This window comes from Streptococcus sp. oral taxon 431 (assembly GCF_023110115.1).
GTDB lineage: Bacteria > Bacillota > Bacilli > Lactobacillales > Streptococcaceae > Streptococcus.
In genome coordinates, this window is the sequence record NZ_JALDVP010000001.1 from 378,357 (window position 1) to 433,681 (window position 55,325).

Consider the following 55,325-nt stretch of genomic DNA (forward strand, 5'->3'; position numbering starts at 1 on the left):
ACTGTGCGGGGGCAAAACTACGAAATCAAACTCTTCGAGTTACTGATTTCTGTTTTGCTCCCTATTTCAATTCAAATTTTAATTCTGTAGTTGGACGAACCAAACCACGTTCATGAAGGGTCTCTGCAATTTGAACTGAGTTCCAAGCAGCACCCTTGAGAAGGTTATCAGAAACCACCCACATGTGGATCCCTTTTTCAGCATCCAAGTCTTTACGGATACGTCCGACAAAGGTATCGCGAGAACCAACCGCATTGATAGCTTGAGGATAGATTTGATGAGCCACATCGTCTTCAAGAACTGCACCTGGAAAGGCAGCAATCGCAGCTTTGACTTCATCGATTGGAGCCACTTCTTTTGTTTCAATGTAAACAGACTCAGAATGAGCTGACAAGACAGGAATACGCACACATGTTGCTGAAACGGCAATGCTATCGTCTTCCATGATTTTCTTAGTTTCCTTTGTCATCTTCATTTCTTCATAAGTATAGTCATTATCAGTGAAGACGTCAATTTGAGGAAGGGCATTAAAAGCAATTGGATAGTGTTTCTTATCGCCACCTGATGGCAAGATTTCCGCATGCAAATCACGTGGATTTACACCATCATTCAATACTTCACGAAGCTCACGTTGAGTTTCAAGAATGGCTCCCATACCAGCACCGGAAACTGCTTGATAGGTTGAAACGATAATACGATCTAAGCCCCATTTTTGACGAATTGGTTCAAGAGCAACCATCATTTGAATAGTTGAACAGTTAGGACATGCAATAATCCCGTTATGAGCATCAAGAGCATGGGCGTTTACTTCAGGAACGACCAATGGCACATCTGGATTTTGACGGAAATAAGAAGTGTTATCTACTACTACTGCCCCTGCTTTAACAGCATAAGGTGCGTATTTTGCAGAAGTTGAACCACCAGCTGAGAAAAGAGCAATATCAACTCCTTCAAAAGCTTCTTCTGTTGTATCTTCAATAGTCACATCTTGGCCCTTGAATTGCAAGACCTTTCCTGCAGAACGTGCAGACGCAAGGTAGCGAATCTTATCGATTGGAAGATTTGATTCTTCCAACATTTTAATCATTTGAGCACCAACGGCACCTGTAGCACCGACAACAGCAACTGTATATCCCATAACAAACCTCTTTTGGAATTTTCTAAAAATTTCTATAATAGAAACATTATACTACTTTTTAGAAAAATTGAAAAGTCTTTACCTTATCTATTTTCTGAAATTGACAAGAAAAAAGGTCGCTAACATTAGCGAACCTTTTTCTAAAAATTTACAAATTAATATCTTTGTTTATACGGTTTATTAAATGCAGATAAAACATCTGACGGAGTGTCTGAATAAGATTTGATTTCTTTTAAATCTCCCTTTACGATAATCCGTTCGGTTGCATCATAGTCCACACAAGTGACCAAGGTAATTTCATTGATACCTTCACGATCATCAATTTCATCAACTCGATCTGGGGTTACGTGTTTCACATCCCGAATTTCGTAGGTATAAACTTTATCCTTATCAGTCAGATAAATTTTCATTCCTTCTTTGGCATTAACCAAAGGAGAAAATAGCATTTGGCTAGCATTCTCAGCTGTAAAGATATGGTGACTAGCTAGAGAATAATTTCCTTCACCCATTTTTTGATTTGGTTTCATGGTTCCTGCTCCGTAGAACAAGTTTACATTGTCCAAACCTTTAAAGATTGGTAAGTTGATTTCTACTTCAGGAACTGCAATTCCACCTATAACAGGTAACTGTTGTGCATCCCATTGGGATGATAAAACCGCCTCCGAAGAAATAGCCTTCACGGAATTAAAATCAAAATTTCCTTCTGCACCATTGTTCTCTTCTAGCTTCTCTTTTGAGACTTGACTAACTTGATACTTGTTAGTATTCCAAACCATAAAGATATTACGAATCTTTGAGTTAAAAATCAAGGCTAGAGACAAAAGGATTAGAAAGCCAGCTAAAATATTAATCAGCAGATTCTTACGTTTATTTTTTTTACTCTTAGTTCTTTTTTGAGACATTATTCTTCACTTTCTGTTTCGTTGTCTGCCCCAACTTCTTCTTTCTCAGCTGCCGCAACTGTTGTAAAGGTTACAATCTTAGCGTTCTCATCTAAACGCATAACCTTAACTCCCATGGTTGAACGTCCAGTTTGAGAAATATTGGCAACATTTGTACGAATCATGACACCAGTATCTGTGATAACCATCAAATCTTCGTCACCTTTTACTGTTAGAAGACCAGCAAGATGACCATTCTTATCTGTAATATTGGCGGTCTTCATACCTTTACCAGCACGACCTTTAGTTGGATATTCAGTGGCAACTGTACGCTTACCGTATCCTTTTTCGGTGATAATGAGGACCTCATCTTGGTCAGTGATTACTCTAGCTCCAACTACAGAATCGCCTTCACGAAGATTTACTCCTTTAACACCAGTTGCACTACGACTCATGCTACGAACGGATGACTGGTTGAAACGAACTGCATAACCCAATTTAGTACCGATAATGATATCAGTATCTTCTTGAGTAAGAAGAACATTAATCAATTCGTCCTCATCTTTCAAATTCAAGGCTTTTAGACCATTTTGACGAATGTTGGCAAATTCTTTAACGCTAGTTCTCTTAACAATACCTGCTCGAGTCGTAAAGAAGATGTATGCATCATCACTACGTTCTGATTCGACATTAATGATAGTTTGGATGCTTTCTCCCTCATCCAGTTTCAAGAGGTTAACTACAGGCAATCCCTTGGCTGTACGACCGTATTCTGGGATTTCATAACCTTTCAAACGATAGACACGGCCTTTGTTGGTAAAGAAGAGCAAGTGATCATGGGTACTAGTAGAAACCAACTCACGGACAAAGTCATCATCCTTGACTCCTGTTCCCTGTACGCCACGTCCACCACGTTTTTGGGCAGTAAACTCGTCTTGGTCCAAACGTTTGATATAACCTTTATTTGATAGAGTAATCAAAACATCTGTCTCTTCAATCAAATCTTCATCTTCGAGGGTCAAGACTTCACCGACCATCAACTCTGTACGACGTTTATCAGCAAATTTGCGCTTCACTTCATCAAGTTCTTCTTTAATAATTTGCGCAACACGTTCTGGTTTTGCAAGAATATCTGCTAAGTCGGCAATCAAAGCAATCAACTCATCATATTCAGATTGAATCTTATCACGCTCCAAGCCAGTCAAACGACGGAGACGCATGTCTAGGATTGCTTGGCTTTGACGTTCAGATAGCTTGAACTTGCTCATCAATTCCGCTTGAGCTTCTTGGTCAGTTTCGCTGGCACGGATGATACGAATGACTTCATCAATATGATCCAGAGCAATTAGCAAACCTTCCAAGATATGCGCGCGTGCCTCAGCTTTTTCTTTATCAAATTGAGTGCGACGAGTCACAACTTCTTTTTGGTGCTCAATGTATGCATCTAAGATTTGGCGAAGCGATAAAATCTTTGGAACACCATTTTGGATCGCAAGCATGTTAAAACCAAAGCTAGTCTGCATCTGAGTCATCTTGAATAAGTTGTTCAAAATAACATTAGCTGATGCGTCGCGTCTAACTTCAATAACAAAGCGAACACCTTCACGGTTAGATTCATCACGAACAGCTGTAATTCCATCGATACGTTTTTCCTGAACTAAGCGCACAATATGCTCATGAACTTTTGTCTTATTAACCATATACGGGAATTCAGTAACAACGATACGTTCGCGACCTGTTTTAGTTTCTTCAATTTCCGTACGAGAACGAAGAACAATAGATCCCTTACCAGTCTCATACGCCTTGTGAATACCTGATTTACCCATAACTAGGGCACCAGTTGGGAAGTCTGGACCAGGCAAAACTTCCATCAAATCTTTGGTTGTAACTTCAGGATTATCCATGACGAGTTTAACAGCATCAATAGTTTCACCCAAATTATGAGGTGGGATATTGGTCGCCATACCAACGGCAATACCTGTGGCACCATTGACCAAAAGATTTGGGAAACGAGCTGGTAAAACAACAGGTTCTCGCTCGTTGGCATCATAGTTATCAACAAAATCAACGGTATTTTTATTGATATCGCGAAGCATTTCAAGAGCAATCTTGCTCATACGTGCTTCGGTATAACGTTGCGCGGCAGCACCATCACCGTCCATAGAACCAAAGTTACCGTGTCCATCTACAAGCATGTAACGGTAGCTCCACCACTGAGCCATACGAACCATAGCTTCATAGATAGATGAGTCCCCGTGTGGGTGGTATTTACCCATTACGTCCCCTGTAATACGGGCAGATTTCTTATGAGGTTTATCAGGCGTAACTCCTAATTCGTTCATTCCGTACAAAATACGACGATGAACAGGTTTCAACCCATCACGAACATCAGGAAGAGCACGCGATACGATTACACTCATGGCGTAGTCGATAAAGCTAGTCTTCATCTCCTTGGTCAGATTGACATTCACTAAATTTTTATCTTGCATTAACAAATGCCTCATTTCACTATTAGTAACTAGATATATTATACCATAGTTTGGACTATTTTACAGTTTAACAACACGTGTAAAACGTTTACATATTTATCCCGAAGGTATATCCGTGACAAAGCTTAGCAAAAGTGATAGAATGAAATCAAATGGGGTTCCCCCTGAATAAAATAAAGGAGATGTTTAGACAAATGACAGCAACTAAACAACACAAAAAAGTTATCCTCGTCGGTGACGGTGCCGTAGGTTCATCTTACGCTTTTGCCCTCGTAACACAAGGAATTGCACAAGAACTTGGTATCATTGAAATTCCTCAATTGTTTGAAAAAGCAGTTGGTGATGCTGAAGACCTTAGCCACGCGCTAGCTTTTACTTCACCTAAAAAAATCTATGCAGCTAAGTACGAAGACTGTGCGGATGCAGACCTTGTAGTTATCACTGCTGGTGCTCCACAAAAACCAGGTGAAACTCGTCTTGATCTTGTTGGTAAAAACCTTGCTATCAACAAATCAATCGTTGAACAAGTTGTTGCATCTGGATTTGACGGTATCTTCCTTGTTGCTGCTAACCCAGTTGACATTTTAACTTACTCAACTTGGAAATTCTCAGGATTCCCTAAAGAACGTGTTATCGGTTCAGGTACTTCACTTGACTCAGCTCGTTTCCGTCAAGCACTTGCTGAAACTATCGGTGTTGATGCTCGTTCAGTTCACGCCTACATCATGGGTGAGCACGGTGACTCAGAATTTGCCGTTTGGTCACACGCTAACGTTGCCGGTGTTAAATTGGAACAATGGTTACAAGCTAACCGTGACTTGAATGAAGCAGATCTTGTTGAACTCTTCATCTCAGTTCGTGACGCTGCTTACTCAATCATCAACAAAAAAGGTGCTACTTACTACGGTATCGCGGTTGCCCTAGCTCGTATTACAAAAGCTATCCTTGATGATGAAAATGCGGTTCTTCCACTTTCAGTCTTCCAAGAAGGACAATACGGAGTTGAAAACGTCTTTATCGGTCAACCAGCTATCGTTGGTGCGCATGGTATCGTTCGCCCAGTTAACATCCCATTGAACGACGCTGAAACTCAAAAAATGCAACTTTCTGCTCGTGAATTGCAAGAAATTATTGACGAAGCATGGAAAAACCCAGAATTCCAAGCTGCTTCTAAAAACTAATTCAATTAAATTTTTAAAAAAAGAAATGTCTAGACAAAACAGTCTAGACATTTTTTTATAACGTTAATCCATTTGTGCAAACGCCGCTTCTGCATCTGCATTACTAATTGCACCTATTTGGATTTTGGCAATTTTACCATTTGAATCAATTAGAAATTCTGTTGGAATGCTTCGAATCTGATAGGCTTGGAAGGTTGTCGCCTTGGTGTCATATAGGACAGGTATATCCTTATAGCCCTGCTCCTCAAACCATTTTGGAAATTGGTCTATGGTTTTTTCACCTTGAAGGCCTGGTGCAATAACAGATAATATTTCAAAATCACGATCTTCTTTTGCAGCAAGTTCCATTAGTTCTGGCATACTTTTTTTACATGGTCCGCACCAAGAAGCCCAGAATTTTAGATAAACTTTTTTACCTTTAAAATCAGATAGTTTGACTTCTTTTCCATCCATCGATTGGAGCGTAAAATCAGGTGCTTCTGCTCCTACAGCTATTTGCTTAACCGTTGCTTGTTGCTGTGCTTGAGTCGTTTGATTTTCTTGACTTGATTTTCCCTCTTCCTTGCCACAAGCAATCAAAAGAAAGATAGATAAGAAACTAAGTCCAAAATAGATTGTTTTTTTCATAGATTACTCCTTTTTATCCTAATATTCCGGATAAGACATTTAACTGTCCCAACATTAATAAAATTCCCATGAAAATAATTAGCAAACCACCAATTCTTTTCAGTAAGAGTAGGTGAGATTTAATTCTACTAAAATAAGGCATGATGAGACCTGATGCCAAAGCCAACACTAAAAATGGAAGCGCCATTCCAAGTGTATAAATTAGGGTTAATAAGGCCCCTTGAAGAGCTCCATTTCCTCCTGAAGCAGCTAATGCTAAAACTGAACTTAAAACTGGACCAATACATGGAGTCCAACCAAAGCTGAAGCTGATACCTAATAGAAAGGCTGATAGATATTTACTAGACTGTTTTTGATCAAATGTTACTGTTTTTTGGAACTCTAATTTTCGTAAATGAAGGATTTCCATCTGATGTAAGCCTAGTATGATAATAATACCACCCATAACATAACGAAACCAATCAGCATAGAGTAAATTGCCGAGAAATCCTGCTCCAAACCCTAGAATAAAGAAAATCAGAGAGATACCTGCGATAAAACAGAATGTCCGAATTAATCCTGACCAGGCAACATCTTTACCTAAAAACCGAAATGTCTTTGACTGCTCTTGATCATCTAACAAAACACCTGCATAGACTGGTAACAAGGGAAATATGCAGGGTGAGAAAAACGATAAAACCCCAGCTAAAAATACAGAGATAAAAAATATAATACTTTCCAATTAAGAACCTTCTTTCATATAGTCATCTTTTATTTTACTATAAAAGAAAACGTTTGTAAGATATCTGCTACGCAAATTTGATTTCAACTTTAACGAATAAAAAAAGGAGCTTAGCTCCCTTTTTATTAATAAGTTCCTTCTTCACCTTGACTTGTCAAGATTACAGGTCCATCCTTGGTAATAACAAACTGGTGTTCATACTGACATGATAGACCACCGTCTATAGTTTTGTGCGCCCAGCCTGTTTTCATGTCTGTATCGATTTCCCAATCACCTGTATTGATCATAGGTTCGATTGTCAAAACCATACCTTCACGAAGACGAAGACCACGACCAGCTACACCATAGTTAGGAACCATTGGTTCTTCATGCATGGTTGGTCCAACACCGTGTCCTACAAGATCACGGACAACACCGTAACCACGACTTTCAGCATATTCTTGAATCGCTGCACCAATATCACCAATTCGGTTACCAACAACAGCTTTTTCAATACCGATGTACATAGCTTCCTTGGTCACGTCCATCAAGTTTTTAACTTCTTCTGATGGTTTACCAACTGCGTATGCCCAACAAGAATCAGCCAAGCCACCCGTAAAGTTTTGAGTATATTTTTTCATCTGCTCAACGTTGTTAAAATTGAGTTTAGAAACATTGAGGTCAGACTTCGCGATTGGCCCACCAAGAACCATATCAACCTTGAGCAAATCGCCTTCTTTCAAAATATAGTGGCGTGGAAAAGCGTGTGCTACTTCGTCATTGAGCGAACAGCAGGTTGCATATGGATAGTCCATCATTGCCCCATCAACACCAATCTGTAGTGGAAGGAAATTCTCTTCTTTACAACGACGGCGAACATACTCTTCTACTTCCCACATATCAACACCTGGCTTGATGATATCACGCAAGCCAATGTGAATGCTTGCAAGAAAATCACCGGCCTTATCCATAGCTTCGATTTCTCTAGCTGATTTTAATGTAATCATGTTTACTCCTAGATTCTAATTAATTTTTACAGTAACATTTGCTTTTGATACAATTTGATGATTGAGATAGATGTCATAATCAATAATAGCCGATCGTCTCGTATGATGAATTATTCTAGCTTGAATCCGTAGAATATCATCAATTTGAACAGCCTGTAAGAAGTAAATCAACATCTGTTCAATAATGAGGTTACGCCCGCTATTAACGACCAAGTCTTGCGTCATATGAGTCAAGATTTCTGAAAGAACACCATTAGCCAGAACACCATTTTTTTCTAACATAAAGGGTTCGACTGTTATAACAACTTCATCATGATGATAAGACAACTTCTGTCCAATCTGTTCTGAAAAGGTTGGTAAAGTTGAGACCTGAGAACGACTCATTTTTTCCATGACATCACGTCTAGTAATGACACCAAGTAAGGTTTGATTGCTCCGTACAACAGGTACCATTTCAAAATCTTCAGCAATCATTCTCTGGCTCACGTTAGCAATATTTGTGGCTAAACCGGTCATGTAGACAGTTCTTGTCATGACCTTATCAATGGTAGTCCCTGGTGATTTATCTCCAGCATCACGCATGGTCACGACACCCACAACAACCTTATGCTGATTGATAACAGGGAAGCGACTACTTCTATTCTTACGAACTAAATCTAAATAATCTTTTACAGTATCCGTTTCTTGTAAAAAACCATATTCATGACAAGTGCGATAGATTTTTTCAACCGTTAAAATATCTGTCTTTATTTGTACATTTGACAAAGCTCGGTTAATCATGGTTGCAATGGTAAATGTATCATGTTTACTGCGTAACACTGGGATATTTTTCTTATTAGCAGCATCCAAAACATCTTTATGAACTTCAAATCCACCTGTTACCAAGACAGCATTTTCATTTTCAAGTGCCAATAATTGGATTCGTGTTCTGTCACCGACAATAAGTAGACCGCCATCATGAAGATAAGAAAGAATATTCTTTTCTGTCATGGCTCCAATGGAGAATTTACTAAATTCTCTCTCCAAACCAGCTTGGCCAGCTAAAACTTCTGAACCAGTGACTTCTGCAATTTCTGCAAAGGTTAATCTCTCAATGGCAACTTTTTTGGACTTGACACGGACAGTTCCACTTCGAGGACGTGTTTCAACCAATCCTCTATTTTCAGCTTCTTTGATAGCACGATAAGCTGTACCATCACTCACTCCCAGCCTATTTGAAATACTTCGAACACTGACCCGTTTTCCGACTGGTAATTCTTCTAAATAAGCTAAAATTTCTTGGTGTTTACTCATTTAGCTCTCCTTTTGTATAGCGAAATTCTAGATAATCCCGCATCTTACGAGTATAGCGGTCACTACCCTTGAAACGACGATATAAAACGAAGCCTGATTTTTGTGCAACCTTTTGACTGGCACTATTTTCTAAATGCGTCACAATAGAAAGTTGTTTTAATTCAAACTGATTCATAGACAAATCGCGTAATTTGGTAACTGCTTCCGTCATATATCCCTGAGACCAATAGTCTTTCCTTAAAAAATAGCCAATTTCTGCTTCTTTACGGATTTCATCCAGCTTTTCAAACTTGATGGCTCCAATCATCTTCTGTTCTTTCTTATCACAAATCGCCCAAATTCCCAAAGGTGATTTCATAAAGTAGTTAGCAAGAGCATATTGACTTTCCTCAATGCTGGCTTGCGTAGGAAAAATAAATTGGAGATTTTCAGGGTCTGATGCTAGAGCATGAAAGTCATCTACATCCGTAAAAAAGAATGGACGGAAATACAAACGTTCCGTCTCATAGAAAGAATACATTGCTAATTTTGTCCAGATATTCATTGTGTTCCTCAAAATGGCTAATCTTCGATTAGCTCAATATCTGCTCCAAGGTTACGTAATTTTTCAATAATATTTGAGTAGCCTCTTAAAATGAACTCTACACTAGTAATTTCTGTTCTACCTTCAGCCATTAATCCGGCAATAATCAAGGCAGCTCCTGCACGTAAGTCAGTCGCTCTTACACTTGCACCGTGTAAAGGATTGCCACCCTTGTAGAAAATATGGTCATTCGTTGTAGAAATATCTGCATTCATTTTGGCTAATTCGAAGACATGGTTCACACGTTTTTCATAAATGGTATCAATCAGTGTTCCTCGTCCTTCTGCTTTCAACAAAAGAGGAGTAATCGGTTGTTGAAGGTCTGTAGCAAATCCTGGATATGGAGCTGTTTTGATATTTACAGCCTTAAGATTTGTTTGTTCTTCAACGTAGATACTGTCTTCAGAAACCGTCATATGAACACCCATTTCTTCAAGTTTTGCAATAAAACCTTCTAAGTGTTCATAAAGTACATTGTTAATACGAATTCCTTGTCCCACAGCAGCAGCCATTGCAATATAGGTCCCTGCTTCAATACGGTCAGGAATTACTTGATGGCGTGTGCCGTGTAGAGATTCAACACCATCGATAGTAATCATATCTGTACCTGCACCACGAATATGAGCTCCCATATTATTTAACAAAGTAGCTACATCAATGATTTCAGGCTCTCTAGCCGCGTTTTCAATGACTGTACGTCCTTGAGCTTTAACCGCTGCAAGCATTGTGTTAATAGTTGCTCCGACACTAACAGTATCCATATAAATATGAGCGCCTTGTAATCTAGAGCCGTTTGTTGAGAGATTCATATTGTCTCCCTCATAGGTTGTCTTAGCACCCATAGCTTCGAAGGCTTTTAAATGCAAGTCAATCGGACGAGGTCCCAAGTCACATCCACCAGGTAAACCTACTGTTGCTTCACCGAAACGTCCAAGAAGACTACCGTAGAAATAATAGGATGCACGAAGACTGTTGATTTTACCATATGGCATTGGTTTGTTTTGAACACCACGAGGATCAATCTCTAAAACATCATCATAGCGTTTTACACTAGCACCCATAATTTCCATGATATCAACCAAACTAGCAACATCAGAGATGTCTGGAACACAGTCCAAAATAACTACATCATCTGACAAAATAATAGCTGGAATCAGAGCTACCACACTATTTTTCGCTCCGCTAATGGTTATCTCACCCTTTAATGGGCGTCCACCGTTAATGACAATTTTTTTCATTATTTTTTATATACTCTTTCACTATTTATTCATAAGGTCTCACCCTATATTATACCATATTTCTTTCTTATTATCTATCATAATAAATCAAATAAGTTCCTTAAGATTTTATTGATTCAGAATAGTTTTTGAAGTAAACTTAAAAAATAACTGATACTAATATTGTACAAGAAAAAAAGCTTTCCAAAAATCTTGGAAAGCCTTATTTAATGTTTATTTTGCGATTGGGTAAACAGAAACTTGTTTCTTATCGCGACCTTTACGTTCGAAACGTACTACGCCTTCAACTTTAGCGAACAAAGTATCGTCTCCACCACGTCCAACGTTTACACCTGGATAGATGTGTGTACCACGTTGACGGTAAAGGATTGATCCACCAGTTACAGTTTGTCCGTCAGCTGCTTTAGCTCCAAGACGTTTAGCTTGTGAATCGCGTCCATTTGATGTAGAACCTCCACCTTTTTTGTGGGCGAAAAGTTGCAAGTTGTTAAGAGTCATTTTTAACATAATGTTTTCCTCCGTGTTAGTTTTCTGTGATAACTCTGGTTTGGACGAACTCAGAAGAGTTCTCCGATAAGTTTGCCATACCTAAGAAAAATGATTCAAAGAATAATTGTGTCATTTCTCTCTGGTGAGAAGGAAGATCTTTTGGAATTTCAACCATCAGATAGCCACCTTCATCTTCGTTTAATTCTAAGATTGGTTCATAGCCTGCAAATTTCTCAATGGAATTGATAAAGTTAATGGCAAGCGTAGAAACCGATGCACACACGACATCTAGGCCGTATTCGCCACTCTCGGCATGTCCAGTAATCTCCGCACTCCTCAGCTCGCCATCTTCGGCTCTCTCAAAGACTGCTTGTATCATGTGTTCTCCTTAAAATTAAGCGTTGATTGCGTTGATGACAACTTTAGTGTATGGTTGACGGTGACCTTGTTTGCGGTGGCTACCTTTTTTAGGTTTGTACTTGTAAGTAACAACTTTCTTTTGTTTTCCTTGTTTTTCAACAGTTCCAACTACAGTAGCTCCAGCAACAAGTGGAGTTCCGACAACAGTGTTTTCACCACCAACAAGAACAACTTCGTTAAAAGTAACTTCTTGACCAGCTTCAACGTTCAATTTTTCAACGTAAACTGCTTGACCAACTTCAACTTTAACTTGTTTTCCGCCAGTTTTGATAATTGCGTATGTGCTCATTATGCACCTCCTATGATTTTTTGGGGTTTCCCCTAATTTTTGTGAAGACTCGCCTAGCATCGTGGGACGAACCACTTAAACTTGATGAATCAAGCAACGATGTTCGTGCGGTTGCACAGGACTGTGCATAGTCAACTCTACAAGTATAGCATGATTCCAAATTTTTGACAAGTATTTTCACTCAAAATTCAGCCTTTTATTAGACTTTTTTCGCAAAGAAGATAAAACCATACTTAGATAAAAAATACTCATCATGATAGGGACACCTAAAATTGTTTTTTCGTTAAAGATAATCGTTAAGTAAGCTGAAAATACTACTCCTAGAATGAAACTAACAAGTAGGCTCACAAAAATCAATCCTTCCATCAAAAAGGCTGTATGCTTGGTCCGGACATATTCGCCAAAAGCTAACATGGTGCGTTTGATATTTCCCGTCATAAAGGCATTATTATAAGCAATTCCAGAAACCTCTCCAAAAGCTGTTGTGACGAGACCCATACAAAAAGCTAGAGGAGGAATAATAAACATGTTATCAACACTCGATGGAATAAAGCCGATTATCAATGATAAAATAGCTAATGGAACAAGTGATAGAATGGGTTTTTTAATAATGCGAAGTTTTTCTTTGTAAATCGTAAGCAAAAAAACGCCTAACATGAAAGATAAAAGTGTCAATATCTTTATTTCAGCATCAGCCAAATTTCTCTGAACGATTCCGACTGATAGAAATACCACATTCCCAGTTTGCCCAGCGACTAAGGTATTCCCTCTTACAATAAATGTATAGGCATCGACATAGCCTGCACAAAAAGTCAAAAAAAGCGCCAATCTTTTTGAATGACGAGAAATTTTTCTCATAGGTAATAATCTCATACTAAACTCCTAAACTTACTGTAACTATTGTACCATTTTTTCTAGAAATTTCGAAGTATCAAAGCAAAAGAATTATCTTAACTTAACTAGTTGACTCTTTCTATGTTATAATGAAATCAATCATTACTTGTGGAAAAGGAGTAACTATGCTAAAACTTGGTATCATAGGAACTAGTTCAATCAGCCATCATTTTCTAGAGGCTGCCCATACTAGCGGGAAATTTCAACTGGGTGCAGTCTATTCTAGAAAAATAGAAACTGCAGAAAAGTTTGTTGAACAGTATCAAGGCGTTAAGCTATTTGATCAGCTAAATGATTTCTTTAATGATTCATTCGATGTGGTATACATTGCTAGTCCGAACTCATTGCATTATAGTCAGGCAAAGATGGCTTTATCTGCTGGAAAACATGTTATCCTTGAAAAACCAGCGGTGACTCAACCACAAGAATGGCAGGAATTAGTTCAAACGGCTAAAGATAATAAATGTTTTATCTTTGAAGCAGCAAGAAACTACCACGAAGATGCTTTTACTACAATCAAAGACTTTCTTGCGAACAAACAAATTCTTGGTGCAGACTTTAACTATGCCAAATATTCTTCTAAGATGCCTAACCTACTTGCTGGCAATACTCCTAATGTTTTCTCAGACCGTTTTGCAGGTGGTGCACTTATGGATCTTGGTATTTATCCTATCTATGCTGCTGTTCGCTTATTTGGAAAACCGACTCATGCAACCTATCAAGCTCAGAAACTAGATAATAGCATTGATTTAAATGGGGATGGTATTCTCTCATATCCTGACTATCAAGTACACATCAAAGCAGGAAAGAATATCACATCTAATCTTCCTTGTGAGATTTATACTGCTGATGGAACCTTGACACTTAATACAATCGAGCATGTCCAATCAGCTACTTTTACAGACCATCAAGGAAATGATGTTCAACTTCCTATCCAGCAGGCTCCTCACACCATGACTGAGGAAGTTTCTGCTTTCGCACATATGATCAAGCAAGCAGACCTGACTCTCTACCAATCTTGGATTGATGATGCGACACACGTCCACAACCTACTTTACACCATGCGCCAGAATGCTGGCATTAGATTTGAGGCAGAAAAATGAAAACCAAACTACCTACCGAATGGCTTGAACTCCTTGACCAACTCGGTTTCCAAGAATTCACCCCCATTCAAACTCAACTTTTTGAACCGATAACAGAAGGTGAAAACCTACTTGGAGTCAGTCCAACTGGTACAGGGAAGACTTTAGCCTATCTTCTACCTAGCCTTCTCAAACTGCAAAAGAAAAAAGCCCAACAATTATTGATTTTAGCACCTAATACTGAGCTTGCTGGACAAATTTTTGAAGTCACTAAAACCTGGGGTGAGGCTATCGGATTAACAGCTCAGCTATTTCTATCCGGTTCGAGCCAGAAACGCCAAATTGAACGACTTAAAAAAGGACCAGAAATTCTGATTGGAACACCTGGTCGTATCTTTGAACTCATTAAATTGAAAAAAATCAAGATGATGAATGTGGAAACAATCATTCTTGATGAATTCGACCAGCTCCTTGATGATTCTCAAATTCATTTTGTCGAGAAGATTACCCACTACGCTCCTCGTGACCATCAACTTATTTACATGAGTGCCACTACCAAATTTGACCAAGATAAGATTGCACCTAACACACGCGTCATTGATCTATCAGACCAAAAATTAGACAATATTCAACATTTCTACATGCAAGTAGACCAACGTCACAGAGTAGATATGCTTCGTAAACTAGCACAGGTTGAAGATTTCCGTGGTCTTGTCTTCTTTAATAGCTTGTCAGACCTTGGAAGCGCCGAGGAAAAATTACAATATCGTGATGTTTTAGCAGTTTCGCTAGCTAGCGATGTCAACGTTAAACTTAGAAAAGTTATTCTAGAAAAATTCAAAGATAATCAACTGACACTACTTCTTGCCACAGACCTTCTCGCTCGTGGTATCGACATTGATAGCCTGGAATGCGTGATTAACTTTGACGTCCCTAGAGACAAGGAAACTTACACTCACCGTGCAGGTCGTACAGGACGCATGGGTAAAGAAGGCTATGTCATCACTCTTGTGACACATCCAGAAGAGCTTAAAAAACTGAAGAAATTTGCAAGTGTACGTGAAATCGTCCTGAAAAATCAGGAACTGTATATTAAATAAGGTTGGCCTGAGCCAACCTTATTTGATATTTAGCAATTTACTTTTTTTATTCTATAAACTTTATATTGGATTTATTATGAACTTTTTTCTATATTTATTGAGTGAAGCGAGTATTTTACCTGACTTTTCGCAGTAATAAAAACACCAGAAAAGTCATTCAGGTGTTCGGAAACTTTGAGACATAAGGCTCAAAGTTTAGGTATGGAATTTCATGGATTGCTGAAATCATCCACTGGATAATTTCACCTACCGTCCGTTATTACTAAAGAAAAGTCAAAAAGATTTATCATAAATAAGGTTGGCAATTGCCAACCTTTTTCTTATCCCCAAGTAATTTCTAAACGGTAGTTGGCAAATGGAACTCCTTCTTTGTTTTGTAATTGATAGGATAGTTCAATCTTCTCTTCACCAACTTCGTAGTGGCTTGTTTGGATGATAAACTCCTGCAGACCCATAGGTGTCGGAATATAGGCTAAACTATCAGAATCCTTGAGAAAACGCATGATGGTCTTGGGACTTGAGAAACGTGACATGACCAGTTCCTCCCCATTAAATTTCAAAACTACTTTTTCTTGATCTTCATTGTAAAAAAGGAGATAGGAAAAATCGCCCTTTTCCCGTAATTCAACATCATAAAGTTGGTCGATTACTTCCAATTGGTCATCGAACTTGATGGTATTTCTCATTCTAATCTTCACAACTATTCCTCTTTCTTCTCACTTATCCCTACTATTTTACCAAAAAGGCAAGGAATTTGCTATAATGGTCTTATGAATGAAAAAGTATTTCGTGACCCAGTTCACAACTATATCCACGTTAATAATCAAGTCATTTATGACCTGATCAATACCAAAGAATTTCAGCGGCTTCGTCGCATCAAACAGCTTGGAACATCTAGCTATACTTTCCACGGTGGAGAGCATAGCCGTTTTTCTCACTGTTTGGGTGTCTATGAAATTGCTAGGCAAATTACGGAAATTTTTGAGGAGAAATATCCTGAGGAATGGGATTCTAACGAGTCACTATTAACCATGACTGCGGCTCTTCTACATGATCTCGGACACGGTGCCTACTCTCATACTTTTGAAAATCTCTTTGACACCGACCACGAGGCCATTACCCAGGAAATTATCCAAAGCCCTGATACAGAGATTCATCAGGTTCTTTTGCAGGTTGCACCGGACTTTCCAAAAAAAGTAGCCAGCGTTATCGATCACACTTATCCAAACAAACAAGTGGTTCAGCTCATTTCTAGTCAGATTGATGCAGACCGTATGGACTATCTCCTTCGCGACTCCTACTTCACCGGTGCTTTTTATGGCCAGTTCGATCTGACACGTATTCTTCGTGTCATTCGTCCTGTTGAAAATGGCATTGCCTTTCAGCGTAATGGGATGCATGCCATCGAGGACTATGTACTCAGTCGTTACCAGATGTATATGCAGGTTTATTTCCACCCAGCCACACGCGCCATGGAAGTCCTTCTGCAAAATCTTTTGAAACGTGCCAAGGAGCTCTATCCTGAAAATAAGGACTTCTTTGCCCTTACGTCCCCACATCTACTGCCATTTTTTGAGAAAAACGTTAGCTTGTCTGACTATCTTGCACTTGACGACGGGGTTATGAATACCTATTTCCAACTCTGGATGACTAGTACAGATAAAATTCTAGCTGATCTTTCGCAACGTTTTATCAACCGTAAGGTCTTTAAATCTATTACTTTTTCTGAGGACGACCAAGACCAGCTTGAAATCATGCGGAATTTCGTAGAAGAAATTGGTTTTGACCCCAACTATTACACAGCTATTCATAAGAATTTTGACCTTCCTTACGATATTTATCGACCAGAGTCTGAAAATCCAAGAACTCAAATCGAGATTGTCCAAAAGAATGGTGAGCTGGCAGAACTTTCTAGCCTATCTCCTATCGTTCAATCTCTTGCAGGAAGCCGTCATGGTGACAACCGCTTCTACTTCCCTAAAGAAATGCTTAAACAAAACAGTATTTTCACGAATATCATTCAACAATTTTCACATTTGATTGAGAATGATCATTTTAATCCAGATAAGAAATAACAGAGGAAATTTATGAGTATAAAACTAATCGCCGTCGATATTGATGGTACCCTAGTTAATAGCAAAAAAGAAATTACTCCAGAAGTTTTTGCAGCTATCCAAGATGCCAAAGCAGCTGGAGTCAAGGTTGTCATTGCAACAGGACGCCCCATTGCTGGTGTTGCCAAACTCCTTGACGACTTGCAGTTGAGAGATGAAGGTGACTATGTTGTGACCTTCAACGGTGCCCTTGTTCAGGAAACTGCTACAGGACATGAGATTATCAGCGAATCCTTGACCTACGAAGACTATCTGGATATGGAATTTCTCAGCCGTAAACTTGGAGTTCATATGCATGCTATTACCAAAGATGGTATCTATACAGCCAATCGTAATATCGGTAAATATACCGTACACGAATCAACCCTCGTCAGCATGCCAATTTTTTACCGTACACCTGAAGAGATGGCTGATAAAGAAATCGTCAAATGTATGTTTATCGACGAACCTGAGATTCTCGATGCTGCTATTGAAAAGATTCCAGCAGAATTTTACGAGCGCTACTCTATCAACAAATCTGCTCCATTTTACCTAGAACTCCTTAAAAAGGATGTAGACAAGGGTTCAGCCATTACGCACTTAGCTGAGAAACTTGGACTAAGTAAGGATGAAACCATGGCGATCGGGGATGAAGAAAATGACCGTGCCATGCTAGCAGTCGTTGGAAACCCCGTTGTTATGGAAAACGGGAACCCAGAACTCAAAAAAATTGCCAAATACATCACCAAAACAAATGATGAATCAGGCGTTGCCCATGCTATCCGTACTTGGGTCTTGTAAACTGAATAGAATATAATAAAAGTACCCCAGAAGTTAGATATTACAAACTAACTCCTGGGGTGTTTTAATTACAGATTACTCTTCCTCATCAAACATAAGCGCATCCAGTTCTTCTCTTTCAGCTGCAATCTCTTCATAGGTCGTAATAATATTATTTAATATTTCTAATGTGATGACACCAGTCGAATCATTCATTGTAACCATGGTTCCAATGCTACTTAAGTCATGAATAAGGGCTCTTACTTTTTTTAATTCGTCCAAATCTAGAATATCCACTTCCATAACTGTATCATGATTTTTTATTCTTGATTGGATTAGAGAAAGAGACAAGGATGAATAGTTTCTTAACAACTTATAGGTCATTGACTTGTCGCCTATAGTATCAATACAAATGGCTAACATCGTCCGTACTCCTTTACTCACTTTTTTGTATGTTCTACCTTCAATCTCATATCAGTATCTTATAGGTCTTTATAAGCAGCATTAGTCCAGTGACTCCTGCTGTAAATCTTTGATAAACTTCACAACTTGACGGTTTTCAATCCTAACATAATATCCACCGCTATTATTGACAAGTTTATCCCCTTCATATTTATCAATCTTTACGGCATAAAGACCGCTTGGAAGGGGTTGATTGTTAAAAAATTCTTTCATTTGCGATTCAAGATCTTCAAGATAGGCATCATATAACTGGTCCTTCTTGTCTTTTGGAGTGTAGTATCGAAATTGAAATTCTGGTATAAAAATATCTTTTTGGAAAAGATATTGAGCATCCATAGGATACATCCCTTGTAATGCTTGTCCATTTCTTTGATTTTCCTCTAAAATTTCATCATAAAGATACATATTGCCAGATTTACTATTAAATTGAAAATCAATCCCTTCGTACTTCAAAGCAGTCATTTTAGGGTCTGTTATTGAATTCTCCAATTTTTTTAAAAATTCGCTGGTGCCTGGACTAATCTCAATCCCTAAATAAGCTAATTCTGGAAAAGTTTGATAGATTTTTTTGTTTTGTTTATAATCTACTTCCGCATCTGTTTTTTTATAATTTTTAAGTTCTGAAGGACGAGTATAATATTTAAAAAGAGTCTTAGCCTGATAGGTTTTACCAGCTATATTTTCACTATACGTACCATGGATTACAAATCCTCCAACGCTTGTATAGTTTTTTTCATATTCTTCTAACTCAAACTGCCCTGTAAGGCCGTAGTTCTCATAAGAACGATGTACAGCTTGCTCAAGTTCATTCCGACTAGCATGGGCAAATAGACCCCACATATCCATCATTGCAATAATAGGACTAAGTATTATGAATATTGCGAATAGTATAACTATGGATAAGCAGCCAATTAATAAGCCTTTTTTCATATTTCTATCCCTAACTAGCATTTGTATTGCTTACCTTTCAACCCGACGATTGCTTTTTTCGATTTCGTTCATAAACTCCCCCTATTGTTTAAAGATTGTTAAATCTAGCTGAACTGTCTTAGCCTTCGAATTCAATTGGATTGTAACCCCATAAATCGAGCCACTAGAGTACCTTACTCTGATTCTACAGGTTGTATCCTCTGGCATATCGTACTTATTTTTAAGATATTTATAGAGGTCAGAATGATTTTCTGGTTCATATATAATATCACGAAGCTCTGTTTCTGCACTCTTAAAGGTTTCTTTTATATTCAAGGAAGCGAAATAATCTCTTTGTACTACCAAATTAAGGATTTCCTCATCAAATAAAGGATTTATCTCAGACTCATAATTTAACTTACCATTAGAATATGTAACCGGAACAGTTTCTTTATCTTCCCCAAGTGTTATTGTGTAATCACCTTTAATGTCAGCTTGATTAATATCTAAGTCTACTGCGTATTTTTTTACTTCATCTTCAGTTTTTATATAGACTCTACTAATGTATATCTTTAGTCCGGTAAAATCCTTCTTATCTTGCTCTAAAAATTTAAATATAGGTTCAAACGTTTTTTCAAATTCGTACTGTTCTTTTGTTCTGTTTTTGGGAATAGTTTCACCACCCAAACTACATCCATTTAGTGCAAAAAGTGTCAAAAACATAAGCATTATACTAACAACCCAAAATAAGTATTTATGATTTTTCATGTAAAAATTTCTCCAATATTGAAATTAGTGCTATTTTTAGCTTACAATCTTTTTGATCGGATTCAAAAAATTACTTTCCTTTCGCTAAATAAATTGCAGCACTGATTTGAAACAATTTTTCTTCAGATTCTAAACTTAGTAGTATATCGTATCTGTCATAATACGCATATCCAAGACTAACTGAAAGTTTTGTGTCAGATGGAAGATTATACTTTTCCACTATTTTTTTATAAAACTCTGATTGATTTTCTGGCTCGTAGATAATATCACTCAATTCAGTTTCTGCGCTCTTAAAAGTTTTTTTCACATCTAAGGAAGCGAAATAATCTCTTGAAACCACTAAATTAAGAATTTCTTCATCAAATAAAGGATCTATCTCTGACTCATAATTTAACTTACCATTAGAATAAGTAACAGGAACTGTCTCTTTAGTGTCACCACGTGTTATTGTGTAATCTCCTTTAATATCAGCTTGATTAATATCTAAGTCCACTTCGTACTTTTTGACTTTAGCTTGATTTTTTATATAAACATCACTAGTGTATGACTTTAGTCCAGTAATCTCCTTCTTGTCTTGTTCTAAAAATTTAAACATGGGTTCAAACGTTTTTTCGAATTCGTACTGCTTCTTTGTCCTGTTTTTTGGAATGGTTTCTCCACCCAAACTACATCCGTTTAGTGCAAAAAGTGTCAAAAACATTAGCATTACACTAACAACCCAAAATAAGTGTTTTTTCATTTCTTTCTCCTAAACATTCTACGCCTATTATACCACACCATGGATATCTTATGAATTGTTCAAAATTTGGTCAAAGAAAAAACACCGGTTATCCAGTGTTTTTGTGACTAGTTTCGCTCCCTGCAGAAATATAAAATATGCTTAAAAAGCCTATTCTAATAGGATTTAGGATAAACTTGGTCAAAAGTTTGCCTAAACTATTTTTAGATTAACCTTCATATTTTTGTAAGAAATGAAATTTGGCGAGACATTTTAAAAATCAAAAATTATCAACACCTTTGTAAAATGACTCTAATTATTTGTACAATGCATCGACTTCGGATCTATAATCAAACTAGACAGAAAACCCAAAAAGTTTACAAATAAATATAACTTTTGGAGGCTGGAGATTATCAGATGAATCTGACTTACTACTTCAACACTCCTACTTGTATATCTGTATAGAATTTTTCATTAATTGTTGTGGTAAAAAAGAAGGGAGGGGTCAACTCTTTATAATCTCGAAAATGAATATAGCCAGCTAAAAAGTCGATTCCTTCTCTTACTGACTCATCATCTGGTTCCAAAATTCTAGTTGAAACAGTATTTAAAACTTGAAACATACTGTGATACAAAAAGTCTTTCGGCAAAGCATCTTCAATATACTCTTCTTCTACTGGGATAAACAGTTCCATCAACACATCTTGATTTTCTTCTAACTTAGAATTAATTGTATAAAAGAAAGGTCCTCGAAGCGTATATCCTGCTTTTCTTACTTCGTCTAAAAAAGCGTTATAAGTGTCCGGCATCTCTTCTGGAGATACTTTGTAATACCTTGAGATAACATTTCTATACTGTATATCTTGGTATTCTCCCACGTTTTTAAATAGCATCTGAAATCTCCTTAATTGGGATATTAATTTCAACAAAGTGCTGTCCAAATATTGGCAATATCGCTAGAAAAACGGTATCTCCTTGCATTTCCAACCCCTTATCTTGAATATATTGCTTCATTTCTTCAATTTTTGGAAGGAGATGTTCATCAAATGGAGTTACATCAGAGACACACTGCTTAATTGTAAAATGTTCTAGATATTGAAATTCATCATTTCCTTCAATTGGGATGTTTGTCGGAATATAGACCTTAAACAAGGATTCTCCTGGCTTTCCAAATGTGCTCAAACATGTTTCAATCGTTGTCGGACCATTTTTATAGACCCCTGTTTCAAATAATAATTTTTCACAACCTTCAATCAAATCTAGAAAAGAATCCATGGGAACTTTTTTCTCTGTATAAGCAATATCGCTGATATCTATTCTAATTAATTTCATTTTATTTCTCCTCTATAAATAAAGTTATTCGTGCTTTTCTTTTTCCAACCGGTGAATACTTGAGTATATCCGAGAATAAAGAACGAGTTCAATGAAATACTCAGCCCTACTAAACCGATGATGATATATATTCCAGACAACATAAACAATCGTGTTATGACTACTATTGCTGCTGACGTTATTATTACAATAAGGGCTGGTAAGTGTAAGATATTCTTCTTATGCTCAGTATCTGGCATTTGTTTTACTTTTGGAACAATTGATATTTGATAAAAAAAGTTTATCACTTGAAAAGCAAAGCTCAATCCAATGCAAAGAAAAAATATCGATAAATACTGTTCCCCAAAGAATATAGAGCTCAAAAAAAGAAGCTCAAAATGAAAAAAAAGAAACGAAGTCGTCGGAACTGATTGTAATAATTTTAAAGCGGAAAATTTTTGAAATAACAAAAATGCAAGCAGTACTATTACCATATGGACAATAGTAACATGAATTAAAAATATACTAAGATTATGCATTTGATTCTTAGTAAATATAGAAACAATCAGTACCACTGAAGTAAATAGAAATTCGAATAAAAATGCAAGATAGAAATTTAAATTTCTTACTGGTATATAACCAGTCATCAGTATATTCAAAAACTCATAATATCTTTCTTTCATTTCTCTCCCCTAAACAACAAAATCTATGTCTATTATAACACAAAAGAGAGCGCCTTTCGCTCTCTTTATCGCTCTGTAAGTCCTGCCCTCAAGATCATATCCTTAATGCTCCATTCACACGGCTTAGATTTTTTTTGATTAAGCTGAACTAATCTGCGATTGAATTGCAGCTTCTTGACTAGCATTTGACATCATTCCTCCCCTTAAATTTACTATTTGTAAATTGCATTCAATAGAAATACTAATGTCAACAAGATGGGTGTTAAAATTAATGCTGCCATACCCACCCATACTTGATGCTTATACACTACTTCCATACCACTGTATCTCTCAACAAAGGACTCTTTGGGACAAGCAGGGTTATACCAAACAGTCATCTTTGATCCCTTTGGAAAAGCGTCTTCCAAAACACGTGTAACAGAAACGACCGAATTTCTATAAATTGTTATCTTTTGAGCTAATAACTCCGACCTAGAAGTGGCTTGTACACTCTTCCAAGGAACTGATACGAGAATAACTCTATGGTAATCCAAATTTCTTTGATAAGTTCTCCCATCAACTTTATATTCAACAATTGGAGGACCTGCCGGTTTTGAATAATTGTATCCTACTACAACTCCCTCAACGCATGCCGTAGATAAATTTTTAATCCTTAGTTCTCTTTTGTAAAAATAACGGAAAAAGAAAAGTACAGATGAACAGAGTAATAAAATTCCAAATAGCAACAAAAAATAAAGCTTTAAATCTGACATATAGTTCTCCTACTTCATTTGAATATCTGATATACTTAGGTTCATTATTTCTCTAACAAATAAGCTACTACTAAAATAATGTACATCATAATTAATAATACAGCACTCCCAATGCCTAACAATTTATAAAGTTTGTTAATCCCACAGTATCGTTCCACATAAGCCCTGTTTGGTTTTTCAGGATCATACCATACCGTCATCTTCGAATAGACTGGAAAATGCGTACGCATTAAGTTATTAAACGATATAAAGGAATTACGATAAAAGGTTAGCGAATTTGCTAGCATGCCTTCTCTAGTAAAGTTATCAGATGTACTTATTGGCCCCCATGGAAGCGAAACCGTTTTGATTATAAAATACTGTAAAGATTTCCTATAACTAGTTCCATCGACCACATACTCGACAATCGGAGGATTTCCAAGTTTAAAACTATTATAGCCTACAACTGTTCCTGTAACTGATGATTTGGCAAGACGTACCATTTTTTTATCTCGAAAATAAAGATATAAATATGTGCCAGACAATAAAATTATGGATAAAAAAATAACAACTGTAGCAAATAAAAATAACATGGTTTCTGTTGTCACATTCTCCTCCTAACTTAGTCGACACTCTTCACATCTGACATCGAAAGTTTCATCTTGGAAGGATCTGACATCGAGTCAACAATCTCCAATTGCTCTGAATTTAATGGTAACAAAATTAACGTAGTTGTATAAGAGGGTAATTCTCCGCTATCCTTGATAGCATAACTTATCTTTTGATTGTCAAAAATAGTTTTTCCATCATAAGACCAACTCAGTGAAAACTCTAAATCTTTTTTGATATCTACATCGGTCTTGTTAACTAACATTAGCGCTGCTCTACCATCTGAGACTGCACCCGTAAAATAGATAGCCATACTTCCCTTACTTCCAATTTCTGGATGTTCTTTGGTCAACTTTTTACCAAGTTCAATTAAATCCGACGTTTGGCCTTCATATTGTGGTGCTACTACAAATTTCAATTTTTTATCTTCAGTTATAACTGTATCACTTTTACTAGTCTCTTTTTTCCCAGTTTCATTTACATTTGTGCAACCTCCAAGTATTAACAACAAAAATATAAAAAATACTTTCTTCATTTCTCTCTCCAAAAAACAACAAAATCTATGTCTATTATAACACAAAAGAGAGCGGTTTCGCTCTTTATCTATTTCCATGTACTTTAATCACACATGATTACCATCTTATAAGGTAGAAGATAAAGAAAAAGCAAGCTCAATAGCTTGCTTGATAGTTAAGGAATTAAGAATTGATTTTCATAATCTTTTGGGAGATCATAAGATATTTCTCCATTGCTATTACCAAATCGACTTTGATTAAAAATTGGAAATAGCTTGGAGTCATACTCAGTTTTTATAGAAAAACGTTCTCTATCAAAACCAATAGTTGCAGCTACTGACGGATCCTCAAAAACCGTTTGTTTCCCTTGGGAATGCAAACGAACGTTTATAGTAGCTATTTCTTCAGGATATTTCTCAAATCGAACATCAAAACGAATGTCTCTACCTATCGAAGGAGTGTATATTTGATGTTTACTTACACTTACACTGATACTTTGAATCTTTCCTAATTTCTGTTCCAATTCTGGGTCGTTTCTATACAGGTTGGTTTGGATAGCTAGTTTGAAATTTTCCTCATGTTCTTGTAGCCATCTGTTAAGTAAACCAATCATAATTTCTTTTTGAACTTTCGAGGATACATCCTTGCCTTTGTTAACAGAAGCATTCAAAAGATTATTCATCGTTTCATTCAATTTATCATGCTCTCTCTTCCAATCCCATGAGGGATCACTTGATACCTCTACTACTGATAAGTACCATCTCCTCATAGTTTCAGGAGATTTATAAGGATTTGGTTTTATAAATGTAAAAGGACCTATACCAGCATCAGGAAAGACTAATTCTACTTTCATTGACTGCTTGCGATTATTATTAGCATAGGCTGTAAAGGAAATATGATAATTTCCACCTACATCTCCACCATTATCAAAGCTTCCCCTCGCAGAACCTGGTAAAAGCGTCACTGACTTTATATATTGCCCTTGACTATCTATGTCTGCAATAATTTCTCTCTTGATAGAATCCCGATGATCATGAATGAACTTGCCAGTGTTCCCAATCGGTACCCTCATAAACAAATACGACAAAGCAATAATCATAAAGGGAACAGAAATCGCGAGGAATATCCACTTGTTCGATTTTAACATAATATCTCCTGATGCTCTCTAAAAATCAGTTATAAGACAGCATTTATGTTGCTTTTTAACCTATAACTTTTCTATTTTTTCAAAAATGAGTTCTTGTTTTTCGTAACTTTTTCGAAGTGGTAACATACCTAAAATCACCGTAAAGAAACCCAAAAATAAAATACTATTAATGATAAGGATAGAGGCTTCTGTCCCATTATCAGTAAATATATAAAATCCTAAACATCCTATAACTGCAACAAAAAGAATAGGCAGAAGTTTATACAGTTTTAACTGACGTTGTGAGCTTGCTAATTTGAAAACTATTTGATACTTCGTTTCTTCACTTGAAAGCTTTTGGTGAAGACTACGACGAACTACAAAAGCAATGAACCTGAAAGTAAGATAAGCTAGGACAATAGAGAGGAAAAATAATCCTAATTTAAAAGAAATATTATGGCTAATGTCATATCTCTTAAAAGCATTCGTAACAATCCCATAACCAGCTCCTCCTATTGCTACACCTATTCCAATACCAAGAGATTTGCTCATAGTTGGAGCTAAGCTCTCAAAACTCGTATCTCTTTTATCTAACTTTAAGCATTTAGCTGTGATTTCACTAGGAAGAGAACCCCAGAAATAAGTTTTAGGACTAATACTTGTCATATCCAAAAGATATTTATCACCTTTAAATTCTACAATTTTATGAAACGTTTTATTTGTTTCTTTAAATTTTAATTCCACATTTACCACCCAAACTAAACCTATTCAGCTCAAAAAGTATCGAAAGCATTAGCGTTTCACTAACAATCCAAAATAAGCATTTATATTTTTTCATTTCTTTCTCCTAAACATTCTATTTCCATTATACCATACCATGGATATCTTATGAATGGTTCAAAATTTGGTCAAAGAAAAAACACTAGTTATCCAGTGTTATTGTTGCTAGTTTCGCTCCCTGCAGGAATATAAATATCAGTCCTAAAGTCCTATTCTAAGGGCTTTTCTATATCACTTGGTCAAATTTTGGTCAAAAATTTCGCTAACTTTTTATCCAACTCACTCTGGCAATTCTACCTTCAAGCTCATATCTGTTGGTTGTAACACTTTCTGAACCGCTGCAAGAAAGGCCAATCCATTATCAGATGGGGAGTACTGGAATGTGATATGGATGATTTTTTTATCAAACTTATCGCCATATCGCTCCACATACTGCTTGCTTTCGAGGAAGTAGATGTAGTTGTTGAGTTTTTCTTGAAGTTTCAAGAGATGTTCCTCTTCTAATGACTCTATCCATTTGTTTTCATCAATCAACAACAACTCTAGATGGTCATCTGAAACACCCATCGCATCAATACTCGTAACGTCTAGTTCAATTTTCTCAACTGTTTTAATGGTTTTTACTACCTTTGGTGGATTGTAGTATTTTTCCTTGAATTCCTTGAGAATCTTCTCCACCTTTTCTTCGTCACACTGTCTGTATAAAGGATCACGATCTAATGCATTACACAGCCCTTGATATAACCAATCTTTCTTCTGCTCATCTGATAGATTAGAAATACTCTCTATAATATTTCTTACCAATTCATCTGTTTCAATAACAAAGGGAATATCATAATAATTCGTTACAAACCATTTTTGATTAGAAATATATTGAGTGACCTTCTTTAATTTCATTAAATCATTAGATAAGCTAAAATCTTTCAAGATATCAAAGGTTCTGGTCGCTATATCCCTATCACCTTCCACATACAAAGGATATAAGCAATATTCTATCAATACCCCAATATCTGTACTATCAAGTTCATAAGAATCCCTTTGCCATATACGATATTTTGCATCTGTACCTAAAAAAGCTTCTTTCTCTTTTCCTTCTCTCATCACATTACGATAAAAATTAATAAAAGATTCATAATCTTTAGGCTTTGGTATTTCAAATTTTTCCATTTATTTACTCCATTGATTTATTCTAAAAATCCCTTCAACTTGCTCAATTTCATTAGTGCCAGGCTTATAGACACGTGGATTTTTGATTTCATAATAGCCTTGACGTTCAATCGCAGATAGGAAATCATCAAGAGAGCGTTCCCGCTCCCTTTATCACTCCGGTAATTCTACCTTCAAGCTCATATCAGTCGGTTGTAACACTTTCTGAACCGCTGCAAGAAAGGCTAAACCGTTATCAGATGGAGAATATTGGAAAGTAATTTGGATGATTTTTTTATCAAACTTATCACCATATCGATCCACATACTGCTTGCTTTCGAGGAAGTGAATATAATTGTTGATTTTTTCCTGCAGAATTTCCAGATGGACTGCTTCTATCTCTTCCTCCCAGCCAATTGGATCCACCAGAAGAAGCTCTAAATGACTCTTTACAACACCAATAGCATCAAGTTCGCTAGGTTTCAATTTTGAAACGATGGCTTGAGTGACAATTTGTCTAAATTCCACTGCTGTAAAAAGACTGCGACAATTTTTAGGATTTATCAAAATAAAAGAAGGATGACCTTCAATAAAGAGCTTATCGGACTCTTCCTGTGTATATTGCCTTTTTGATTTCCAAAAGCCATACTGCGCATAATTCATCAACTCTTTGCCAGTATGTTCTCCCGACATATAACTATCTACAGCTTCTTTAGGGATTTCTTGAACCACTTCTGGCATGGTAATATTAAAAGTTGGATAACGCAAGAAATACTTATCACCATCTTGGCAAATTTCCAACATATCTTTTTTGCTTAAATAGATTACTTTCATTAAATTCACCTTTGCTATTTGAAACCTATTTACTAATCACTTATAGGCCAGTGCCCTGTTTCAGCATAAATCATTACTTCATATGTTCCCCTAAAAGATTCAAATGCTTTATCCATCAGTTCTTTAGTAATAGGATAGCGAACTTCTGGACCCATGGCTCCGCCAATTTCTTTAAAGAAGCTAATTTCGTAATAGCCGTCTGTCTCATATACAAGAAATCCATTACCTCTATGTACAATCGTATCCGATTGATTATAATGTTCTAACTCATCTTTCTTTGGCCAACGATGATGTTCACAATAAAACATTACTTCTAAAGAATCTTTTTCTGATTTTGAAACACGTTCTGCTAATTCCTGGCTAATGGGAAAGTTAAGCGCTTCTTTCCCTCTACTCCATAAAATCTGATAATCATTGTTATTTTTTAATATTGTGCAATTTTTGTATTGCTGAATTTCTGTTGTCATACAACACCTTTTACATTGTTTAATCAATTCTAATCATTCTATTTCTGAAACGTCTAACTATATATGAGGTTATTTTATCCAAAATGTTGATTTTATCAAACGAAAAAGTCGGTTTATTGCATCATTTTCGTTTATAAATTTATCTCTTATCCAAATATCTTGGCGCTCATTAATCTCATACACCATATGCCGTCCTTGTACAGTAGGAGGTTGGTTGAGTAGTCATTCATCAAATTGACCAGTGTCTGAAGGAGAGTTCCATGCACCTCTACTAGGTAAGTACGCATGCTCGAGATGTCGTGATAGCAAACTTCTATATTATAGAACGAAAGTGATAGAAACAACATTTAAATAATACTTTGGAACGAAAGCATATACTGTCTTATTCTAAATAGCCTAATAAAAATGAGTAAAACTGTTTGAAAGTTATTTCACAGTTTCTTATACAACTTACTACCAATTCTCCCACTGAGTTTCGACTTTCACCTCGCCATAGTTGCTTGGAGAATACTTACTGTCATAAATCGAGCACCAATCTTTCAAGACTTTCTGGTTGACGATTTCGTCGTAGTAAGAATCCAAATCCTTGGCAGTGATACCGTACTTTTCTAAGTAAGATTTCACTTGTGCCTCGTCTTCAATATATGTTTTCGAACTATTTTCATAAATCATAATTTTTTTAACTAGTACTTTTTTCTTAAATCCGTAATGAATGACAAAGTTAATTTTTTCTCCTGAATTAGCATATCTTTCAAACCTAATATTTATACCTTTACTACTACCATCAAAATTAAACCGTAGTTCTAAGTTCTTCACATCGCTTCCAAGAGAAGAATCATCGTATGTTATTATTGATTCATACTTATCCGTTTCATTCATATTCGAATCATAAAGCTTTCGATTTTTTACTGTCACATTTTTTAAGTCTTTGAAGTTATAATGGCCCAAATAATTTTTGGCTGTTTCTTGGTAAATCTCATCAAAAATGTTTTTAGGTTGATGGATAAAAAAGTAGAAACAAAATAATACAATTAGTGCATATAACCCTATTAGACCTAATATTTTCTTCATGTTATCACCAATTCTCCCACTGGGTTTCAATCTTGATATCGCCATAATTACTTGGCGAGAACTTGCTGTCATAGATGGTACACCAGTCTTTTAAGACTTTTTGATTGACGATTTCGTCGTAGTAAGAATCCAAATCCTTGGCAGTGACACCGTACTGCTCTAGGTAGGATTTTACTTGGTCCTCGTCTTCGATATAAGTTTCCGTATCTGCTTTCTTTAAACCTATTTTGGCAAATTTTTTTAAATTGCGTTCTTTATGAGAATATACAGTCCACATTTTTATATTCACGTTGGACTCTATACGTTTTTCAAATGAAATCAAGCTTAATTGAGCTTTGGATTTAAAATTAAAATCTATAGCAATTTTCTCATAGCTATCTGGTAAAGCATTTCCCTCATAGGCGACACTTGGATAAAATCTAGAATCATCACTATACTCTTGATATTTATGTGCTTCAACATCTTTCAACTTGTTAAAGACATTATTTCCTAGATAGGTCTTCTCCGTTTCTTGGTAAATCTCATCAAAAATGTTTTTAGGTTGACGCACAAAAAAGTAGAAACAGGATGATATGATTATCACGAATAAGGCTACTAAACCGAGTGTTTTCTTCATTAACTTTTCCTCCTAGTCTACCACAGCCTCTAAACGATTTAAAAATGTCGATACATCTGGATATTTTCTTTCAATATATGCTTTAAGAGCATCCTCCCCTTTTTCCATAACCTCTAATGGAAGGATACTAGCATAAATAGTACTTCTGACTGTATCCCAATCCTTTCTTCTTGACTTAAATAAATAGTTTCCATTCTTATCTCCTTTTCCATCTACCAAATGTCTACTAATGTTACCTTATCTTTTGGAGCTGGGTCGATTACTCTTGGATTTTGAACTGAAACAAGAACAATATCATACGAATTATGAACGCTCTTTTTCGAACCATAAAGTGTATAGTGGACTGACCTTTTCAAATAATTCCTTTTCGTATTGATATCTATTCTCTTGTACTTTCTCAACTATTTGACTAGCTTTCTCAAATTCATTATCTTTAATCAATTTGACAATTAATTCTGCATCCTTTTCATCAATCTTTTGCGAGGAAATATTTTTAATGATAATCTTTAAAATTTGATAAGTTACTTCATTATCATCTAATTTAGAAATCTCGGATGTTATTCTCTCTCGTTCAGTAAAAACTAGATTATATCTCCCACTTCCATCTTCTATTATAGAAATTCCTTCTGGAAAATAAGGAGGTTGTTCAGAAAAATGAATTCCAAATTCACCTAATTTTATATTTCCAATTTTTGAAACTTCGGATTCAATTTTGTTTTTTAATTTTATTAGCATTTAATTATTCCTATTTAAATATTAAAACTTCTCAATTCCCTCTGAACTATACCCTAGCAAAGTAGCTTCATATTGATCTCCTAGTCCGCTAGTACCATTCAGTTGAATCAACCACTCCTTAATAGTTTTTAATTTTACAATTGATGCATAGAAGGTTTGAAATATTCTGTTTGGTTGGAAAAATAGATGTATTCATTGTCACTTGCATCTACGTAATAAATCTTGTTTAACTCTGAAGAAAAATTTATTTTTTCTTTAGTCCTAGAATCATTCGAATAGAAATTATCCAGTTGTTCTCTAGTCAAGTATTCTTTTAATACTTCAATATCCTCTATATGATTTATTAAGGTTATTAATGGGAATTCAAAATCTGTAACTCCTCTTTTAACAAAGATTGCAAAATAGAGTTGGGCCAACTCCTTGTTACGAATTTTACAGTAGTCTAAAATGTTCCCTCTTTCATTTAGTGAAATAACAAATTCGTCTTCTCTTTGTTCTAGAATATAAATAATATCCACATTATCATATATCCGCAACTTGTTATTTCTTGAAACAATTTCAATATTACCGGCAAATCTTTCCAAACTGCCAATATATTCATTATCAAACATTATCATTTCCTCGCATGGAGTCACATATTTTTTTAATAAGGATTAAACGTCAGCATCAAAACTTTACTTTTCAATAGAATTTAAAAAATCATCAATATCTTGACCTTCTAAACTTTTGACCTTAACTCCCTGATCTTTAAAGATTCCTAAGGGTGTTTCGACTATTTTTAAGGCTTCAATGTCTTTTCGACCAATCTCTTTTGCCCATTCTAATTTGTTTATCTGCTTGAATCCCAACTCATCTTTTATTTCATTTTGGTTGGCGCTTGGTATTATTTCAAACCAATCTTTCTCAATATTCCTTCGAATCATTCCACTACTAACATCAAAAGAATGGCCCTTATATTGAATCTCATAATGAATACTGTATAGATAGTCTAGCTCTTCCATCTTGACTTTTTTGACAAAATGATCTTTAAACACTCGACCACTTATTTTAGAAACATATGCTTCAAAGCGTTCATCTTGAGATTTGCTATGTAATGTAATTTTTCTTTCACCAGCAAATTGTTCAGCTGAATATCTAATACCTTTATATACCGCGTACATATTTTATCCCCTACGAGTTTCAGTATACAACCATCCTTTGGCTTTCAAAAACTTGTCTGGAATGCGAAGCTCGATTTCCGCCATAATTTCTTTTAAGTAGCTGTCCCAATCGCTAGTCGCCATATAACTTCGCATTCCACTTTCAAGGGACGCTCCAAATTCATCATTTAAAATAATAGAGAATCCGCACAGATCGTTTTCGTAATTAAATTGAACCCAATAGTAGTCATATGCCCTGAATACGAGGCGTAATATATGATGATTTGGGACATCGACGAACTCACAAATAGTTACTTCAGAGGCTCTATCTCCAAAATACCGCTCAATCCGTCTAATCAATTCCAATTTTATCTCTTCTACACTCTTCCGCACCATACCAATACCTCCTAATCCTTTTATCTCCAACCTTTAGCTTTTAAATATTTCTCTGGGATATATGACTCGATTTTTGCCATGATTTCTTTTAAATATGCATCCCAATCACTTATTTCGCTATAACGACTGTTTGGCTTAGAAAGCAATAACCCTTCCTCGCCTTTTAAAAACAGATAAATCTCAAAAAAATCATTCTCATACTGATATTTTACTCCGGCAAAATTATAGACGCGGAACTTCAGTTTGAAAGTATGATGATTTGGTTCATCAACTATATCATCAAACACTATACCATTAATCTTATTTTTAAATACTCTTTTAACTATATCAAAAAATTCATCTGATAAAATATCCATATTATTTAATTCCAATGCAATACCTCCCAACTCTTTTATCTCCATCCTTTGGCTTTCAAAAACTTGTCGGGAATGCGAAGTTCAATCTCATCCATAACTCCTTTTAAGTATTTATCCCAATCTGATATCTGGCTGTATACAGCTGGCTCTTTAGTCAAAGATATCTTCACTTCTTTCGTTAAGGCAATGAAAAACTCGCACAGGTCATTCTCATAATCAAATTCAATCGCGAAAAAATCGTAAGCCTCAAAGTCTATTTTAAAAGTTTGATGATTGGGTTCATCAACTATATCGTACATACAACATGTTCCAATTCGCTTGGCAAAAACTCTATCCAATATGTCGCAGAATTCATTCGCCAAAATATGCATTTTACTTTCAAACATTACAAGATACCTCTTCTTTTATGCCATCCTTTGGCTTTTAAAAACTTGTCGGGAATATGAAGCTCGATTTCCGCCATAATTTCTTTTAAGTAGCTGTCCCAATCTTTGATATCATTGTAAGCGCCTAGTCCTCGCTCCCCGTTTAAAGAGGCTCCATATTGTCCACCGATTGAAACCGAAAAACCACAAAAACCTCTATCATAGTTGAATAATATTAAATAATAATCATACGCAACAAACCGAATTCCAAATCGCTGATAAGGTAAATACTCAACAACATCCACAATTTTTGGCTCAGTGATACGCTCACCAAATACATTTTTGATTTTTTCACTAGTTTCCAATGCTAGTTGAAATATTTGATTCTCTTCCATAAAAACTCCTTCTATTCTTTATAACATAGCCAACCTTTTGCTTTTAAATACTTCTCTGGTATGCGAAGTTCTATTTCTTTCATGATTTCTGTTAGATACGCGTCCCAATCTGTTATCTGGCTGTATACAGTTGGCTCTTTAGTCAGGGATATTTTTACTTCTTTCGTTAAAACAATGAAGAACTCGCACAGGTCATTCTCATAATCAAATTCAATCGCGAAGTAATCGTAAGCCTCAAAGTCTAATTTAAAAGTTTGATGACTGGTTTCATCAACATAATCGTAACCAGTAATCGTATCCACTCTTTCTCCAAATACCTTCCTTATTTGCTTTCTAGTTTCTCTTGCGAGCTCTAGCATATCGTTTATTTGCATACTCCGTTCCTCTTTCATCTTACAGCCAGCCCTTGGCTTTTAAAAACTTGTCCGGAATCCGGAGTTCGAGCTCATCCTTGATTCCTTTTAAATAACTATCCCAATCTGTTATTTTGCTATATACAGCTGGCTCTTTGGTCAGGGATAATTTCACTTCTTTCGTTAAGACAATGAAGAACTCGCACAGGTCATTCTCATAATCAAATTCAATAGTAAAGTAATCATATGCCTTAAAATCAATTTTAAACTCGTGATGATTAGCTTCTTCAACAACATCATAAATTCCAGATGAATCCATCTTATTCCCAAAATAAGTTCGAATCATTCTGCTCGTTTCTACAGCAAACTTCTCAGTTTCATTTAATTCCATAATATTATTCTCCTCAAAATAATCATTTTCTTTAAAATCTATTTGGTCAATTCTTTAATAAAACTTCTGCTCTATCTGAATCTAGAAAGTCTTTCAATAGTTGCAAGGTGTGTTCAACTGACTTTTTATCACGTCCATACACTCTTTTTATGCTTTTGTCATCGATTATCTTGGATAAAAAGATAATGGAAAATCTCTGTTCATCCGTTTGAGTGAACCATATGTTAAACAAGCCACCCTCTCCTGCTTCCAATTGCCTATTTTTACTTGTTGATGAAATACCTATTGTCATATGATAACCCTTATACACGAACGGAAAATTAAAATTTTCATCTTCTCCTTCATGAATGGCAATCGTATCAAGATCTATCGAAAAAACTTGCTCTAACGCTTGCTTGACATTCTGATAACCTAAACTCTCTCTTATCGGTAAGTAACCTTCGCTCATTTATGAGACCTCCACATATTTTCGAAATTCTCAAACTTCTATTACTTTGATAGAGTCAAATCAACTATTTTCCCCGTTTTTATATCGATTTTAAACCTTCTGGCGTAAAAATCAGTCGCATAAAGCCAGCCATCGCTCAAAGTCATCTGTTCAAAGGGATAAATATTATTACTGTATCCACTATTATCTATCGTCCAAACTACATTTCCACTACCATCAACTCTTAAAATGTTATTTTTTTCAATATCATTATCAAAGGGAATTTCCAATAAAACAATTAATTCGTCACCGTGTTCAATTATATTTCGGATTTCAAATGTAAAAGATTTTATAATTTCACCATTTTCTATTAGCTGATGTTTTTTATATTCTAGCATTGTATCAACCTTTCATCTGAGAATACCTACGTTAATCAGTCTTTTAATGATTTCTTCTTATTCTTGTTAAATCAATATCCTTTCATCACACTGCTAATCCTGTAACATAGCTAAAAACTCTGTAAAGTTATTAGCTACAAACTCTATAGCAGGTTCTAGCTCGTATGATTCCTCGTGGTACCAGATACAAATGCTTGGATTTTCGGGATCCTCTATATAATTTAAACAAAGAAAGTCGCCACCGAACAATGCTGCTATGGGGACCAATTCAAACCCCAAAATATCTTCATGGACAAACAAACGTTCATCCAGTTGGGACATTACAACATCAATGTCATACACGCCTAGTGGATTGTCTTTTGAATTCTCTAACACACACAAGAATCGCTCAATTAAAAAGGACCTGTTTTTTAAAGAAAATAAATTTTTAGAAGGACGAAAACCTTTTTTTCTCATTATAAATTTCTTATAATCTTCAGGTAGTTGAACTTTCCACGCAACTTCTCTTTCCTGTAATAGCGCGTCAGTTGGCAAAGGGTAGATAATTGATTGATCTTGCTGGGACATATCTTTTTCTCCTACAGTTGCTTACTTTTTACTTCCTCAAACCATTTATCAAACTCTAGACGCGGAATCAATTCTTCATCCTTGTCATAACGCTCTTCATAGCTATAGCGACTATCAAGACTGTTTTTCTTGGCATCATAAATTAACCACATTTCAGTTGGATGTTCACGATTGTATTCTTGGCAAACATCAAGCATTTTCTGTATATCTTCAAGACCATATCGTAGTACTGAAAACATCATATTTTTAGAATCATCTACTTTAGTATCCAAAACAGTGTTAACCCTGTGTAATTTGATAAAAACTCCATTAATTTTATAAAAAACATCAAAAGAAAGTAATGCTTCTTCAGAAATGCAATAAATATATACTTTTTCTGCCTGATTTTGGACATATTCCATAGCTAATGAAATCATACTAGCTTGAACTTCCATAAATTTATCTTCAAATTGTGTCATTTGTAACTCCTACAATCCCTGTGTTTTCACTTCCTCAAACCATTTTTCAAACTCTAGTCGTGGAAGCAACTCTTCATCCTTGTCATAACGCCCTTCATAGCTATAGCGACTATCAAGACTGTTTTTCTGTGCATCATAAATCAACCACATTTCAGTTGGATGTTCGCGATTGTATTCTTGGCACACATCAAGCATTGATTTTACATCCTTGACACCTTCTTTCAACAAGAGAGATTGTAAACTGGTATCAATGTGTGATTTTGTAGGTAAAAAATCATTTACTAAGTGTTTGTGTACAATATTTCCTTTAATCTTATAAAATACATTAAAACTATACAAACTGTCCGCTATCGCATAGATATATACTTTTTCTGCTTGATTATGGACATATTCCATAGCTAGTGAAATCATGCTAACCTGAACTTCCATGAATTTATCTTCAAATTGTGCCATATTCTTCTCCTACAGTTTCTTGCCTTTTACTTCCTCAAACCATTTTTCAAACTCTAGACGTGGAAGCAATTCTTCATTCTTGTCGTAACGCCCTTCATATCTATAACGACTGTCAAGGCTGTTTTTCTTGGCATCATAAATTAACCACATTTCAGTTGGGTGTTCACGATTGTATTCTTGGCAGACATCAATCAATTTCTGTATGTCCTCAGCTCCGTATTCCAATAAAGCGAATGCCATATTATCGGAATCATCTATTTTATTTGTCGCAACTTCATTAACTTTGTCCATTTCAATTACAATACCATTAATCTTATAAAAAACTTTATATGACTGTAATGCTTCTTCAGAGATGCAATAAATGTATACTTTTTCTGCTTGATTTTGGACATATTCCATTGCTAACGAAATCATGCTAACCTGAACATCCATAAATTTATCTTCAAATACCATGATTCACCTCAATCTCTTTCTTCACTTCATTGTACCATTGTTCAAAAATATTGCCCGAGGTTAGCGTATCTGAATTAGAATAGAATAAATCATAGGAATACTTTCCCTTTACTTTATTCTGTTTATGATCATAAATCAATTTTATCTGAGTAGGCATTGGCTGGTTATACTTTTCACAAATTTTCTTTAACTCTTTAACGTCCTCGGTTCCTATTTTTAAGACATGAAAAATTAGATTATTTAAATCTTCAAAGTTATTCCCTGGTAACGAACGCATAGTAAAAATTTTATTCTCAGAAATATAAAATATGTTAAAACTGTATGAATTATTCTCATTAGAACCATAAATGTACACAGTATCAACCTTTTGCTTTACCCTATCCGCATATTCTAATGCCAACTGAATCATATCTGTTTGTTTAGCTGAAAATTCATCTTCAAAATTTTTCATAGCAACAATCCTATTCTCTCTAATTCTTTTAAGGCCTCTTCCTTCGAGGGCAATTGACAACGCGCAAGAAAGTCTTTGACATCCTGAACGTGATCATAAAAATTACTATTGATTTCTTTTAAATTCTCAATGAAAATCTCTATCAAAGAATTGTCAATATTTTCTAGAGGAGACGGAAGATCTTTCTTATTTTCATATGAATAAGCTTCTTTTGCAGTGGTAGCTATCGCATAACTGATATTATCCCAGGATACTACATGCGATTCATTGTCATCTAATTGCATATAGATAAAAAGTCCACCAAAGTCCGTACCATCATCTAATAGAGCATAGATCTCATCTCCACTTTTATCTCTATTTTCCCAAAAACTCCAGCATGCATCCAGGGCCGTCCGAATATGAGAGTTATAGGGCGAGCTCAACTGATGAGCAATAGCTTCAGAAAAAGTAAGCATAAAATAGCTTTCAAACATATTCTCTCCTTGTCTAGTACTATCTGGACGAATTGGTTTTAGAACGTCCTGTCGTCAATATGAGACTTGTGATTTTCGAAAAATATATAGGCTTTTTCCTGATTAATTTCAAATGTAGCATCTTCATCCGCATCAATATTGAGTTCCAAAACATGGTGCTTATTGAAAATTTCCAGAGAAATATCTTTTGTCCAACCGTAATTAAATTTTAGTTTACCGAAGGTCTGATGATTTATTTCCATTGTTTTTTTAAACCGTTCTTTCTATAAACCTAATCATTTTTATTTTCTGCTCCCCCAAAGTACTATAAGTACCTATCTGTCCAATCTGTCAATGTATATGTCTATTAACTAGTTTTATCGAGCTAGGTTCTTCATAGCAGTGCCAAGTCTTTACTAACCGTATTTCTCTCGATTTTAAATAGGCTTCTGGTTCGGTAAAAAAACTAATCAGATTATTTCTTTCAACTTTGCTCTTAGTTCTCTATCAAATCAATGAATTCCGAAAATGTTTTAGCTAAAAAATAAGCATTATTCTCATCGCTCGAGGCTTCTAATTGATATGTATCGTCGTAATAATATAGGCCTTCGTTCTCATCACCACTTTGCCAAAATAGTAGAAATCCGTGCTGAATAGTGTCACCAATAAGAATGGAATGTTCAAAAATATCATTACGATATTCCTCTGTCCATTGCTCTATATCAGCATTTTTAATTCCAGTATTTATACCAAACATAGTATCAATGTTAATAACTTCATCAATTTGATGAATCTTAATTGAATTTTCAAATTTATAAGATAAATTCCTTCCACCGTTTTGTGTAACTAAAAATTCTTTATAGTCAACTGGAAGTTTGATATCAAATCGTTTTTCTAAAAGTTTGATATCTTCATCTTCTGCATGCCCAAATGGGTCTATAATTAATACCATTTTATCTACCTCCGATATAATGCCTCTTTGCTTGAGGTTCTCAGCCATGTTTAGATGTCCCTGCTAAGAATAACCTTGTTAACAAAAAAAGGTGACTACATGTTCGATAAAAACAGGGTTTCTATCCAGTTTTCTTAATTTTCTTGGACTAGAAGGTCATATGGAAAGTACTCTAGGTCTTTCAAGCGCTCGTCGTAGATTCCTTTGATTTTGCAGATTTCATCAATAAATATTAAACCTACAAATAATTTGAAGAAAACAAATACTTATAGGAGTACATCCTGATAACCAATTTCAGACAATACGCCATTAACAAATTTTATTCCTATACCATTTTCTTTATCCCAATCACACTCACATAAAAAACCAAACTCTTCAACATTTTCGTCAAAAGTTAAAGGAAACATGATTTTCTTTGGTTGTAACAAAGAATAAATCTTATCTTTGTCTCCAATGATATCTAAAAAATATTTTTTCTCGTTCTGATTCGTGTAACTTGAAACAATATCCGATATTTCACGATTATAATAAGATATAATTGCAAAATTTGCCTCTTTTGCTATTTCATCTAAGTGATTATTGAAAAATCTGTAAGCTTTTTCCTGATTAATTTCAAATTCAGCATCTTCATCCGCATCAATATTGATTTCCAAAACATGGTGCTTATTGAAAATCTCTAGAGAAATATCTTTTGTCCAACCGTAATTAAATTTTATTTTACCAAAAGTCTGATGATTTATTTCCATTGTCTTTTACAACCGTTCTTTCTATCAATATAGCATCGCTAAAAACTCTGTAAAGTTATTAGATACAAACTCTATAGCAGGCTCCAACTCGTAGGATTCTTCGTGGTACCAGATACAAATACTCGGATTTTCAGCATCCTCTATATAATTTAGACAAACAAAATCACCCCCAAACAATGTTGCTATTGGGATTAGTTGCATTCCGACATAATCTTCATCAAAGACAATGCGACCTTCCAATTGTGTACTAACAACTCCGATATCATAAGCCTCTTCTGCCTTCTCACCTGAAATAGCTAGTATGGCTAAAAAGTGCTCGATTACTTTCTCATTATTCCCAAAATGAAAATACCGTTTTGACGGAGTCAATCCATTTTCTTTCTTTATAAATTCCTTATAATCATCAGGTAGTCGAACTTTCCACGCTACTTCTCTTTCATGCAATAGAGCATCAGTTGACATAGGGGAGATGATTCCTTTTTCTACATCATGTTTTAACAAATCAAAATTTAAATTCTCATTCATAATATTTGTCCCAACTTACATTTCATCTATATAGGATTAAAACTCACACTACTATTTCTCCATAATGGAAAACCGTTCATTCTTTTGATATTTTTGATTGAATATTTCCAGTTGCTTCATTGGTTTTAATTTAACAAGACCGTTTGGGAAAGTGATACTGTTGTTCAATTCCTTTTGAAAAAGCTTAACTCCCTTAGAGATTGCTTGTGCAACTGTCGACGTATGGATGGTAAAGCTAGCTATGTTTTTTTCTTGCATAAAAAGGATTGCATCAAAAAACAAAACCGAAATATATAAATCAACGACAGAACTCTGTGATAACTCTATAAGACTGCCTTCTAATATATCTTGAATCTTGTCAATATCATTCTGCTTGTAGAAATACTCAGTTAACACTTGGCAAACATCTGTTGGAAAAACATCTGGTACAGAGCTCGGAGGCTCTATGCGATATCTTTTTTCACCTCGCAAAATCCCTGCAACATTGCCAGCTTGGATGGCTTCTAACAAGAGTTTTCTGTAATTTTTCATTTGATAATCTCACTTATCTCCAATTTCGAAAAGGCTTAGTTTGTTCTCTCCAAAATTTATCATTTTGGAGTTATCAAGATTAGTTTCCGCTTTTTAATCGCTACTCGCTAGAATTTCAGCCCCTTCAGGTAACATTTTTTCCAGTTCGGCCTTTGTGAATAACCCTTGTGCTTTAGGATTTCCTCTTAAAGCTTCTGGATATTGCCTCAAGAATATTCTATCAGCTTCTTCTTGTGTCACATTCGGTGGCCAACGATCAGTCTGAAGCTTACTTAATACTTCTAACTCCGTTCTTTCCCCACTCTCTAGTAAGGCAAATAACTCATTTGGTAATTCATAAACCACACGCTGAGGGGCAATTCCTCCCTCCTCAGTAACGTAATAAAGATGATTACCATCTCTCCAGATATGCTGACCGTAACCTTTTACTTCTTCAAACTGGATAACATCTTCCCATTCTAGTTTTGTTGGTTTCATTATATCCCTACTTTACTTAAGTGGTGATACATAATTATCTGGAAGTTTGCCTTCAGATTCGATCCAAATCTTCTCTGCAATGGGCATTAACTCTTTTAATTCTTCTTGTGTAAAAAGTAATTGATTTTTCGGATTAGCTATCAGTATCTTTGGTCGTTCTTTGGCTCTTCCCCTTTTTATTTTATTGATTTCTTTTTCCGTTGGGGGCCAGCAATCGTTCTTTACTCTATAAGATACTTCTCGTAATGTTTTCTTCCTACTCTCCAGCAAGGAAAATAACTCGTCCGGTAATTCATAAACAACTCGTTCATCCATCATGCCACCTTCAATATTGACGATATAATACTGATTATTATGTTTCCAAACTTCTTTTCCGTATCCATCGACTTCTTCAAACTGGATAACATCTTCCCATTCTAGGTTTGTTGGTTTCATTTATACATTCCTTACTTAAGTGGTGATACATAATCATCTGGAAGTTTACCCATTGATTCTATCCATTGTTGTTCCGCTTTGGGAATAAGTATTTCAAGTTCTTTGTTACTAAAAAGCAACTGATTTTTACGGTTGGAAATCAGCACAATTGGCTTTTTTCTAGCTCTATCTTTTCTAATTTCGTTCTTTTCTTCTTCCGACGGTGGCCAAGAATCGTGTTTAATCTTCCAAGATACTTCGCGTAGTGATCTCTCTCCACTTTCCAGTAAGATAAATAACTCATTTGGTAATTCATAAACAACACGCTGAGGGGCAATTCCTCCCTCCTCAGTAACGTAATAAAGATGATTACCATCTCTCCAGATATGCTGACCGTACCCTTTTACTTCTTCAAACTGGATAACATCTTCCCATTCTAGGTTTGTTGGTTTCATTTTATACCTTCCTTATTTAAGTGGTGATACATAATCATCTGGAAGTTTGCCTTCAGATTCGATCCACTGTTTCTCAGCAGTTGGAATCAATTCTTCAAGTTCTTCCTTAGAGAACAGTTTCCTATTTTCGGGGACATCTATCAAAGAAGCTGGATATTTACTTATAAATTTTCTTCTAGACTCTTTTCTCTCTTCTTCCGTCGGTGGCCAAGAATCGTGTTTAATCTTCCAAGATACTTCTAGTGGTGTTCTCTCCCCACTCTCTAGTAAGGCAAATATTTCATTTGGTAATTCATAAACCGCTAACCAAGAAGCCACGGTTCCTTCTTCTAAAACCAAATAATACTTGTCCTCATTTTTCCAGATTGACTTCCCGTATCCATCGACTTCTTCGAACTGGATAACATCTTCCCATTCTAGTTTTGTTGGTTTCATTTTATATCTCTTTTACTTAAGTGGTGACACATAATCATATGGAAGTTTACCTCTCCAGTCAATCCACATTTGCTCAGCAATTGGAATTAATCTTTCAAGCTCTTCCTGAGTAAATAACTCTCTAGTTTCAGGTAAATCAATTAATGATGTAGGACTCTCTTCTATGAATCGTTTCTCACTAGCTTTCTTTTCTTCTTCCGTCGGTGGCCAACGATCGGTCTGAAGTTTACTTAATATTTCTAACTGCGTTCTCTCTCCACTTTCTAATAAGGCAAATAACTCGTTTGGTAATTCATAAACTACACGCTGAGGGGCAATTCCTCCCTCCTCAGTAACGTAATAAAAATGATTACCATCTCTCCAGATATGCTGACCATAACCTTCTACTTCTTCAAACTGGATAACATCTTCCCATTCTAGGTTTGTAGGTTTCATTAGTATTTCCCTTTTCTTATATCTCTTTTAAACTAAACTTGTAGAGCATTCATAGTATTTTTAATTTGGTATTTCAGCATGATAGAACTACCTTAAAAATCAATGTTAACGTTTTCCATTATTATACCATACAAGCGCTTGATATGAGGGGTTTGCTAGCAAAAACTAACAAAAAAACACTGAATTTTCAGTGTTCCTTTTGTTTCTTTATGTTTCTTTACGCTTCTTGAACGCACCCTGCAAGCATCGAACTAAGGCTTGGAAACCCTATTCTAATAGGCTTTTGAATACTTTTGGTCAATTTTTGGTCAAAATAATTCTATTCTTTATCCAACATTATTTCCCTGACAACTTCATATTCTTTATCAATAACTTCTTGCAACACGTGACCATAAGTCCTGATAATCTGCTGTATATCCTTATGACCAAGCAACCTTGCAACTACCCAAATATCAATTCCATTCGCCAACAAATATGATCCATAAGTGTGTCTACCTGCTGTCGCTGTCATATCCTGACTTCCTATTCCTAATTCATCTAAACAAACCTTTAGGCTTTTATTTAAACCTGAATTAGTAGGTATTTTATATCTTCTATCATAGAATACTAGATCATGTTTCTTCAATTCTTCACGATCAAAAAGTATCTTGTCCTGTTCCACTTTCAATGATTTTAAAACTTGTATTAAATCATCATCAATAGGAATTTCTCTAATCGAAGTTTTTGTTTTAGGAGGTGCAAACTCCTGCTTATCTCCTATATATCTCCGATATGTTCTAACTGTTTTATTTTCAAAATCAATATCAGACCAGCAAACTGCCATACCTTCACCAACCCTGAATCCAGTCTTAAATAGAAAATATAGCAGATATGGTATCACAGATTCCCTATAATTAAACTTCGACTGTAAATGAGATAACAAATCTTTATATTCAGAAATACTATGAACATACTTATCATCTATATTCCCAGCTTCCAAACCATAGATTTTAACATCTTCTGTAATATCTGTTATCTGCAAGCCACTTCTTTGACTAAATTTAATCGTTGACCTTATATCAGCATTGATTCTCCGTAAATGATCCTTCGTCACACTTTCTCCAAAATCATTCAAACGTGACTGATATTCCTGATGGTTAAGGCTCATAGCTGGTATATCTGAGAATAGTTTTTCTATCACCTTACCTCTTGAATAATACCCTTCCTTCGTTCCATTCGCCTTTTCTGAAGGCAATATCACAAGATCATACCAATCTTGCCACAATCCATACAAGGTAGCCTTACTATCAAATCTAGCTGTATAATTTGATTGAAACAGCCTACGTTCTTTCTCTTGCGCTTCATTCATAGCTTCACGCTTCGTCTTAAAGCCTGAATTTGTCGCAACAACTTTTCCTTGCTTATCAAAAATTCGATAATCCCAAAGTTTACTTTTCCCACGTTGTCGATAACTTGCCACAATTCCCCCTTCCTAAATAGCAATCATCACTATTCCATTATAACATCAATAATATTCTTTGATAGTTTTTATCAAAATATTCTCTAGTTTTCCTTGCAAGGAATCTATAAGGTGAACCCTTTGTTTTTGGATATAACACAAAACCATCTTCATTCTGCTCAATATCCACTTCTTTTTTAATTGCAGGATTCAATAAAATATCATTTACTAGCTTAGTCTTACTAATTGATAATAATTCCTCAACCTTATCAATCGTCCACCATTGACCGACTTCTTCTTTTTGAATCAAATCTAAATACTCAGATCGACTAATCAGAACCATATCAGCAGGAATCGGAACTTCAATATTAAACACTTGTTTCTGCTCTTTCATTTTTTTACCTCACACTAAATCACGAACATTATTCGAATACCTGGTTGAACTTTTCGTACCTTTTTCCGAATATTATTCGAATACCTGGTTGAACTTTTTGCACCTTTTTCCGAACAAAATTGCCTGGTAAATTAACATTCATAATCAATATCTCTAAAACAACAAAAAAACAAGCCATTTCTGACTTGCTTTTTTACTATTATTCTTAATATGCACTATTTTGGTATTCATTCCATAACGCCTGAAGTTCATCTGCATTTTCTAAAACATACTGTCTTACTATTTTCATATCTTTTGATTTTAATTTTCCATCTCGAAGTTCACCATTTAAAAACATTGATCCAACTTCTTCACCATGAATATAAATATGAATATGAGCCATCTGACCTTTATGGTTATGTTCATTCGGACGAATTTCAATACCATACTTCAAAAAAGAATACTTAGGCATGTAATAACCCCACGTAGTCCTTCCACGTTTCAAGGTAGTTATCACGATTTAATTCAATTTGTTTTTGCGCAAATCGTATATCATAGTCTGCTAAATCTAAATTTTCCACAACTTCACCTGTAAGAATACTAAATGTTCCAATCAATTCATCATCATCATACATACGCAAAATTGGATTGTTAGGATTTTTAGAAATATCTTCTTTAGTTACTTCTAAATTTGTAACACCAAACTCTTTAATCATGATTCCTTCTCCTTTCACTTTCTTTTATTATATCATTTTTTCTAAAATTGTCACTTACACTAATTATTCAATTCCAACAGTTCACTTTCAACACGTTTCAAAACTACTTGTACTTCTTCTGTCCCACGATAACCTTCGAGAGAAGCTAACTGACCTTCTATTCTTCCTAAAATACGAATCACCTTGTCTAGTTCATTATTTTGTTTAGGCTTAGAAAGTTCCTGATTCGCTACTGTCAACCTTGTTACTTCTTTATGCAATTTTGAATTTTGAAGCACAACTTCTTTCATAAAATCCATTGTTTCCAGGATCTCTTTAGCACGTGAACTATTTTTATATAAATTTTTTCTAGCTTCTTTTTCATACTTCATTTCATCAGAAATATATTCGGTATCCTTTTTGATAGAAGCATGTTCTTGTGACAAACGATCATGTTCTTTAGATAAGCCAATATGCTCACTAGATAAGTTCCTATGCTCACTAGATAAGCTATCATGTTCCATTTCACGTTCTTTTGACAATGCCTTCATTTCAGCTTTTAGACCACTATTATCTCTAGCTAATTTAATAGCAATACCAACTAATGAAGCTATCGTTGCAACTATTCCACTAAATGTTATCCAATCCATAATTGAATACTCCTCAATCATTTTTTCTCCTTTCTATCTTATCATATTTCTTAAAAAGAAAAAACAAGGTAGGAACTACCCTACCTTGCTATTTTTAATCAAATTTACGCTTGCCAATCACAGTTGCAATCAATCCTACAAATCCCCAAATAGTAGTAAAAATTGTACTAGCTGTTCCAGTATTCGGAAGGACTTTTAACTGACCTTCTTTATCTTTCAAAGCAATAGTACCATCTTTTTGCTTCACAGCACCTACTTCATAAGGCTCTTTTTCTGCATAATCACCTTCGCTTATTTCAACAACAACTTTTCCTTGATTCGTTGAAACTACTGTATGACCAGTATTTGTTTCAATAGGCTGTTCCTGAATTTCTTCTTTGGTCACATTCAATGGCTGCGGAGTATCTTGTTCTTTTACTCCAACATTTTCTTCTGCCTTTTGTTTCTGCTCCTTAATTTCAGGAGTATCTTCTACAGTAGGCTTCTTATCTTCTTTTGGCGTTTCTTCCTTCGGTTTGTCTGATTGAGTAGGTGAATCAACCACAATGCCTTTACTGTCCTTCTCCTGCTGTTTCTCAGAATCACCGCCCAAATCCAAATTATCATTTACTTTAGGCGCTGGTTTTTCTGCAGGCGCTTCTGATGGCTTGTCTTTTTCCGTAGGTGTTACAACAATACCATCTGTTTTATCATCAATAGGATTCTCACTTTCACCACCAATCACAACCGTTGACGACTTGTCTTCCTTTGGTTTCTCCTCCGTCGGTTTTGTTTCCGTTGATGGAGTTGCTACAATGCTTGTCGTATCATTTGCGACCTTACTATCACCACCAAGTGAAAGTGTATCTGCAAAAGTTGTTGTTGCTGAACTCAAGATAGCTACAGACAACAATGTTACAAATTTCTTATTCATATTTTTTCCTCTTTTTCTTTATTTTCCAATCACATAATAAAAGTTTCTTGCTTCTTCAGCACCAAATACACGATAATTCGTAATACCTGTTCCTTGCCCACTTTGAACAAAGTTACATTCTGAAATCAGGATTGATCCATCATCCTTCACATCTTCTACGAAGGCTACGTGACCATAAGTAGGGTGACCTCCAGCTTGCCTTCCTTGAAAGCTAACTGCCGAATGTTTCGTAGGAGTATTCGTCACTTCATACCCTGACTTATGCGCCCAGTCTTGACCATTACCCATATATGGATCAAACTCTATTCCAAATTCCTTAGCTCGATTGAATACATACCAAGTACATTCTCCGTAAGGATAGGATTGAGTGATATAACCTTCTTTGGTAATTTCCTTGTCAATCGAATAGCCGTTTGGTATCTCCATCGCAACTGCTCCAGGAGCAATATCTAAGCTACCAGCTATCGCATTCCCACTAGACGAGCCATCCGATTCGATGGTTCCCTTAAAGACTTCATACCACTTCTTACTATCCTTCTCCAGCTTTTCTAGCTTAGTCTGTCCGTCTGATAAGGAAACCCCCTCATAATGTTCAGACCAATACTTGGCACTTTCAAATGAATCAGTTGCTTTTTGCATGTAGTCTTTTACTTTTTTATAGCCATGATTCAACTCATAGGACATCAATTCTAGTTGAACTGTACTATCTAACGTTCGGGAGCTTGCATTCGCCCATCGATCACCATTGATTGTATTTCCATCCCAGCCTGACCACTGAAAATAGCCAGCAACTCCACCTGATGGATTCGTTAGTTTAGGATCAAAGTCACTTTCTCTTTCAGCATTGGCAAGCGATCCACTAGCACCCTCTAAAGTAAATTTCTCTTTAGAGAGTTGCCAGTTTAGAATTTTAATGACATCTTCTGCACGTTCAACAGAGATATTCGCTTTTTGAGCCACTTCTTGCGCTGTTAAACGTGTTCTCTTTCCAGTCGTACTACCTGACGAACCACCAGCAGAACTCGTAATCAATCCACCAAGAATAAGCATCAAAAACAAAAAAGAAAGTATCGGTAGAAAAAAGCTTAGCAGGGCAAAAGTTCGTCTAGTCTTTTTCATCTACGTAGCTAACCTTTCTTGTAAACCAAGTCTACCTTTTTTCCTTTGTAGTTTGCGGATTCTTTCTTTGCGTTCCAAGCGTTTCAAAGATGGTAAATCATTCGTTGCCTTCCATACACCATTTTCAAATTTTCTTGCCTTTAGTGTATTACCTTTTATTTCCTGCTTTCTATACATGCTTTTACGAACTCTATTTTCTAAAGTCTCGTAATTTTCATTATTTATACTTCGCTTATTTTTATCCTTTTCTCCATAGTTCTTAAAATACTCAACTTTCATCTTGGCTCGGTCAAGCATTTCTCGTCTATGTGCCTTCCTCCATTCAACTTTTTTAGCACGTTTTATCTTACGAGCCATATAGTCATCATTTTGTGGAACTTCCATTTTGGCTAGATTGCTTCTTTTTTCCAAGCGACTTTCATTCCAGTTTTTCAACGGTTTTGCCTTATCACCGACCCATCTTTGAGCATTATTTTTAGTGATTCTTGCTAAGGATTTAACACGGTTAGGAACTCTATCCCCAACTTTTGTCGCAAATGTTTTTGCCCTTTGCTGCAAGTTCATCCGATTGCCTAGGTGACCTAATCGACCTCTTGTCAAACTAGAAAGAGGATTCCCCTTTCCATTCATAAAGGATAGAAGGTTGTGTCTATTCTTAAATAGCCACCAAATCACAATACATTTCAAAAACGTTGCTACAAGACCAGGACCACCACTAAAATCTTCTATGAAACTTGACATATTTCCATAAACAATCGGAACAATAACACTTGCTAGACTGATTGCTGATGAAATCAATAAGAAGGAGATACCTTTTTTAGCAATACCACTAAAATAATGGTTAAACTGCGGAAACAGGCTTAGAATTAAAGCAAATGGTAATATCAACAACAAAAAAGCATAGGAAAGCAAGATCAGTACTCGACCTAGCCCCATCGAGAGATACACAATTCCAACTACAACAACATCAAAAATTGAGGTGAGAGCATAAGTGAATTTATCAGACCACTCATCTACCAAATTTTGACCTTTGACATCTTCTGTCTCGTTTTTATCATTCTTTTTGGTAAGGGCTTTGATTTCTTTATCTGATAACTTGAAATTTCCTTTACCTTCCTGATAGTTAGTCAAATCTTGAAAATCTTCCTCTGAAAGATAATAATTTCCCTCACTATCTTTTTTGGAGTTCATATTCTTGTATGCAGGGATAATCGTTGAGTTAAAATAGCTTTCAGCCATCGAAGTATCTACAGTCCCCACCTTTTTCACAATCTCCGTCTGAAATTCTCTTGTAATTTCATCCGTGACATTATATAGATGAATAGGAAAATAGCGCTCAGGACTGCCATTGATTGAAATTTTGGTGAAAAAACCACCAACAACAGCAAAGACCAAGCCTAGTTTCAAAGCCGTTTTGAAAACTTGTCCGCCTTTAACCCACACAGACAAGATATAGACAGCCATAAAAACACCTGCGATATATTTTGTCGTTGCACCAAACAAGACAGAGAAGACAGCACTTGCCATTTCTACAACCTTATTCAAGAAAGGCGATACATCCGTCATTTTTTCAACCGCAGATACTAAACTTACGATTATTCCAAACAAAAACTTAGAGAACCAGAAAATAGCTTGAACAACTTTATTTATCCAGTAATTCCCAACCTCGCCAAGACCAAACAAACCTTTGTCAAAATAGACATAACTAGTCAAGCGTTTCATTTTTGTCTTGAAATTGGCATAACTTAATTTTGTATTGGCTTTTTCTTCCTCTTCCTTCTTTTTCTTCTCTTCGTCTTGCTTTCTTTGAGTTTCCTTGACACTATCAGCAACACCTTGATTGGCATTCGCACCGACAACATCCGAACTTCTTTTCAATGTATCATCAGTAATTTTTTCCAAAGGATCTTTATTTTCAGATGGACTAGGTTTAACAATACTAGAACTTGCACCTGTATTACCACTATTAGGGAGCGTTAAGCCATCACCAGAACTAGATGAGCTTGTCGAAGAAGATTTATCCTTTACAAAAGCTGGAGTTTCAGATAATGTACCATTCGGAAGCGAAACTGTTCCTATATCTGCGAAAGCCAACAATGGAAAGAGAATAGAGAGTAAAAAAACAAACAGAGCTAGTTTCTTCTTCATCTTTTCTCCTTTACTAACCTGTAGACTTCAGATTCGTTGTAACAGTTTCAAACAATGGAGTTATCGAATCATATATCGTACCATCCACTGTAATTCTTTCTCTTCGACCAAAAACGTCAGAGAAGATACATTGACCCATCGTCTGATTTTCAACCCATGCCTTAGACAAATCATCTTCTTTGATTTTAAGATGTTCCAAAATCGAAGAAGTTTCACTATCTTCTGAAAAGGCAAAAACTGTACCAAAACCAGTACCATCATCTTCAGTTGAAACATCTTTTACAGACTGAGTTGCCAAAACTAAGAAATTATTAAACGAACGACCTGTACGCTTAATTCTAGCCAGCAATTGACGACCGCTAGGAGTCAACGAAATTTGCCAAGCCTCGTCCACATACAACAAGGTTTCTTGTGTTCTATCTCTTTCTCCAAAATCAGCACAGAAGAACGTTAAACCATACATGACCGCAAGACTTCGTAATTGAGTATCTGTCATATCCTCATAATTAGAAGTTTTAGGCATGTCCAAGCCAGCAATTTCAAAAACCGTAATCTTATTGTCCGACTGCAAAGACTTATTAGAACCATCCGAGAAGCACAATTTCAACAAGGTGTTTTCCCCCATTTTTGATAAATAACGACCAATTCGTGCCACATCTTTGTCTTTCTCTTCTTCAAAAGTCTTAAACAGATGTAACATTCCAACCGTTTCGCCATTTTGTTTTCTAGCCCAGACCTTGTCAATATTTTCTAACAAATAAGATTTCAATTTCTTAGAATCCTCTTTGTCTAAAACAGTCGAGATTAAAACTGAAGCAATTTCTGTCAACGTCGTCTTTTCATCAATATAAGCAAATGGATCCAGAACTCCAATATTTCTATCTTCCTTCATATCCAAGGTTACAAAATGAATAGATTTGATATACTCTTGTACTTCTTTATGAATATTCTGTTCCTCATACTCTTTCAAAATCTTCATATATTGTTTTCTCACTTCAGTTTTAGGATCAATATAAGCAGATTTGATTTTTAAGAAACTATTCAAGGTAAACAACAATTTCATCAAAAACGATTTCCCATTTCCAGTCGCTCCAGTAATGGCAACATGAGGATTATTAGTAATCTTATCCTTAATCCCCATTTTATTCGCCTGTAGCAAGTTTGAAAAGACTAGACGATTACTTGCTTGTAAGGCTGCCATAAAGTCACCACCCCAACTCGCAATTTCATTGTCTATTCGTGCAATGGGAAAACCAACCTTGTTTCCTACCTCTTTCGTGACAAAAAACATATTCTGACAGAAGCCTTCCAAAGAAGTATATTGCACATAACTTTCACGTTTTTTATCCAACAATTCTGTAAAGCGACCTTTGTAGAAAAGATACAATCTATCCGCATAACCTCTTGCAAGAGAACCTCCTAAGTTAGCTATGAGCTTACTTAAAATATCATATCTTTCCTCAATCTCATCCTCATCATCGCCAGTCACAACCAAGAAATGGAGAAATTCAACCATTTTTTCTTTACTTTCAACCTTTTCTTGATAATCAACCAACATTTCATGAGCTTCTAACACTTCCAAACGTTGAATATCGCCATCTTCCTCAATTTCAGCAACCACATTCCCCAAATTTTTACGTTTGTTTCTTGCTTTCTTTTTAGAAGAAGAAACTCCCTTATCTGCCGAGAACGCAACTTTATAGATACTTTCTACAGGAAAATCTAACAACTGCAATTCTTCTTGTAGATGAATCGAAGATACATTTCGAGGATAGTCCACAATTGGAAAACAAGCGACCAAATTATCATCATCTTTATTCTCCAGGCGTAACACTTTGTGATTCTCAAAATAAATATTTGTATCATCGATATTATCCATACAATTCTTAATTGCATCTACTTCTGTTTCCTTGTCATAAAATTGGCCTCGTAAGAATTGTAAACGAGCCAAAAACTCCAACTCCGTTTTTTCAACTTCACGAACCCTCAATTGATGCAAGGCACTTTTTAAAGCATTCTTTTTTAGTTGCCAATCCTCATACCAATTCAGAGGAGGTAATTCACCCAGACCAAGCAACTTCAACGTTTCTTTTTTGTAGAAAGACACGCTGTCTTTTAAAGTCGAAACTAAGTCTGGACTGATATTGTTTGACTTCAATGGAACAGAGATATAATGCTTGTACTCAAACAAAAACTCTATCTCATCCTCAATCTTTTCTTGCAGACTATCCATCATCAAATTTGCTAAAGGAGCTGTACCACTATCTTGGTCAATATCTTGGCGCAAGAGTTCAAATCGCTCATACAAATCTATTGGAATAGGAATCGTATGCAATTCAAAGTCACCATAGACCGATATTTGACTAAAAGCTGAAAAAGCGGTTTGTTTAAACCGCTCACGCCCCCTCTTGTCTATCGTAACCAAAACTTCACTAGGAACTTCAAAGACTGCAAAAACACCACCATTTTTACGTAGTATCAAACTGTCCGCAAAGTCCCAGTAATTACTCGTAATTTCCACGATAAATCCTTTCTATTTTTACATATCGTTTACCTTTATTTACATAATACTTTTTACCATATCTTCCGTAATGCCAAAAATAAAAAATGTAATCACGAAGATAAATCACTATCGTTTTACCATCGATTTTATTATTAGTCAGAATTTTCCCCAATTGCCAGCCTAAAGCAGAACCAATAACTAAGCACCAACCCCACTCAAGAAAACCTACTGACATCAGGAGAAAAAAGAAAATTGGAGTAAAAAAGATAAAATATAATAGAGTCGACATCTCAACCGCAAAAGGCAAACTAAAATTATCCGATAACTCTTTTACAAATATAGGCTGGTCAAAACCACGCTTATACGAAAATAATTGTTTCTCTTCTTTTTCCATAGGCTTACTTGAAAATTTCTAAAAATTTATTAAATAAAGTCGCAGGAGCTTTCAATACAGTTTCTGGACTTAACATGAACCATAAAATTAAAGCACCGGTCAAAATGGATACAAAAATACCCCAAGTCTTTCCTTCCTTCCAAGCTCGAATGGCTTTACTAAATACAAACAATCCAATCAAAGGAACACCTAACTTATCAACTAAATACTGAAAAAAACTCATTTATCTCATTCTCCTTAATTTTCTTTTTTTATCCTTCTTCGCATAATCAAATGGAATCTGATGCTCCATTTTATCTACAAAATAACTATCTTTATCTTTCCTTAACTCGAAAGAAAAATTCTCACTATGACTTGTACCCAAAATATCAAAGGTAACTTGCACATAAGCCAGTGTCTTATCACTATCTTTTACAAAATAGGTATAATCAATGCTTTTAACAGTTGCTCCACCAATTGTTTTGATATTCTTTGAGATCAAGTCAAGATTTGATTGACTACTTTGATAATTCTTGAAAAACAATTCAATAAAAGCAACCAAATCTTTTCTGTCATTTTCACTCAGACCATCATTTGCTGTCAAAACCAATTGCTTTTCTTTGTCAACGTCCTGACTCTTAAAATCCGTAACAGGGGCAAACCAAGGCAAACCATCAACATAATAGCGACCGTTTTTTTCAACGTATGGTATTGAAAACTCGATTGATACACGTTGAACCTTATTATCAACCTTTGTATCATAAGTCACTGCATAAACTGCAACTCCATCTTTCGCCATCAGCAAACGACCACTTACAATAGTCATATCTTGTTTCGATTGCCCTTGATTTTTAACACTAGGCGGTGTTCCATAGAATTCATTCAAACGCTTTGCGTTTTCTTCACTATCCTTCTCACCTGCCTTGTAAGTAAAATAATAGCTTACATAACTATCCAAAAATTGCTCCAACCGTCTATCAATTTCCTTATTATCTACTTTAGCAATCTGATTCTTTTCAAATTCCTTAACCTTAGATATATTCTTAATTGATAAAACACCAGCAACACCCACAAAAACTACAAAACCAATCAATAAAGAGCCAAAAATTAAATTCGCACCCTTTTGATTGATTTTCTTAGGAGTGTATACTTTCTTATCAGAAAGTTTCTTTAACCTTTCTTGATTTTTTTCTCTTTTTTTAAATCCTCTTATCATTTCAAATAGATTACCTCAATTTTCTTCCTTTCTTTTTTTAAAATTAAAGAATGACCTTTCTATAAAATCCTTTTGGAGTATTCAGCACTTCGCCTTGCTCAACAAAAC

The 55,325-nt window shown here is 35.5% G+C and carries 77 protein-coding genes and 1 other annotated feature (1 of these 78 only partly in view); of the genes, 5 read left to right on the plus strand and 72 right to left on the minus strand.

Going from position 1 to position 55,325, the window contains the following annotated elements; all coding sequences use genetic code 11:
- Positions 1-61 precede the first annotated feature (61 nt).
- The 3 genes from M1F91_RS01965 to gyrA form a co-directional block, all read right to left on the minus strand.
- Entirely contained in the window at positions 62-1,138 is a 1,077-nt protein-coding gene (locus M1F91_RS01965) for an aspartate-semialdehyde dehydrogenase (protein ID WP_247912412.1), read from the minus strand.
- A gap of 155 nt (positions 1,139-1,293) precedes the next feature.
- On the minus strand, positions 1,294-2,040 hold the full coding sequence (locus M1F91_RS01970) for a class A sortase (RefSeq protein ID WP_247912413.1): 747 nt from the start codon (positions 2,038-2,040) through the stop codon (positions 1,294-1,296).
- Positions 2,040-4,508 (minus strand): DNA gyrase subunit A, encoded by a 2,469-nt coding sequence (gene gyrA / locus M1F91_RS01975; RefSeq protein WP_247912414.1) that lies wholly within the window; start codon positions 4,506-4,508, stop codon positions 2,040-2,042. The genes M1F91_RS01970 and gyrA overlap by 1 nt, the downstream gene beginning before the upstream one ends.
- 194 nt (positions 4,509-4,702) lie before the next feature.
- Here gyrA and M1F91_RS01980 point away from each other — a divergent pair, with 194 nt between their 5' ends.
- Positions 4,703-5,689, plus strand: coding sequence for an L-lactate dehydrogenase (locus M1F91_RS01980; RefSeq protein ID WP_004253416.1), 987 nt, complete (start codon positions 4,703-4,705; stop codon positions 5,687-5,689).
- A 63-nt stretch (positions 5,690-5,752) separates the two neighbouring features.
- On the opposite strand, the gene sdbB is transcribed toward M1F91_RS01980, so the two are convergent.
- The 10 genes from sdbB to M1F91_RS02030 form a co-directional block, all read right to left on the minus strand.
- The gene (gene sdbB, locus M1F91_RS01985) at positions 5,753-6,316 is read right to left on the minus strand and encodes a TlpA disulfide reductase family protein (protein ID WP_247912415.1); all 564 of its coding nucleotides are present in this window, start codon (positions 6,314-6,316) and stop codon (positions 5,753-5,755) included.
- A gap of 13 nt (positions 6,317-6,329) precedes the next feature.
- Entirely contained in the window at positions 6,330-7,037 is a 708-nt protein-coding gene (gene ccdA2 / locus M1F91_RS01990) for a cytochrome c biogenesis CcdA family protein (RefSeq protein ID WP_247912416.1), read from the minus strand.
- Positions 7,038-7,162: 125 nt separating this feature from the next.
- The gene (locus tag M1F91_RS01995; RefSeq protein ID WP_247912417.1) at positions 7,163-8,023 is read right to left on the minus strand and encodes a methionyl aminopeptidase; all 861 of its coding nucleotides are present in this window, start codon (positions 8,021-8,023) and stop codon (positions 7,163-7,165) included.
- Positions 8,024-8,038: 15 nt separating this feature from the next.
- On the minus strand, positions 8,039-9,316 hold the full coding sequence (gene spxR / locus M1F91_RS02000) for a CBS-HotDog domain-containing transcription factor SpxR (RefSeq protein WP_247912418.1): 1,278 nt from the start codon (positions 9,314-9,316) through the stop codon (positions 8,039-8,041).
- Positions 9,309-9,860 (minus strand): GNAT family N-acetyltransferase, encoded by a 552-nt coding sequence (locus tag M1F91_RS02005; RefSeq protein ID WP_247912419.1) that lies wholly within the window; start codon positions 9,858-9,860, stop codon positions 9,309-9,311. Before M1F91_RS02005 ends, spxR begins: the two co-directional genes overlap by 8 nt.
- Before the next feature lie 17 nt (positions 9,861-9,877).
- Positions 9,878-11,137 (minus strand): UDP-N-acetylglucosamine 1-carboxyvinyltransferase, encoded by a 1,260-nt coding sequence (locus M1F91_RS02010; protein ID WP_247912420.1) that lies wholly within the window; start codon positions 11,135-11,137, stop codon positions 9,878-9,880.
- A gap of 213 nt (positions 11,138-11,350) precedes the next feature.
- Positions 11,351-11,644 (minus strand): 50S ribosomal protein L27, encoded by a 294-nt coding sequence (gene rpmA, locus M1F91_RS02015; RefSeq protein WP_000916509.1) that lies wholly within the window; start codon positions 11,642-11,644, stop codon positions 11,351-11,353.
- Positions 11,645-11,660: 16 nt separating this feature from the next.
- Positions 11,661-12,005 (minus strand): ribosomal-processing cysteine protease Prp, encoded by a 345-nt coding sequence (locus M1F91_RS02020; protein ID WP_000613699.1) that lies wholly within the window; start codon positions 12,003-12,005, stop codon positions 11,661-11,663.
- A 15-nt stretch (positions 12,006-12,020) separates the two neighbouring features.
- A complete protein-coding gene (gene rplU / locus M1F91_RS02025; RefSeq protein WP_000109141.1) occupies positions 12,021-12,335 on the minus strand; it encodes a 50S ribosomal protein L21 in 315 nt (104 codons plus the stop codon).
- 35 nt (positions 12,336-12,370) lie between these two features.
- Positions 12,371-12,458, minus strand: a sequence feature (ribosomal protein L21 leader region).
- A 54-nt stretch (positions 12,459-12,512) separates the two neighbouring features.
- Positions 12,513-13,208 (minus strand): YoaK family protein, encoded by a 696-nt coding sequence (locus tag M1F91_RS02030; protein ID WP_247912421.1) that lies wholly within the window; start codon positions 13,206-13,208, stop codon positions 12,513-12,515.
- Between the two features lie 146 nt (positions 13,209-13,354).
- Here M1F91_RS02030 and M1F91_RS02035 point away from each other — a divergent pair, with 146 nt between their 5' ends.
- Both M1F91_RS02035 and M1F91_RS02040 read left to right on the plus strand, forming a co-directional pair.
- Entirely contained in the window at positions 13,355-14,332 is a 978-nt protein-coding gene (locus M1F91_RS02035) for a Gfo/Idh/MocA family oxidoreductase (protein WP_247912422.1), read from the plus strand.
- Entirely contained in the window at positions 14,329-15,411 is a 1,083-nt protein-coding gene (locus tag M1F91_RS02040) for a DEAD/DEAH box helicase (RefSeq protein WP_247912423.1), read from the plus strand. Before M1F91_RS02035 ends, M1F91_RS02040 begins: the two co-directional genes overlap by 4 nt.
- A gap of 320 nt (positions 15,412-15,731) precedes the next feature.
- Here the strand turns inward: M1F91_RS02040 and M1F91_RS02045 are convergent, their stop codons facing one another.
- The gene (locus M1F91_RS02045; protein ID WP_247912424.1) at positions 15,732-16,109 is read right to left on the minus strand and encodes a DUF1934 domain-containing protein; all 378 of its coding nucleotides are present in this window, start codon (positions 16,107-16,109) and stop codon (positions 15,732-15,734) included.
- A 72-nt stretch (positions 16,110-16,181) separates the two neighbouring features.
- Between M1F91_RS02045 and M1F91_RS02050 the strand changes: the two genes are divergently transcribed.
- Complete coding sequence (locus tag M1F91_RS02050; protein WP_247912425.1) at positions 16,182-17,486, plus strand: HD domain-containing protein; 1,305 nt, start codon at positions 16,182-16,184, stop codon at positions 17,484-17,486.
- Positions 17,487-17,498: 12 nt separating this feature from the next.
- Complete coding sequence (yidA, locus tag M1F91_RS02055) at positions 17,499-18,305, plus strand: sugar-phosphatase (RefSeq protein ID WP_247912426.1); 807 nt, start codon at positions 17,499-17,501, stop codon at positions 18,303-18,305.
- A 75-nt stretch (positions 18,306-18,380) separates the two neighbouring features.
- Here the strand turns inward: yidA and M1F91_RS02060 are convergent, their stop codons facing one another.
- The 58 genes from M1F91_RS02060 to M1F91_RS02345 form a co-directional block, all read right to left on the minus strand.
- Entirely contained in the window at positions 18,381-18,707 is a 327-nt protein-coding gene (locus M1F91_RS02060) for a hypothetical protein (RefSeq protein ID WP_006145674.1), read from the minus strand.
- Between the two features lie 81 nt (positions 18,708-18,788).
- Positions 18,789-19,676 carry a hypothetical protein gene (locus M1F91_RS02065; RefSeq protein WP_247912427.1) on the minus strand — a complete coding sequence of 296 codons (888 nt, stop codon included), beginning with the start codon at positions 19,674-19,676 and terminating at the stop codon, positions 18,789-18,791.
- An 81-nt stretch (positions 19,677-19,757) separates the two neighbouring features.
- Positions 19,758-20,423 carry a hypothetical protein gene (locus tag M1F91_RS02070; protein ID WP_247912428.1) on the minus strand — a complete coding sequence of 222 codons (666 nt, stop codon included), beginning with the start codon at positions 20,421-20,423 and terminating at the stop codon, positions 19,758-19,760.
- Between the two features lie 70 nt (positions 20,424-20,493).
- Positions 20,494-21,162: a hypothetical protein gene (locus M1F91_RS02075; RefSeq protein ID WP_247912429.1), complete on the minus strand. Its 669-nt coding sequence runs from the start codon at positions 21,160-21,162 to the stop codon at positions 20,494-20,496.
- Between the two features lie 410 nt (positions 21,163-21,572).
- On the minus strand, positions 21,573-22,034 hold the full coding sequence (locus M1F91_RS02080; RefSeq protein WP_247912430.1) for a hypothetical protein: 462 nt from the start codon (positions 22,032-22,034) through the stop codon (positions 21,573-21,575).
- Positions 22,024-22,473 carry a hypothetical protein gene (locus M1F91_RS02085; protein WP_247912431.1) on the minus strand — a complete coding sequence of 150 codons (450 nt, stop codon included), beginning with the start codon at positions 22,471-22,473 and terminating at the stop codon, positions 22,024-22,026. Before M1F91_RS02085 ends, M1F91_RS02080 begins: the two co-directional genes overlap by 11 nt.
- Positions 22,470-23,135 carry a lantibiotic ABC transporter permease gene (locus M1F91_RS02090; RefSeq protein WP_247912432.1) on the minus strand — a complete coding sequence of 222 codons (666 nt, stop codon included), beginning with the start codon at positions 23,133-23,135 and terminating at the stop codon, positions 22,470-22,472. Before M1F91_RS02090 ends, M1F91_RS02085 begins: the two co-directional genes overlap by 4 nt.
- Before the next feature lie 212 nt (positions 23,136-23,347).
- Positions 23,348-23,887, minus strand: a complete 540-nt coding sequence (locus tag M1F91_RS02095) for a DUF3592 domain-containing protein (protein ID WP_247912433.1) — start codon at positions 23,885-23,887, stop codon at positions 23,348-23,350.
- 44 nt (positions 23,888-23,931) lie between these two features.
- Positions 23,932-24,474 carry a hypothetical protein gene (locus M1F91_RS02100; RefSeq protein WP_247912434.1) on the minus strand — a complete coding sequence of 181 codons (543 nt, stop codon included), beginning with the start codon at positions 24,472-24,474 and terminating at the stop codon, positions 23,932-23,934.
- 14 nt (positions 24,475-24,488) lie between these two features.
- On the minus strand, positions 24,489-25,010 hold the full coding sequence (locus M1F91_RS02105; protein ID WP_247912435.1) for a hypothetical protein: 522 nt from the start codon (positions 25,008-25,010) through the stop codon (positions 24,489-24,491).
- A gap of 155 nt (positions 25,011-25,165) precedes the next feature.
- Entirely contained in the window at positions 25,166-26,137 is a 972-nt protein-coding gene (locus M1F91_RS02110) for a hypothetical protein (protein ID WP_247912436.1), read from the minus strand.
- Between the two features lie 60 nt (positions 26,138-26,197).
- A complete protein-coding gene (locus M1F91_RS02115) occupies positions 26,198-26,860 on the minus strand; it encodes a hypothetical protein (RefSeq protein ID WP_247912437.1) in 663 nt (220 codons plus the stop codon).
- 315 nt (positions 26,861-27,175) lie between these two features.
- Entirely contained in the window at positions 27,176-28,063 is an 888-nt protein-coding gene (locus M1F91_RS02120; protein ID WP_247912438.1) for an NAD glycohydrolase inhibitor, read from the minus strand.
- A gap of 153 nt (positions 28,064-28,216) precedes the next feature.
- Complete coding sequence (locus tag M1F91_RS02125; RefSeq protein WP_247912439.1) at positions 28,217-28,876, minus strand: DUF6572 domain-containing protein; 660 nt, start codon at positions 28,874-28,876, stop codon at positions 28,217-28,219.
- 32 nt (positions 28,877-28,908) lie between these two features.
- Entirely contained in the window at positions 28,909-29,343 is a 435-nt protein-coding gene (locus M1F91_RS02130; protein ID WP_247912440.1) for a hypothetical protein, read from the minus strand.
- A gap of 453 nt (positions 29,344-29,796) precedes the next feature.
- Complete coding sequence (locus M1F91_RS02135; protein ID WP_247912441.1) at positions 29,797-30,414, minus strand: TipC family immunity protein; 618 nt, start codon at positions 30,412-30,414, stop codon at positions 29,797-29,799.
- Positions 30,415-30,418: 4 nt separating this feature from the next.
- Positions 30,419-31,030, minus strand: coding sequence for a TipC family immunity protein (locus M1F91_RS02140; protein ID WP_247912442.1), 612 nt, complete (start codon positions 31,028-31,030; stop codon positions 30,419-30,421).
- A 12-nt stretch (positions 31,031-31,042) separates the two neighbouring features.
- Positions 31,043-31,249, minus strand: coding sequence for a hypothetical protein (locus M1F91_RS02145; protein WP_247912443.1), 207 nt, complete (start codon positions 31,247-31,249; stop codon positions 31,043-31,045).
- Positions 31,250-31,333: 84 nt separating this feature from the next.
- Entirely contained in the window at positions 31,334-31,765 is a 432-nt protein-coding gene (locus M1F91_RS02150; protein ID WP_247912444.1) for a hypothetical protein, read from the minus strand.
- Positions 31,766-31,899: 134 nt separating this feature from the next.
- Positions 31,900-32,376, minus strand: a complete 477-nt coding sequence (locus M1F91_RS02155; protein ID WP_247912445.1) for a hypothetical protein — start codon at positions 32,374-32,376, stop codon at positions 31,900-31,902.
- Between the two features lie 63 nt (positions 32,377-32,439).
- Positions 32,440-32,925 carry a hypothetical protein gene (locus tag M1F91_RS02160; protein WP_247912446.1) on the minus strand — a complete coding sequence of 162 codons (486 nt, stop codon included), beginning with the start codon at positions 32,923-32,925 and terminating at the stop codon, positions 32,440-32,442.
- A gap of 3 nt (positions 32,926-32,928) precedes the next feature.
- Positions 32,929-33,300: a hypothetical protein gene (locus tag M1F91_RS02165; RefSeq protein WP_247912447.1), complete on the minus strand. Its 372-nt coding sequence runs from the start codon at positions 33,298-33,300 to the stop codon at positions 32,929-32,931.
- Between the two features lie 20 nt (positions 33,301-33,320).
- On the minus strand, positions 33,321-33,671 hold the full coding sequence (locus M1F91_RS02170) for a hypothetical protein (RefSeq protein WP_247912572.1): 351 nt from the start codon (positions 33,669-33,671) through the stop codon (positions 33,321-33,323).
- Between the two features lie 20 nt (positions 33,672-33,691).
- A complete protein-coding gene (locus M1F91_RS02175; RefSeq protein ID WP_247912448.1) occupies positions 33,692-34,042 on the minus strand; it encodes a hypothetical protein in 351 nt (116 codons plus the stop codon).
- Positions 34,042-34,416 carry a hypothetical protein gene (locus tag M1F91_RS02180; protein WP_247912449.1) on the minus strand — a complete coding sequence of 125 codons (375 nt, stop codon included), beginning with the start codon at positions 34,414-34,416 and terminating at the stop codon, positions 34,042-34,044. The genes M1F91_RS02175 and M1F91_RS02180 overlap by 1 nt, the downstream gene beginning before the upstream one ends.
- Positions 34,417-34,427: 11 nt before the next feature.
- Positions 34,428-34,790, minus strand: a complete 363-nt coding sequence (locus M1F91_RS02185; protein ID WP_247912450.1) for a hypothetical protein — start codon at positions 34,788-34,790, stop codon at positions 34,428-34,430.
- A 19-nt stretch (positions 34,791-34,809) separates the two neighbouring features.
- Positions 34,810-35,160, minus strand: coding sequence for a hypothetical protein (locus tag M1F91_RS02190; protein ID WP_247912451.1), 351 nt, complete (start codon positions 35,158-35,160; stop codon positions 34,810-34,812).
- A 46-nt stretch (positions 35,161-35,206) separates the two neighbouring features.
- Positions 35,207-35,608: a hypothetical protein gene (locus M1F91_RS02195; protein ID WP_247912452.1), complete on the minus strand. Its 402-nt coding sequence runs from the start codon at positions 35,606-35,608 to the stop codon at positions 35,207-35,209.
- Between the two features lie 41 nt (positions 35,609-35,649).
- On the minus strand, positions 35,650-35,985 hold the full coding sequence (locus M1F91_RS02200; protein ID WP_247912453.1) for a hypothetical protein: 336 nt from the start codon (positions 35,983-35,985) through the stop codon (positions 35,650-35,652).
- 93 nt (positions 35,986-36,078) lie between these two features.
- Positions 36,079-36,552 carry an SMI1/KNR4 family protein gene (locus M1F91_RS02205; RefSeq protein WP_247912454.1) on the minus strand — a complete coding sequence of 158 codons (474 nt, stop codon included), beginning with the start codon at positions 36,550-36,552 and terminating at the stop codon, positions 36,079-36,081.
- 11 nt (positions 36,553-36,563) lie between these two features.
- Positions 36,564-37,010, minus strand: a complete 447-nt coding sequence (locus tag M1F91_RS02210) for a hypothetical protein (RefSeq protein WP_247912455.1) — start codon at positions 37,008-37,010, stop codon at positions 36,564-36,566.
- A gap of 9 nt (positions 37,011-37,019) precedes the next feature.
- A complete protein-coding gene (locus M1F91_RS02215) occupies positions 37,020-37,463 on the minus strand; it encodes a hypothetical protein (protein WP_247912456.1) in 444 nt (147 codons plus the stop codon).
- A 9-nt stretch (positions 37,464-37,472) separates the two neighbouring features.
- Positions 37,473-37,916: a hypothetical protein gene (locus M1F91_RS02220; RefSeq protein ID WP_247912457.1), complete on the minus strand. Its 444-nt coding sequence runs from the start codon at positions 37,914-37,916 to the stop codon at positions 37,473-37,475.
- Positions 37,906-38,367 carry a hypothetical protein gene (locus tag M1F91_RS02225; RefSeq protein ID WP_247912458.1) on the minus strand — a complete coding sequence of 154 codons (462 nt, stop codon included), beginning with the start codon at positions 38,365-38,367 and terminating at the stop codon, positions 37,906-37,908. The genes M1F91_RS02220 and M1F91_RS02225 overlap by 11 nt, the downstream gene beginning before the upstream one ends.
- Positions 38,364-38,840: an Imm6 family immunity protein gene (locus M1F91_RS02230; protein WP_247912459.1), complete on the minus strand. Its 477-nt coding sequence runs from the start codon at positions 38,838-38,840 to the stop codon at positions 38,364-38,366. The genes M1F91_RS02225 and M1F91_RS02230 overlap by 4 nt, the downstream gene beginning before the upstream one ends.
- A 38-nt stretch (positions 38,841-38,878) precedes the next feature.
- Positions 38,879-39,082, minus strand: a complete 204-nt coding sequence (locus M1F91_RS02235; RefSeq protein ID WP_247912460.1) for a hypothetical protein — start codon at positions 39,080-39,082, stop codon at positions 38,879-38,881.
- A gap of 233 nt (positions 39,083-39,315) precedes the next feature.
- Positions 39,316-39,771 (minus strand): SMI1/KNR4 family protein, encoded by a 456-nt coding sequence (locus M1F91_RS02240; protein ID WP_247912461.1) that lies wholly within the window; start codon positions 39,769-39,771, stop codon positions 39,316-39,318.
- Positions 39,772-40,037: 266 nt separating this feature from the next.
- On the minus strand, positions 40,038-40,517 hold the full coding sequence (locus M1F91_RS02245) for a hypothetical protein (protein ID WP_247912462.1): 480 nt from the start codon (positions 40,515-40,517) through the stop codon (positions 40,038-40,040).
- 24 nt (positions 40,518-40,541) lie between these two features.
- Positions 40,542-41,042: an SMI1/KNR4 family protein gene (locus tag M1F91_RS02250; RefSeq protein ID WP_247912463.1), complete on the minus strand. Its 501-nt coding sequence runs from the start codon at positions 41,040-41,042 to the stop codon at positions 40,542-40,544.
- A 51-nt stretch (positions 41,043-41,093) separates the two neighbouring features.
- Entirely contained in the window at positions 41,094-41,573 is a 480-nt protein-coding gene (locus M1F91_RS02255; protein ID WP_247912464.1) for a hypothetical protein, read from the minus strand.
- 93 nt (positions 41,574-41,666) lie between these two features.
- The gene (locus tag M1F91_RS02260) at positions 41,667-42,050 is read right to left on the minus strand and encodes a hypothetical protein (protein ID WP_247912465.1); all 384 of its coding nucleotides are present in this window, start codon (positions 42,048-42,050) and stop codon (positions 41,667-41,669) included.
- A 12-nt stretch (positions 42,051-42,062) separates the two neighbouring features.
- Positions 42,063-42,485, minus strand: coding sequence for a hypothetical protein (locus M1F91_RS02265; protein WP_247912466.1), 423 nt, complete (start codon positions 42,483-42,485; stop codon positions 42,063-42,065).
- Between the two features lie 11 nt (positions 42,486-42,496).
- Positions 42,497-42,919: a hypothetical protein gene (locus M1F91_RS02270; protein ID WP_247912467.1), complete on the minus strand. Its 423-nt coding sequence runs from the start codon at positions 42,917-42,919 to the stop codon at positions 42,497-42,499.
- A 12-nt stretch (positions 42,920-42,931) separates the two neighbouring features.
- On the minus strand, positions 42,932-43,354 hold the full coding sequence (locus tag M1F91_RS02275) for a hypothetical protein (protein ID WP_247912468.1): 423 nt from the start codon (positions 43,352-43,354) through the stop codon (positions 42,932-42,934).
- A 12-nt stretch (positions 43,355-43,366) separates the two neighbouring features.
- On the minus strand, positions 43,367-43,789 hold the full coding sequence (locus M1F91_RS02280) for a hypothetical protein (protein WP_247912469.1): 423 nt from the start codon (positions 43,787-43,789) through the stop codon (positions 43,367-43,369).
- A gap of 319 nt (positions 43,790-44,108) precedes the next feature.
- Complete coding sequence (locus tag M1F91_RS02285; protein ID WP_247912470.1) at positions 44,109-45,248, minus strand: site-specific integrase; 1,140 nt, start codon at positions 45,246-45,248, stop codon at positions 44,109-44,111.
- 37 nt (positions 45,249-45,285) lie between these two features.
- Positions 45,286-45,621 (minus strand): DUF771 domain-containing protein, encoded by a 336-nt coding sequence (locus M1F91_RS02290; RefSeq protein WP_247912471.1) that lies wholly within the window; start codon positions 45,619-45,621, stop codon positions 45,286-45,288.
- 205 nt (positions 45,622-45,826) lie between these two features.
- On the minus strand, positions 45,827-46,072 hold the full coding sequence (locus M1F91_RS02295; protein WP_006150004.1) for a DUF4160 domain-containing protein: 246 nt from the start codon (positions 46,070-46,072) through the stop codon (positions 45,827-45,829).
- A complete protein-coding gene (locus M1F91_RS02300) occupies positions 46,065-46,316 on the minus strand; it encodes a hypothetical protein (protein ID WP_016466026.1) in 252 nt (83 codons plus the stop codon). Before M1F91_RS02300 ends, M1F91_RS02295 begins: the two co-directional genes overlap by 8 nt.
- 59 nt (positions 46,317-46,375) lie before the next feature.
- Positions 46,376-46,966 carry a hypothetical protein gene (locus tag M1F91_RS02305; RefSeq protein ID WP_247912472.1) on the minus strand — a complete coding sequence of 197 codons (591 nt, stop codon included), beginning with the start codon at positions 46,964-46,966 and terminating at the stop codon, positions 46,376-46,378.
- Positions 46,967-47,039: 73 nt separating this feature from the next.
- A complete protein-coding gene (locus M1F91_RS02310; protein ID WP_247912473.1) occupies positions 47,040-47,858 on the minus strand; it encodes an LPXTG cell wall anchor domain-containing protein in 819 nt (272 codons plus the stop codon).
- Positions 47,859-47,876: 18 nt separating this feature from the next.
- Complete coding sequence (locus tag M1F91_RS02315) at positions 47,877-48,977, minus strand: phage tail tip lysozyme (RefSeq protein ID WP_247912474.1); 1,101 nt, start codon at positions 48,975-48,977, stop codon at positions 47,877-47,879.
- Positions 48,978-51,125 carry a hypothetical protein gene (locus M1F91_RS02320; RefSeq protein WP_247912475.1) on the minus strand — a complete coding sequence of 716 codons (2,148 nt, stop codon included), beginning with the start codon at positions 51,123-51,125 and terminating at the stop codon, positions 48,978-48,980.
- Positions 51,126-51,138: 13 nt separating this feature from the next.
- Entirely contained in the window at positions 51,139-53,646 is a 2,508-nt protein-coding gene (locus M1F91_RS02325) for an ATP-binding protein (protein ID WP_247912476.1), read from the minus strand.
- Positions 53,630-54,022, minus strand: coding sequence for a TcpE family conjugal transfer membrane protein (locus tag M1F91_RS02330; protein WP_247912477.1), 393 nt, complete (start codon positions 54,020-54,022; stop codon positions 53,630-53,632). Before M1F91_RS02330 ends, M1F91_RS02325 begins: the two co-directional genes overlap by 17 nt.
- Positions 54,023-54,026: 4 nt before the next feature.
- A complete protein-coding gene (locus M1F91_RS02335) occupies positions 54,027-54,245 on the minus strand; it encodes a TcpD family membrane protein (RefSeq protein ID WP_247912478.1) in 219 nt (72 codons plus the stop codon).
- Positions 54,246-55,217 carry a conjugal transfer protein gene (locus M1F91_RS02340; RefSeq protein WP_247912479.1) on the minus strand — a complete coding sequence of 324 codons (972 nt, stop codon included), beginning with the start codon at positions 55,215-55,217 and terminating at the stop codon, positions 54,246-54,248.
- A gap of 43 nt (positions 55,218-55,260) precedes the next feature.
- Positions 55,261-55,325, minus strand: the end of a protein-coding gene (locus M1F91_RS02345) for a hypothetical protein (RefSeq protein WP_247912480.1). 409 nt of this gene lie beyond the right edge of the window; the window shows 65 of its 474 coding nt (coding positions 410-474); its start codon lies beyond the right edge, outside the window; it ends in the stop codon at positions 55,261-55,263.

Coding starts and splice junctions, on each gene's coding strand:
- M1F91_RS01965 (WP_247912412.1), bottom strand. CDS start 1,138: ATGGGATATACAGTTGCTGTTGTCGGTGCTACAGGTGCCGTTGGTGCT.
- M1F91_RS01970 (WP_247912413.1), bottom strand. CDS start 2,040: ATGTCTCAAAAAAGAACTAAGAGTAAAAAAAATAAACGTAAGAATCTG.
- gyrA (WP_247912414.1), bottom strand. CDS start 4,508: ATGCAAGATAAAAATTTAGTGAATGTCAATCTGACCAAGGAGATGAAG.
- M1F91_RS01980 (WP_004253416.1), top strand. CDS start 4,703: ATGACAGCAACTAAACAACACAAAAAAGTTATCCTCGTCGGTGACGGT.
- sdbB (WP_247912415.1), bottom strand. CDS start 6,316: ATGAAAAAAACAATCTATTTTGGACTTAGTTTCTTATCTATCTTTCTT.
- M1F91_RS01995 (WP_247912417.1), bottom strand. CDS start 8,023: ATGATTACATTAAAATCAGCTAGAGAAATCGAAGCTATGGATAAGGCC.
- spxR (WP_247912418.1), bottom strand. CDS start 9,316: ATGAGTAAACACCAAGAAATTTTAGCTTATTTAGAAGAATTACCAGTC.
- M1F91_RS02005 (WP_247912419.1), bottom strand. CDS start 9,860: ATGAATATCTGGACAAAATTAGCAATGTATTCTTTCTATGAGACGGAA.
- M1F91_RS02010 (WP_247912420.1), bottom strand. CDS start 11,137: ATGAAAAAAATTGTCATTAACGGTGGACGCCCATTAAAGGGTGAGATA.
- rpmA (WP_000916509.1), bottom strand. CDS start 11,644: ATGTTAAAAATGACTCTTAACAACTTGCAACTTTTCGCCCACAAAAAA.
- M1F91_RS02020 (WP_000613699.1), bottom strand. CDS start 12,005: ATGATACAAGCAGTCTTTGAGAGAGCCGAAGATGGCGAGCTGAGGAGT.
- rplU (WP_000109141.1), bottom strand. CDS start 12,335: ATGAGCACATACGCAATTATCAAAACTGGCGGAAAACAAGTTAAAGTT.
- M1F91_RS02030 (WP_247912421.1), bottom strand. CDS start 13,208: ATGAGATTATTACCTATGAGAAAAATTTCTCGTCATTCAAAAAGATTG.
- M1F91_RS02035 (WP_247912422.1), top strand. CDS start 13,355: ATGCTAAAACTTGGTATCATAGGAACTAGTTCAATCAGCCATCATTTT.
- M1F91_RS02040 (WP_247912423.1), top strand. CDS start 14,329: ATGAAAACCAAACTACCTACCGAATGGCTTGAACTCCTTGACCAACTC.
- M1F91_RS02050 (WP_247912425.1), top strand. CDS start 16,182: ATGAATGAAAAAGTATTTCGTGACCCAGTTCACAACTATATCCACGTT.
- yidA (WP_247912426.1), top strand. CDS start 17,499: ATGAGTATAAAACTAATCGCCGTCGATATTGATGGTACCCTAGTTAAT.
- M1F91_RS02060 (WP_006145674.1), bottom strand. CDS start 18,707: ATGTTAGCCATTTGTATTGATACTATAGGCGACAAGTCAATGACCTAT.
- M1F91_RS02065 (WP_247912427.1), bottom strand. CDS start 19,676: ATGAAAAAAGGCTTATTAATTGGCTGCTTATCCATAGTTATACTATTC.
- M1F91_RS02070 (WP_247912428.1), bottom strand. CDS start 20,423: ATGAAAAATCATAAATACTTATTTTGGGTTGTTAGTATAATGCTTATG.
- M1F91_RS02075 (WP_247912429.1), bottom strand. CDS start 21,162: ATGAAAAAACACTTATTTTGGGTTGTTAGTGTAATGCTAATGTTTTTG.
- M1F91_RS02080 (WP_247912430.1), bottom strand. CDS start 22,034: ATGCTATTTAAAAACGTGGGAGAATACCAAGATATACAGTATAGAAAT.
- M1F91_RS02085 (WP_247912431.1), bottom strand. CDS start 22,473: ATGAAATTAATTAGAATAGATATCAGCGATATTGCTTATACAGAGAAA.
- M1F91_RS02090 (WP_247912432.1), bottom strand. CDS start 23,135: ATGAAAGAAAGATATTATGAGTTTTTGAATATACTGATGACTGGTTAT.
- M1F91_RS02095 (WP_247912433.1), bottom strand. CDS start 23,887: ATGTCAGATTTAAAGCTTTATTTTTTGTTGCTATTTGGAATTTTATTA.
- M1F91_RS02105 (WP_247912435.1), bottom strand. CDS start 25,010: ATGAAGAAAGTATTTTTTATATTTTTGTTGTTAATACTTGGAGGTTGC.
- M1F91_RS02110 (WP_247912436.1), bottom strand. CDS start 26,137: ATGTTAAAATCGAACAAGTGGATATTCCTCGCGATTTCTGTTCCCTTT.
- M1F91_RS02120 (WP_247912438.1), bottom strand. CDS start 28,063: ATGGAAAAATTTGAAATACCAAAGCCTAAAGATTATGAATCTTTTATT.
- M1F91_RS02125 (WP_247912439.1), bottom strand. CDS start 28,876: ATGAAAGTAATCTATTTAAGCAAAAAAGATATGTTGGAAATTTGCCAA.
- M1F91_RS02130 (WP_247912440.1), bottom strand. CDS start 29,343: ATGACAACAGAAATTCAGCAATACAAAAATTGCACAATATTAAAAAAT.
- M1F91_RS02135 (WP_247912441.1), bottom strand. CDS start 30,414: ATGAAGAAAATATTAGGTCTAATAGGGTTATATGCACTAATTGTATTA.
- M1F91_RS02140 (WP_247912442.1), bottom strand. CDS start 31,030: ATGAAGAAAACACTCGGTTTAGTAGCCTTATTCGTGATAATCATATCA.
- M1F91_RS02150 (WP_247912444.1), bottom strand. CDS start 31,765: ATGCTAATAAAATTAAAAAACAAAATTGAATCCGAAGTTTCAAAAATT.
- M1F91_RS02155 (WP_247912445.1), bottom strand. CDS start 32,376: ATGTTTGATAATGAATATATTGGCAGTTTGGAAAGATTTGCCGGTAAT.
- M1F91_RS02160 (WP_247912446.1), bottom strand. CDS start 32,925: ATGTACGCGGTATATAAAGGTATTAGATATTCAGCTGAACAATTTGCT.
- M1F91_RS02165 (WP_247912447.1), bottom strand. CDS start 33,300: ATGGTGCGGAAGAGTGTAGAAGAGATAAAATTGGAATTGATTAGACGG.
- M1F91_RS02175 (WP_247912448.1), bottom strand. CDS start 34,042: ATGTTTGAAAGTAAAATGCATATTTTGGCGAATGAATTCTGCGACATA.
- M1F91_RS02180 (WP_247912449.1), bottom strand. CDS start 34,416: ATGGAAGAGAATCAAATATTTCAACTAGCATTGGAAACTAGTGAAAAA.
- M1F91_RS02185 (WP_247912450.1), bottom strand. CDS start 34,790: ATGCAAATAAACGATATGCTAGAGCTCGCAAGAGAAACTAGAAAGCAA.
- M1F91_RS02190 (WP_247912451.1), bottom strand. CDS start 35,160: ATGGAATTAAATGAAACTGAGAAGTTTGCTGTAGAAACGAGCAGAATG.
- M1F91_RS02195 (WP_247912452.1), bottom strand. CDS start 35,608: ATGAGCGAAGGTTACTTACCGATAAGAGAGAGTTTAGGTTATCAGAAT.
- M1F91_RS02200 (WP_247912453.1), bottom strand. CDS start 35,985: ATGCTAGAATATAAAAAACATCAGCTAATAGAAAATGGTGAAATTATA.
- M1F91_RS02205 (WP_247912454.1), bottom strand. CDS start 36,552: ATGTCCCAGCAAGATCAATCAATTATCTACCCTTTGCCAACTGACGCG.
- M1F91_RS02210 (WP_247912455.1), bottom strand. CDS start 37,010: ATGACACAATTTGAAGATAAATTTATGGAAGTTCAAGCTAGTATGATT.
- M1F91_RS02215 (WP_247912456.1), bottom strand. CDS start 37,463: ATGGCACAATTTGAAGATAAATTCATGGAAGTTCAGGTTAGCATGATT.
- M1F91_RS02220 (WP_247912457.1), bottom strand. CDS start 37,916: ATGGTATTTGAAGATAAATTTATGGATGTTCAGGTTAGCATGATTTCG.
- M1F91_RS02225 (WP_247912458.1), bottom strand. CDS start 38,367: ATGAAAAATTTTGAAGATGAATTTTCAGCTAAACAAACAGATATGATT.
- M1F91_RS02230 (WP_247912459.1), bottom strand. CDS start 38,840: ATGTTTGAAAGCTATTTTATGCTTACTTTTTCTGAAGCTATTGCTCAT.
- M1F91_RS02235 (WP_247912460.1), bottom strand. CDS start 39,082: ATGGAAATAAATCATCAGACCTTCGGTAAACTAAAATTTAATTACGGT.
- M1F91_RS02240 (WP_247912461.1), bottom strand. CDS start 39,771: ATGGTATTAATTATAGACCCATTTGGGCATGCAGAAGATGAAGATATC.
- M1F91_RS02245 (WP_247912462.1), bottom strand. CDS start 40,517: ATGGAAATAAATCATCAGACTTTTGGTAAAATAAAATTTAATTACGGT.
- M1F91_RS02250 (WP_247912463.1), bottom strand. CDS start 41,042: ATGAATGAGAATTTAAATTTTGATTTGTTAAAACATGATGTAGAAAAA.
- M1F91_RS02255 (WP_247912464.1), bottom strand. CDS start 41,573: ATGAAAAATTACAGAAAACTCTTGTTAGAAGCCATCCAAGCTGGCAAT.
- M1F91_RS02260 (WP_247912465.1), bottom strand. CDS start 42,050: ATGAAACCAACAAAACTAGAATGGGAAGATGTTATCCAGTTTGAAGAA.
- M1F91_RS02265 (WP_247912466.1), bottom strand. CDS start 42,485: ATGAAACCAACAAACCTAGAATGGGAAGATGTTATCCAGTTTGAAGAA.
- M1F91_RS02270 (WP_247912467.1), bottom strand. CDS start 42,919: ATGAAACCAACAAACCTAGAATGGGAAGATGTTATCCAGTTTGAAGAA.
- M1F91_RS02275 (WP_247912468.1), bottom strand. CDS start 43,354: ATGAAACCAACAAAACTAGAATGGGAAGATGTTATCCAGTTCGAAGAA.
- M1F91_RS02280 (WP_247912469.1), bottom strand. CDS start 43,789: ATGAAACCTACAAACCTAGAATGGGAAGATGTTATCCAGTTTGAAGAA.
- M1F91_RS02290 (WP_247912471.1), bottom strand. CDS start 45,621: ATGAAAGAGCAGAAACAAGTGTTTAATATTGAAGTTCCGATTCCTGCT.
- M1F91_RS02295 (WP_006150004.1), bottom strand. CDS start 46,072: ATGCCTAAGTATTCTTTTTTGAAGTATGGTATTGAAATTCGTCCGAAT.
- M1F91_RS02300 (WP_016466026.1), bottom strand. CDS start 46,316: ATGATTAAAGAGTTTGGTGTTACAAATTTAGAAGTAACTAAAGAAGAT.
- M1F91_RS02305 (WP_247912472.1), bottom strand. CDS start 46,966: ATGATTGAGGAGTATTCAATTATGGATTGGATAACATTTAGTGGAATA.
- M1F91_RS02310 (WP_247912473.1), bottom strand. CDS start 47,858: ATGAATAAGAAATTTGTAACATTGTTGTCTGTAGCTATCTTGAGTTCA.
- M1F91_RS02315 (WP_247912474.1), bottom strand. CDS start 48,977: ATGAAAAAGACTAGACGAACTTTTGCCCTGCTAAGCTTTTTTCTACCG.
- M1F91_RS02320 (WP_247912475.1), bottom strand. CDS start 51,125: ATGAAGAAGAAACTAGCTCTGTTTGTTTTTTTACTCTCTATTCTCTTT.
- M1F91_RS02330 (WP_247912477.1), bottom strand. CDS start 54,022: ATGGAAAAAGAAGAGAAACAATTATTTTCGTATAAGCGTGGTTTTGAC.
- M1F91_RS02335 (WP_247912478.1), bottom strand. CDS start 54,245: ATGAGTTTTTTTCAGTATTTAGTTGATAAGTTAGGTGTTCCTTTGATT.
- M1F91_RS02340 (WP_247912479.1), bottom strand. CDS start 55,217: ATGATAAGAGGATTTAAAAAAAGAGAAAAAAATCAAGAAAGGTTAAAG.